Consider the following 57,671-nt stretch of genomic DNA (forward strand, 5'->3'; position numbering starts at 1 on the left):
TCACCAACTAATGCACAAGATGTGTATAGTGATATGCAAGGTGAGATTGAAATGATTTTGGATGGAGGAAGTTGTAACATTGGAATTGAATCCACTGTTGTCGATTTGACGGAGAAACCGTACACCATACTTAGACCTGGTTTTTACACAAAAGAAGATCTGGAAGAATATTTGGATGAGGTTGTGTACGATAAATCATTAGTTGATTCTAACACTATTCCAAAATCACCAGGACAAAAATACAAGCACTATGCACCTAAAACAAAACTCATAGTAATCAAAGGAAACATGGATAACATACAAAGTTATGTTAATAGCTTGGGAATAAATACCGACGAAATTGGATTTATACTGTGTGAAGAAACTGCAACGAATGTAAATTTCGAAAATGTAAAAATAATTTCAAAAAGAAATGATTATTTGAATTTTGCACACAATATCTTTTCTTACCTCAGGGAGTTAGATAAATTAAATTATAAATTATTAATTTGTGAAGGGGTAATTGAACAAAAAATGGGTATAAGTATAATGAACAGGCTTAAAAAATCTTGTGCCAATAACATAGAATTAATTTAGTATGTTATAATAAAGAGTATAAAGTTTATTTTATAGGAGGAATTATGAGTAAAGTAACTGTATTTGATCATCCGTTGATTAAACACAAATTAACAATTTTACGTGACAAAAGCACGGGAAGTAATCAATTTAGACAGTTAGTTTCTGAAATAGCAACTTTAATGTGCTATGAAGTAACAAGAGATTTTAAATTAGAAGATTGCGAAGTAGAAACTCCGATAGGAAAAACAACAGGACAAACTTTAAGTGGTAAAAAGTTGGGAGTAGTTCCGATTTTAAGAGCTGGTTTGGGAATGGTTGAAGGATTTTTGAGTGTGCTACCAGCAGCAAAAGTTGGACACATTGGTTTATATAGAGATCCAGAAACTTTGAAACCTGTTGAATATTATTGTAAATTACCAAAAGATGTAGAAGAAAGAGATATCATCGTTGTAGACCCAATGCTTGCAACAGGTGGTTCTGCAGAAGCCGCTATCACTTTCTTGAAAGAACATGGTTGCAAGAACATCAAATTGGTAAATATAATTGCTGCTCCAGAAGGAATCAAAATGGTTCAAGAAAAGCATCCAGATGTTGATATATACGTTGCAGGTCTTGATGAAAAATTAAACGAGCACGGATATATCGTACCAGGATTAGGAGATGCAGGAGACAGATTATTTGGTACTAAATAGCTTTAAGCTTTTAGTTATATACTTATGGTTTTAGAATATATTCTTATTCTAAAACCATCTCTAATTAGGAGGTGAAACAATGTCAGATACTGCTATATCAAAAATAAAAGAAGCTGAAGAAAAGGCTAAGCTTATTGTCGATGAAGCTAATGAAAATAAAAAACGCATTTTAGAAGATGCAAAATCAGAAGCTTCGCAAAAATACGATGAAATTATCAACGAAGCACAAAAAGTTCGAAATGAAAAATTAGAATCTTCTAAGAACAAAGCGATAGAAGAATCAAAGGAACTTGAACAAAAGGCTAAGTTGAATAACGAAAGTATTAAAAGCATCGACACTGATACAGTTGAAGGACTTGTAAACAAAATCGTTGAAAGGATAGTGAGTTAATGGCTATTGTAAAAATGAGCAAATTTGATTTGTTTTCATTTGATTATGATAGAGAAAAATTACTCGAAAATCTTCAAAAGTTTAATTATGTTCATATCGATGAGAAGAAGTTAGAAGAAGATAATCAATATGTAAAGAATTTAGATAATTCTGAACAAATTGTTAGCACTAGTGAAAAGCTTACCAAAGTAAAATGGGCTATAGATTTGCTTGAAAAGTATTCGGAAAAGCACAATAAAATTGACGAACTAAAGCAAGGTAAGAAAACATTTAGACTAGAAGAACTTACAAAAAAAGCTCTTGATTTTGACTTCGGTAAGCATTACAAAGAGCTTTCATCATTGGACAAACAACTAACTGAACTCGATCAAAATAATCAAACTTTGAATCAAAAAAAATCTGAATTAATTCCATGGGAAAAATTGGACTTGGATATTTCAAAGATTGATGATTTCAAAAGAGTTAAGGTGGTTACGGGAACTGTAAGTGATAAATTCATCGATCAGTTAAAATTAAACACAAAAGACATTGAAGATATTTATATCGAGGAGATTTCTCGTAATTCAGGTTTTGTGTACTTGCTTGTTATCGCTAAGGACTATAAGAAAGCTTCAGATATTCTTAGGGATAATGGATTTGTAAACATTAATATTAAATCACATGGATTTGTAAAAGATGAAATTAAAAATATTGATGAACAAATAAAAACAAACAACGAGCAATACAAGAAAATCGAAAATCAAATTAAATCAAAAACAGATTTGACTGAACAATTTAAGATTTATCATGATTATCTGGAAAACAATAGCTTGAAAGAAGAAGCTACTAGCAAGATTAAGAAGACAGATAAGATTGATATAATCGAAGGATATATTCCTTCTGATAAAGAAAAAGATTTTGAAAATCTGCTACAAAATTCATTAAATAATAAGTATTATTTAGAGATGAAACCAGCGGATAAGGATGATCCAAATGTGCCTATTATCCTTAAAAACAGAGGATTTGCAAAAGCTTTTGAAAGTATTACTGGAATGTATTCATTGCCAAAATACAATGAGGTTGATCCAACACCATTATTGGCACCATTCTATTGTTTCTTCTCTGGAATGATGATTGGTGATTTAGGATATGGATTGATAGTATTTTTAGCAATATTAGTGGCACTCAAGGTTTTTAATCTTGATGAAAAGAAAAAGCAATTCTTGAAGTTCTTTATGTTCATTTCAATTGCTTCAATGTTCTGGGGATATATTTACGGATCATTCTTTGGTGGAATAGTACCAATGACACCAATCATTGACACAAGTAAAAATGCTATGACTTTAATAGTTTTATGCTTAATCTTTGGTTTTATACATTTATTCTTTGCATTGGGAATCAAGGCTTATATGTTGATTAGAGACCACAAGCCTTTAGATGCATTTTATGATGTAGGACTATGGTATTTAATTATTATTAGTATATTAGTTTTACTAATTGGAAAGTCGTTAGCATTACCAGCTATGGCGTTGACTATTGCAAAATGGATTGCTATAGCATCGGCTGTTGGAATAATTCTTACAGCGGGAAGAGATGCTAAAAGTATTGGTGGTAAACTTGGATCAGGATTATATTCGTTGTACGGGATTTCTGGATGGATTGGAGATTTCGTATCTTATATGAGACTTATGGCTTTAGGTTTATCAGGAGCATACATTGCAGTAGCAATTAACATGATCGTAAAAATGATGGCAGAATCAAGTGTTATAGGATTTATTTTTGGACTTATCGTATTCGTGGTATTCCAAGCATTTAACGCATTCTTGTCTTACTTGTCAGCATATGTTCACTCTGCAAGATTGATTTTCGTAGAAATGTTTAACAAGTTCTACGAAGGTGGAGGAGTGCCATTCAAGAAACTTATAACAGAATCAGAATATTTTAACATAACAAACAAATAGGAGGATATTATGGAAAAATTCTTTTTAGAAAACGGTGGATTAGTTTTAGGAGTATTATCAGTAGTAATAGCAGTTTTGTTCTCAGGTATGGGATCTGCTAAAGGTGTAGGTATGGCAGGGGAAGCTGCAGCAGGAGTAGTTATTGAAGAACCAGAAAAATTCGGTAAATCATTAGTACTTCAATTATTACCAGGTACTCAAGGTTTATACGGATTCGTAATTGGTATCTTAATTTTATTCAAATTAGCTGGTGGAAATATTTCATTGGCTCAAGGATATGTTTACATCGCAGCTGCATTGCCAGTAGGTGTTGTAGGATATTTCTCAGCAATCGCTCAAAGTAAGGTAGCAGTTAGTGGTATCAATATCTTAGCAAAGAATGAACCTCAACAAGCAAAAGGTATTATTTATGCCGTAATGGTTGAGTTATATGCCATCTTAGCATTTGCTATTTCATTCTTATTAATGAACCAAATCCAAGCTTAGTGGTGATTTAGATGTCTAATTTAGATAATATAATTAATGAAATTCTTGAGGATGCAAAAAAAGAATCTGAAGAGATTCTTAAAAATGCAAACCAAGAAAAAGAAAAAATCATTGAAACTAAAATAGACCAGGCTAATCAAGAAAAAGATACAATATTAAAAAAAGCAGAATCTGAGGCAAAAGGTGTTTATGACAGACATTTATCTCAAGTTGTTTTGAAATCAAGAGATGATGCACTTTTTGCAAAACAAGAAGTAATCGATAGTATTTTACAAAAAATTAAAGATAAATTAAAGAATATGTCACTTGAAGATTATAAAAAATACCTAACAAATAGTTTATCCAAAATGGATTTGAATAGTGATGATTTGTTAGTATTACAATCTGATAAGTATGATAGTTTGAAGAACGAAAGCTTTAATGTAAAAATATCAGATGAAACTGTTGATAGTGGATTTTGTATTAAAAGAGGTAATGTATTAATCAACAATAATTTTTCTTCACTGGTCGATTCAATGAAAGATGAATTGGAAGTAGAAATTGCAAAAACTCTTTTTAAGAAGTAGGTGATAATATGAAAAAAGAAGATTTCATACATCAATCTGCTATAACTCGTGTCAAAGAAAAGGAATTATTGACTAAGAATGATTATGAAAGACTGATAGATGCTAGTAACTTAGAGGAAACGGTAAGATTATTATCAGATTCAGTATATCAATCAGAATTCGCAAAGCTGGATAATTACAAGAATTATGATATAGCTTTGAAAAACGAGTTAAAAAAGACGTATAAGTATATGTATGATATGAGTAGTTTCCAATACCCTGTCGATTTAATGGCATTAAAATACGATTATCATAATTTAAAAGTGCTAATAAAAGAATATCTAAAAGATGAAGATTTTTCTTCTATGTTAAGCGATATAACTAGAATTGAATTCAAAAGTATGAGAAATTCTATTAAGGAAAACGTGGATACTGAAATGAAACATTTTGATAAAGTTATTAAAGAATCCATCGCTGATTATGAAGAAAACAAAGATCCTCAAATGGTAGATATATATGCTGACAGAGAGTATTTTGTGGAGACATCAGAAATAGCAAAAGAAATTGATTCAGATTTGATAAATGAATATGTTGAAGATTTAATAGATTTTACAAACATCAAAACTTTACTTAGAATTCAAAATCAAAAGAAAAGTTTAGAATTTTTGAAAAAAGTTATTATTCCTAACGGAAGTATTGAATCTGAAAAATTCGAAAGTGAATTGCATTCTGAAATCACTGAAGATAGTCCATTATTCAAGCAAGCTAGAATTTACTATTATGTGAAGGAAGCTATCAGTGAATACAAGAAGTCAAATAGTTTGTCTGGTTTTGAAAAAGCTATGGACGATTATTTGATGGAAAAAATCAAGGAAATTAAGAAGGTTACTTATGGACCTGAGGTTTTATTTGGATATTTATTTGCCAAAGAAACTGAAATTAAAAACTTGAGGATTATCTTTGTAGGAAAGATTAACTCATTGAAACCTGATTATATCAGGAGTAAGTTGAGGTTAAGTTATGCGTAAAAAAGTAGCTGTAGTAGGTGATAGAGATTCTGTGTTGGTTTTTAAGGCTTTGGGAGTAGATGTTTTTGAATCTATTGAAAGCAGTGATGCTAGAAAAACAGTTGATAGACTAGCAAAAGAAGACTACGGTGTGATTTTTATTACTGAACAAATAGCAGAAAAAATCAAAGAAACAATAGACAGATATAATGATAAAGTTTCACCAGCTATTATCTTGATACCTTCTAATCAAGGTAGCTTGAACATTGGAATGAACAGAATCAATACCAATGTCGAAAAGGCTGTTGGAGCGAACATTTTGTAAAGGAGAGCTTATATTGAAAGAAGGTAAAGTATTAAAAGTATCCGGACCTTTAGTAGTTGCTGAAGGAATGGAAAACGCAAGCGTATATGACGTGGTTGAGGTTTCAGACGATAAGCTCATTGGAGAGATTATTGAAATGAGAGGCGATAAAGCCTCAATTCAAGTATATGAAGAAACAACAGGAATTGGACCTGGAGATAAGGTTGTGTCTACAGGACACCCACTTTCAATAGAATTGGGACCTGGTATATTGGAGCAAATGTTTGATGGTATTCAAAGACCATTAAAATCATTGCAAGAAAAAGCTGGAGACTTCTTATTAAGAGGAGTTAGTGCTCCATCTTTGAACAGAGAAAAGAAATGGGAATTCAAGCCTGTTAAGTCTGTTGGAGATGAAGTAGAGCCAGGAGACATTATTGGTGAAGTTCAAGAAACTGAAGTAATTGTTCACAAGATAATGGTTCCAGCTAATGTATCTGGTAAAATCAAATCAATTGAATCTGGAGAATTCACTGTTGATCAAACAGTTTGCGTTGTAGAACAAGATTCTAAAGAGACAGAAATTAATATGATTCAAAGATGGCCTGTAAGAAATGGTAGACCTTACAAAGAAAAGGAAGATCCAATCAGACCATTGATCACAGGTCAAAGAGTTATCGATACATTCTTCCCAGTTGCAAAAGGTGGTACTGCAGCAATTCCAGGACCTTTCGGTAGTGGTAAAACAGTAGTTCAACACCAATTAGCTAAATGGGCAGACGCTGAAATAGTTGTGTATGTAGGTTGTGGAGAACGTGGTAACGAAATGACAGACGTTCTTAATGAATTCCCTGAATTGATTGACCCTAAGACTGGACAATCATTGATGAAGAGAACAGTTTTGATAGCGAACACTTCAAACATGCCAGTAGCAGCCAGAGAAGCAAGTATCTATACTGGAATTACAATCGCTGAATACTACAGAGATATGGGCTATTCGGTAGCGATGATGGCTGACTCAACATCAAGATGGGCAGAAGCTCTTCGTGAAATGAGTGGTAGACTTGAAGAAATGCCTGGTGATGAAGGTTATCCTGCATACTTGGCATCAAGAATTGCTGATTTCTACGAACGTGCTGGTAAAGTAAAATGTTTGGGTAGTGATGGAAGAGACGGTTCATTGACAGTTATAGGTGCGGTATCTCCTCCAGGTGGAGATATTTCAGAACCAGTTACACAATCTACACTTAGAATTGTAAAAGTATTCTGGGGATTGGATTACGCATTAAGTTACATGAGACATTTCCCAGCAATAAACTGGATTAACTCTTACTCATTGTATCAAGATAAGATTGATGAGTATTTGGATGCAAATGTAGATGGTAATTTCTCAGATTACAGAAAGCAAGCGATGAAGTTATTACAAGAAGAATCATCATTACTAGAAATAGTAAGATTGGTTGGTCGTGATTCATTAAGTGATGAAGATCAAATCAAACTTGAAACTTCAAAATCTTTAAGAGAAGATTTTCTTCAACAAAACGCATTCCACGAAACAGACACATTCTGTTCATTGGACAAGCAAGCAAAAATGTTGGATATTATCCTAACATTCCACAAGGAATCCTTGAAAGCTTTGGAAGAAGGAGCTTATGTTTCTGAAATTTCAAAACTTTCTGTAAAAGAAAAAATTACACGTGCTAAAAATATTCCAGAAGATGAATTACAAAGATTTGATGAAATTAAGCAAGAAATTAAATCACAAATTACCGATTTAGTTAATGGAGGTGAACGTTAATGATTAAAGATTATAATTCAGTAACAGAAGTAGTCGGACCATTAATGGCGGTAGAAGGTGTAGAAGGCGTAAAATACGACGAACTTGTTGAAATAGAATTACAAAGTGGAGAAAAAAGACGTGGTCGTGTTGTAGAAATAGACCATGATGTAGCGATGGTTCAAGTATTCGAAGGTACAAAAGGAATTAACTTACAAGAAACAACAGTAAGATTTTTGGGTAGACCTTTGGAACTTGGAGTATCTGAGGATATGATTGGTAGAGTATTTGACGGGTTAGGAAGACCAATAGACAATGGACCTAAAATCATTCCAGAAGATAAAGTGGACATAAATGGTTCATCTATCAACCCAGTATCCAGAGACTATCCATCAGAATTTATCGAAACAGGTGTATCCACAATTGATGGTTTGAATACTCTTGTTAGAGGACAAAAACTTCCTATATTCTCAGGTTCAGGTCTTCCTCACAACAAATTAGCTGCTCAAATAGCTAGACAAGCAAAAGTTTTGGGTAAAGACGATAAATTCGCCGTAGTATTTGCAGCGATGGGAATCACTTTCGAAGAAGCTCAATATTTTATCGGAGATTTCAACAAAACAGGAGCCATCGACAGAGCAGTATTGTTCATGAACTTAGCAGATGACCCCGCAATCGAAAGACTTTCCACTCCAAAAATGGCACTTACTTGTGCGGAATTCTTGGCATTTGAAAAAGGCATGCACGTTTTGGTAATCATGACAGACATGACAAACTACGCAGAAGCACTTCGTGAAGTTTCTGCAGCCAGAAAAGAAGTTCCAGGTCGTAGAGGATATCCAGGATACTTGTACACTGACCTTGCGACTTTATATGAAAGAGCTGGTAGAATAGTTGGAAGAGAAGGATCTATTACTCAAATTCCTATCTTGACAATGCCAGAAGATGATATTACTCACCCAATACCAGACTTGACAGGATACATTACTGAAGGACAAATCATTCTTTCACGTGAATTATACAAAAAAGGATATGAACCTCCAATCAATGCTATTCCATCATTATCAAGACTTAAAGATAAAGGTATTGGTAAAGGCAAAACAAGAGAAGACCATGCAGATACAATGAACCAAATCTATGCTGGATATGCATCTGGACTTGATGCAAAACAATTATCTGCAATCCTTGGAGAATCAGCTTTGAGTGAATCAGATAAAGCATTTGCGAAATTTGCAGAAAGATTCGAAAGAGAATATGTAGATCAAGGTTATTATACTGATAGATCTATCGAAGAAACTCTTAATATTGGTTGGGACTTATTAAAAGAAATCCCACGTACTGAATTGAAGAGAATTAAAGATGAATTAATAGATAAATATCTTGGAAATGGTGAAGGGACTGATGAGTAATGGCAAGACTCAACGTCAATCCAACAAGAATGGCTCTTTCGGAGCTGAAAGCTAGACTCAAAACATCTACAAGAGGTCATAAGTTATTAAAAGACAAACAAGATGAACTTATGAGACAATTCATCGATATGATTAAGGAAAACAAAGCATTGAGAGAAAAAGTTGAAGAAAAACTCCAAAACTCTTTCAGTGATTTCCTAATGGCAAGTGCAATAATGAGCCCAGAGTTTTTGGATGAAGCGGTATCTGTTCCTAAAACAAAGGTAAATGTCGATATCGAAACTAAAAACGTAATGAGTGTAATTATTCCACAAATGAAATTCTCTCGTGAAGGTGAAGCAGATTCTAGCGAAATTTATCCTTATGGATACGCTCAAACATCACAGGATTTGGATTTGGCAATTGATTCATTAAATTCAGTAATGGATGACATGCTTGAATTGGCTCAAATCGAAAAAGCTACGCAATTAATGGCGGATGAAATTGAGCAAACCAGAAGAAGAGTAAATGCTTTGGAATATAGAACAATTCCTGATTTGGAAGAAACAATTAAATATATCAGAGCAAAACTTGATGAAAACGAACGTGCTAATATCACAAGACTTATGAAAGTCAAAGATATTATAGCAAAACAAGAAAACGAAGCATAAAAATAAGACTGGGTAAAATAATTGTAGAATTAGATTACTCAGTCTATTTTTGTGGTAATATGTTCATAACACTATACATTTAAAAAGGACAAGTATGAAAATTATAATTTCACCAGCAAAAACTTTTAAAATCAGAAAAATGAGAAACATGCACACCAATTGTTTGTTTGAAGATAAGAAAAACCAACTGGTTTTAATGATAAAAACTAAATCTGTAGAAGAACTAAAAATGATATGGGAATGCTCCGATAAAATAGCCAATGACAGTTATAATTTATATCAAAAATTCGATTCTTCCGTTAAAGGTTCTGCAATTGAAAGCTTTTACGGAATTCAATACCAATACATGGATATAGATTCATTAAAAGATGTAGAAATTGAATATCTTGAAAAACACCTTAGAATATTATCGGGACTATACGGAATTCTTCGTCCTCTTGATCAAGTTGCAAGATACAGATTGGATTTTGAAGATAAGATTATCAATATGTATGATTTCTGGGAAGATGAAATAAGAAATTATTTTAAAGGTGAGAAAATAATTGATTTGGCATCAAAAGAATACGGACAAAATATTTACAAATATTTGGATATTAAGCCTTTGAGAATTGAATTTAAAGAAGAAACATTGAAAGATGGATGTATTAAGCTGAAAACAAAAGCGACTTCGTCAAAAATTCTCAGAGGTAGAATGGTAAATTATATGGCAAAGAACGATATCGTAGAAATTAATGAATTGAAGAATTTTTCAAGTGATGGATATAGTTTTTCTGATGAATTCAGTGATGAAAACAAGTTCGTGTTTGTAAAATCATTAATCTCTGAGTAGTTTGAAATAAAAATAGACTTTGTTTTTAAATTTAAGGTAATAAATAAAACAAAGTCTATTTTTTTATTTTTTTGATTTTTGTTTTGTATTTGTTGCGATAATCATTAGGAGTTACTTTAACAATTCTACGAAATGCTTGGTCAAAATAAGACTGTGAGTTGAATCCACAAAGCTTAGCTATATCATTGATAGGTTTGTTTGATGTTTTCAACAATAACATCGCGGATTCCATTCTTCTGTTTAGCAAAAACTGCATAGGAGTTTTACCGTAATCATTTTTAAATTCATGAATCAAATGTGACTTCGATACCCTGAATTTTTTTGAAATAGAGTCCAATGTAATTTCTTGATTGAAATTTTCATAAATGTAATCTTCAACATGTTTTGTAAATGAATCTTGTGAAGGATCATCCATTGTGAACTTTAAGTCGCCGCGTCTTTGAATTTCTGTGATTAGAATACTGATTAAGCATGAACAAACCCTTTGATATCTGAATCTTTTGTACTTAGCTTCTTCAAGAATTTTATTAATATAATATAAAATAACCATATCACGGTCGTTGATGTGATTGTGTTTGATACTAAGCACTGCCTTATCTTTTTGTTCTGTATCAAATGATACTTCTGAGATTGCCAAAGTATAAAATTCAAAAGTTTCTGAGTGCGAAATTTCTGTGATTTTGGAACCTTGGTTTACTATTAATACATCAAATGGGAGAATTTCTATTTTTTTATCGTTGACAATAAAAGTTCCATTGCCTTTTAAACAATAATACATTTGATAAAATGGAAGAATTCCTCGTTTGATTTGTTCGTTCATTTGTAAATTTGTTTTGGAAATGAAAAGTAATTTTATATACAAATCATCTCTAGGTTCAATCTTATAAAATTCACTATTCATTTTCTTTATCCAAGCAATCTTTGCATATTCCATTTATTAGAATATTTGTAGTAGTAACTTTAAATCCATTTAAATCAGAACTTTCGATAGCTTTGTCAGCGGTAAAGTTGTAAATTTTCCCACACTTATCACACTTGAAATGACCATGTGTTTCTGTAGTTATATCATATCTTAACTCTGAATTATCGATGTTAAGTTCTGATACGATTCCAGCTTTTACGAAAATTTTAACTGTATTATAGATAGTTGTTCTGGATAATGTCGTTAGTTTTGGAGCTAGGTAATTATAAATATCATCAACTGTTGGATGAATATGATAAGTTTCCAAATAATCCAAGATTACTATCCTTTGATATGTAGGTTTGATACCATTTTCTAATAATTTGGTTTTCAAATAATTTCCGTTGTTTTCCATAATAATTTCCTTTCAAATAACGCTTTTTATTATATCAGTTAGAATATATACAAGTCAAACTACTTGAAATATAAGTGAGTTCAATGTAGAATATATAGGATAAAAAAAAGGAGGATTTATGAAAAGAATTATTGGAGTAGACGAAAAAGTATCTCCTAAGATGCTGATACCTCTAAGTATACAACATACTTTTGCTATGTTCGGGGCAAGTGTATTAGTACCTATAGTTTTGGGGATCAATCCTAGTATTGTTCTACTAATGAACGGTATAGGAACTTTGTTATTTTTTTTTGATTACAAAAAGAAAAGCACCAGCGTATTTGGGAAGTAGTTTTGCTTTTTTGGGGCCTGCAACCATTATTATTGGTCAATCGGGTTTTCGTTATGCACAAGGAGCTTTCGTGGCAATCGGACTTATAGGGTGTATTCTAGCATACATAATTTATAAATTCGGAACAGACTGGATTGATGTTGTTTTACCACCAGCTGCGATGGGAAGTGTTGTTAGCTTGATAGGATTTGAACTTGCACAAGCGACTGTTTCTGGTGGGAAAATTGGCGCAAATATCATGACAGAAACTAGAACTACAAATGATGTTATAGTTTTCTTGGTTACTTTGTCAGTGGCTATTTTAGGTTCAGTTTTGTTCAAAAAATTCTTAGCTACAATACCGATATTAATCGCAATTATAACAGGTTATATTGTCAGTGTAGCATTAAAAATGGTTGATTTCACACCAGTAATGCAAGCATCATTATTTACATTGCCTAAATTTCAGCTTCCGATATTTGATTTGAAATCAATAATCACAATGTTACCAGTAATATTGGTAATTACAAGTGAACATATTTCTCACCAAGTAGTTACAAGTAATATTATCGGAAGAGATTTATTAAAAGAACCTGGTCTTCATAGATCCATTTTTGCAGATAACTTCTCAACAGCATTATCTGGTTTGATCGGTGGAGTGCCTACTACAACTTACGGTGAAAACATTGGAGTAATGGCAATTACAAAAGTTTACTCAGTTTATGTAATAGCTGGAGCTGCTTGTATATCAATTTTAATGGCATTTATAGGACCATTATCAGCACTTATTTCATCTATTCCTGGAAATGTAATAGGTGGAGTAACATTCTTGCTTTACGGAATGATTGGTACAAGTGGTATAAGATTATTAGTTGACCAAAAAGTAGATTACTCACAATCCAAAAACTTAATATTAACATCTGTAATATTCGTAACTGGACTTTCAGGATTGAAAATAAACTTCTTGGGAGTATCATTATCAGGAATGGTTTTAGCATCAGTTGTTGCAGTAGTGTTAAGCTTATTATTCTATGTATTTGATAGATTGGGAATAATGAACGATTAGTAAAAAAAAGTTAGTGAACTGTTTTCGGCTCACTAACTTTTTTATTGGGAAATGAATAATATCATTTTTTTGCGAGTTTATGTATAATTTTAGTATGAAGGTTTTAATTATAGAAGATGATAAGATAATTTTACAATCACTTAAAAAGTATCTAGAAAATTGGGAGTACGAAGTATTCACAAATTCTGGAATAGATATAATGGAGGATGTCAAAAAAATTAATCCAGATATAATTTTGATGGATATTATACTTCCTAGTTTTAATGGATATTTTTGGTGTGAGAAGATAAGAAGTGAAACAGATATTCCGATAATTTTCATATCTTCTAAATCAGAAGATTTGGATATAATAATGGGAATGCAAATGGGAGCAGATGATTATATTACAAAACCGTTTAATTTTGATGTACTAATGGTGAAAATAAATGCCATAATGAAGAGATATTACGGAAATAATACAATCAAAAGTGTCTTAGATTTTAATGATACTATACTTTATATTAACGAATTTAGATTAGAATATAAAGGCAAGGACACTAATCTTACCAAAACAGAAATGCTTATTATGAAGTCATTATTTGAAGCTAAAGGAGAAATTGTAACTAGGGAAAAACTTATGGACAAGTGTTGGCAGAATGATTTTTTTATAGATGATAATACACTAGCAGTAAACATCAATAGGATTAGAAAAAAACTACACAAACTTGGGTTGGAGAACTTTTTGTTGACGAAGAAATATTCTGGTTATTATTTAAATCAAGAAAGTGAAAGAAATGGATAAATTAAAAAGTTTTATTAAGAAAAACCTCAATTCTATTATATTTTTTATTTTGATGCATGCAGTGTTTTTCATTGTTTTATTTTTGAATAATGTGAACATAAAAATATTTTTACAAGCATTTCAAATATGTTTTTTAGTATTTGTGATTTATCTGATAATAAAATATTTTGATTTTCAAAAAAATTTAACAAAAGACGAACGAATTCGTGATTTGGAAACACAGATAGAAACGTTTAGAAATCAGTATATTACTTGGCAAAAAGACATCCAAGAATATTTTTCTATGTGGGTACACCAGATTAAAACTCCGATAACCTGCTTGGAAATTTTGACAGAAGATAATACAGAAATGAAAATGCAACTTAAATCAATCGACAATTACACGAATATGGCTATAAATTATTTGAAGCTAAATTTGCACGAAAAAGACATGGATATAAGCGTTGTCGATGTGGATAATTTGCTGAATATTTTAGTCAAAAAATACTCACTTTTGTTCATCAACTCACATATTAGTTTGGATTTTAGAAAAAATGGCTTAAAATGCATCACTGATAGCAAATGGCTTAGTGTTTTATTGGAGCAAATCCTCTCTAATGCAATTAAATATTCTGAAAATTCACAGATTATCTTAGATTCATTCAAAAAAGATAATGCTGTTGTGATTTTAATAGAAGATCACGGAATAGGAATTCCAGAAGAAGATATCAATAGAATTTTTGATAAAGGATATTCTGGATTTAATGGAAGATTAAAACAAAAATCAAGTGGTTTGGGATTGTATTTGGCAAAGTCTATTGCAGATAAACTGGAAATAACATTGAAAGTCGACTCTGTGGTAGGTCAAGGTAGTAAATTTTATATAATTGTGAATAACTAATCTTACAAATTTGTAAGATTGGATGATTTTTGTTAGTTTAGATAAATGCTACTTTTTCTAAATTCATTTAACATATAGTTATGGAGGGTGTTATGAATATTTTAGAATTAAACAACGTAAGAAAAGTATACAAAACGAAAAATGTAGAAACAGTAGCATTAAAAGATGTGAATTTTTCTGTAGAAAAGAATGAATTTATAGCAATAATGGGGGAATCAGGTTCAGGTAAAACAACTTTACTTAATGTAATATCAACATTAGACAAGCAAACTAATGGCAAGGTTGTGTTAAATGGCAAAGATATATCCACTTTAAAAGAATCGGAAGTTGCAAAGTTCAGAAGGGAAAAGCTTGGATTTGTATTTCAAGATTTTAATTTATTGGATATTTTCTCAAACAAAGACAATATATTTTTGCCAATGGCACTTTCAGATTATAAGCCAAAAGAAATGGAGCAAAGATTGTCTGAAATTCAAGGTTTGTTAGGAATTGAATCTTTTGTGGGCAAATATCCTTATGAGATTAGTGGTGGACAAAGACAAAGAATTGCGATTGCAAGAGCTTTGATTACAAAGCCAGATTTGATATTGGCAGATGAACCTACAGGGGCATTGGATTCAAAATCATCAGAAATGATACTTGATTTATTCACAAAAATCAATAAATTAGGACAAACTATATTGATGGTAACTCATTCTGTGAAGGCAGCTTCGTTTTCTAACAGAGTAATATTCATAAAAGACGGCGTTGTGTTCCATGAAATTTACAAGGGAAATAGCGACAACAAAGAATTTATGGAGAGAATTAATGAGTCATTGACTGTTATAAACAATCGAGGTGTAGATAATGAATTCTAAGTTATCTACAAAATTTGCTCTCAAAAACTTAAAAGCAAACAAAATTGTAAATATTCCATATATTTTGTCAACAAGTATTATGATGGCGATTTTGTTCATAATGATATCTTTATTAGATAACAAATATGTTATGCAACAAGACGAATTTGGAACGATAATAGTATTCGGATCGATTATAATATCGATATTTACATTTGCGATTATTATGTATGCGAATAGGTTTTTGATAAAAAGAAGATTTCAAGAATTTGGATTGTATCGTGTTTTTGGATTGGAGAACAAACACATCAATAGAATTTTGCTAAAAGAAAAGTCGATATTTTTTGTGATTATTTCAATCCTAACAATTGTTTTTGGGATTACATTAGGAAAAGTATTGTTCTTGGCAGTTGGAAAATTGATGCAAGAAAATTTCAGTATAATGCAGTTTGGAATCTCAACCAAAGCAATTATATTATCACTTACATTTAATCTTGTAATTAGCGTTTTAACATTCATCTTCGATATATTGAATATAAAATCTGCTACAACTAGGGATTTATTTGCAAAAGGACAAAAATCGGAATCTGAACCAAAAGTCAAAGTAGTATTTTTCATTCTAGCAATAATTTTAACTGCAATTGGTTATTACATTGCGTTGACAATCGAAGGAAGCTTAGAAAGTTTATTGATGTTTTTCGTGGCAAGTCTACTTGTATTGTTTGGAACGTATTTTGGTTTTGTTGCAGTAACTATTTTTGTACTAAAAATGATAAAGAAAAACAAGAATTTCTTCTACAAATCGAAAAATTTTATTACAGTTTCTGGAATGCTTTACAGAATGAAATCAAATGCAGTCGGATTAGCTAGTATTGCAATTTTGTGCACAGGAGTTGTAGTATCGTTGTCGACTACAATGGCGATCTACAACAGTGCAGAAAAAGTTGTCGATTCAACGGTAAATAGAGATTACAAATTGACTGGGACGATTACACCAGATAAGAATTTTTCTAAAAATATCGAAAAAGAAAAAACTAGATTGAAAAATATGATCACAGAAAAAACAAATCCTAAAAATGATTATTATCAAGTGAGTACAATGATGTTTGCAAACCTTGAAGGCAATAAATTTTCAAAAATGGGAAAGAATAATACTAAGCCTGTCTATATAATGATACAAACTTTGGATTCATTTAACAATGAATTTTCCAAGAATTATTCTTTGAACGACGGAGAAATTTTATTGAATTCAAATTATATGAAATATATAACATCAGATAAGATAACTTTAGGAAGTGCTGATTATAAATTCAAAAAAATCGATGAGCTTGAAGGAAGAAATATTGCTGTGGATATGTTTTACGTCGTAGTGAAAACTGATGAGGATTTGGTAAGATTTTGCAATGATTTCAAAATGCCAATGAAAAATGATGCAGGATATAAACCATTAGAAGTAGCGGTATCTTACTTTTTAGATTCGGACAAAAAACTAGATGGAAAAGAATTTATCTCAAAAGACAATTCTCTTCAATTTGTATCTAGACAAGAAACAAAGTCCGCTGTGTACACTATGTTTGGAGCATTCTTGTACATTGGGTTCATCATAAGTTTTGTATTATTAATTGGAACTTCTATAATTGCGTATTACAAGCATTTGTCAGAAGGAATTGAAGATAGAAAAAACATTCAAACTATGAAAAAAGTTGGACTGTCAAACAAAATGATAAAAAAGACATCATCACAACAAATTTATTGGATGTTCTTCCTACCGCTTTTTGTGGCAGTTATTCACTCTGCTGTTGCATCAAAAATGTTGTATCAATTATCGGGATTGTTCGGGGTAAGAAGTATATCTGAATTTGCGATTCCATTTGCAATATCAGTAGCTATAATAATTGTGGTGTATTTCATAATATTTAAAATAACAAGTAACGTCTACTATGATTTGGTAAGCGAAGAAGAATAAACTGGAGGAAACTCCGGTTTTTTCGTTGTGTGTTTTAAAAAATAATGATTTCGTGATAAAATAGGAATATCAATTAAGAGGGGTTTTTAAATGAAAGTAGTTAGAACTGAGGATGCGGTAGGTCATATTTTACCGCACGATATGACTAGAATTGTAAAGGACGTGGTTAAGGAAAGAGCTTTTAAAAAAGGTCACGTTATTACAGAAGAAGATATTCCTGTTCTATTAAGTATGGGCAAGGAACATATTTATGTTATGGAATTGGAAGATGATGATTTACACGAGAATGATTGTGCAATTATTTTGAAAGATATTTGTATTAATGAACATATGCATTCATCTGATATAAAAGAAGGCAAGATAGAAATAATTTCTGATGTGGATGGATTTTTGAAAGTCGACAGAGATAGGTTATTCAAGTTAAATTCAATTGATGACATATCCATTGCAACTGTTCTTGGCAATCAACCAGTAAGAAAAGGACAAAAAATTGCTGGAATGAGAATTATCCCGCTTTTCACAAAAGAAAAAATAATGGACGAAGCGAAGAAAATAATGAATGGTGTTCCTATTTTGGAAATCATTCCATTTGATAAGACAAAAAAATGTTCAATCATTACAACTGGATCTGAAGTGTACAAAGGTCTTATCAAAGATCAATTTGGACCTGTGTTAAAACAAAAAATGAAGGATTACAATTGTGAAGTAATAAATCACGTCATAGTCGACGATAATAGTGAAAATATTACACGAGAAATCAACAAAGCATTAGAAAACAAATCTGATATAATTTTGGTTTCAGGTGGAATGAGCGTCGATCCAGATGATATGACACCAAAAGCTATAAAAGATTCCAAGGCAGAAGTGATAACTTACGGTTCTCCTGTACTACCAGGAGCGATGTTCATGCTAGCTTATAAAAACAATACTGCAATTATGGGACTTCCAGGTTGTGTGATGTTTAACAAATCTACAGTTTTCGACATTATTTTGCCTTATATTTTTGCAAATATTAAAGTTACAAAAGATATGATTAATAGTTTGGGTTATGGTGGATTTTGTATGCAATGTTCAGAGTGTCACTTCCCAAATTGTGAGTATGGTAAAGGGTTATGATTGGAAAAGTAATAAACGAGAAAAAAATATATTTATCGGCAGCAATTCTTGTAGGTTCGTTGATTTTTGGGGTTTTCATTAGAAAACAATCGGGTCTTTCATTCGAACCGAAAATAATGAATTTTGCACAAAATCTTACAGATAATTTTACTTTTTATATTTTCAAATCATTCACAATACTTGGAAATTTCAGCACGTATTTTTTGATATTAGCTATTAGCTTATATTATTCAAAACGTATTGGCAAGAATTCATTTTTTTCAATAACATTAATGTCTTGTTTAATTGGCCTTGTAGTTATGAATGTGTACAAATATAGTTTTGTGAGAGTAAGGCCGTTAGATTTTTTCAAAATAGAACAAGGTGGTTACAGTTATGTTAGCGGTCATAGTTTGGTAAGTACAAGCTTTTATTTTACTTTGAGTTATTTGTTATGCAGTTTGAAAAATTACAAATTCATTTATTTGAGAATAATTCCATTTGTAATTGCTTTTAGTAGGTTGGTTGTGGGAGTGCATTGGCCAACAGATGTGTTTTTTGGAATGTTAGTAGGATATGTGTGTTATCTAGCTACGATTTTTGTAGCAGAAAAATATATAATAAAATCAAATAAAAATCTTGATGAACTATAAATTTATTTTTATGGTTCATTTTTTATTGGAAGTTTCCTACTATACATTTGAACTTGGTTGGTATAAAATTTAATATGAAGTATTAAAGGAAGGATTAAAAATGAATAAATACGATTGGTTTGTAATAATAAGTAGCATTGTTCTGTTATCGATTACTTTTTTTCTTGGATTTGTTGTATTAAAAGACAACGAAACAAATTTGGATAGAAGATTAAAGGAACATTTTACTAAAATGGGACATAATTCCCTTATTGCGATGATGGCAAAAATTACGAAGTTTGGAAATGTTGAAACACTTATGATTATAAGCATTCCAATAGTTTTTTTCACTGTAAGTCAGCATAACTATGTATCAGCATCAGCTATAATTATGAGCGTTATGCTAAGTGTTATAGCGGTTCACACTTTAAAATTTATATTTAGAAGAAAAAGACCAAAAGTTACAACCGGTATCAATTATATGGGATATTCTTTTCCAAGTGGACATTCATGTGTTAGTATGAGCTTTTATTTGACGATTGCTTATGTGCTAAGTTATGGATATAAATTTTTCTTCGTGACGATGTTGATTGCCATTGTGTTTGCGTTTATGATTGCCATTTCCAGAATTATTTTGGGAGTACATTGGTTTACGGATGTCGTAATAGGTAGTTTTATTGGGCTAATATGTGCATATTGGTCTATATATATGTTCAAAATGAATTATTATTTTACATTTATTTTTGGTTAGGAGTGAAATTATGAGTACAATTGAAAAATTAAGAAAAGACAAAATGTTAGCTATGAAGAACAAGGATAAAGTTAAATCCGGAGTTATTTCTTTGATTATGAGCAACATTTTATTGGAACAAAAAGAAAAGAAAAGAGATTTGACAGACGAAGAACAATTAGCTTTTGTTAAAAAAGAATTGAAACAAACAATGGATACATTGGAACAAACTCCACAAGATAGAGTTGAAGCGATTGAAGAAACAAAACAAAAAATAGAAATTATTAAATCATATCTTCCAGAACAGTTATCTGAAGATAAATTAAAAGAAATTATAGAAAAATTCATGGAAGAAAACTCCCTTGAAAAATCAAATAAGTCGAGAGGACAAATAATGAAATACGTCATGGGAGAATACGGAAAATTCACTGACGGTAAGACAGTTAATAAAGTAGTTGAAGAGATTATAGGTGCGTAGTGGATAAGAATACTGTATTAAATTATTTTAGAGATTTCTCTAAAATAAATAGATGCTCAAAGCATGAAGAAAAAATCTCAGATTATTTGGAAAACTTTGCTCATAATAACAATTTAGAGTGCAAAAGGGATAAATTCAACAATATCTACATTAAAAGAGAATCAGACAAAAGTTTGGAAGACAAACCAGGAATAATTCTACAAGCACACATGGATATGGTTTGTGTTTCTGATGAAGATTATGATTTTAACGATGGAATCAAAATCATGGAAAAAGATGGCTTCATGTTTGCTGACAAGACAAGCCTTGGGGCAGACAATGGAATTGGACTTGCCATAGCTATGGCTACTTTGACATCCAATTACAAACTTCCCCAAATAGAGGCTGTGGTGACTACAAGTGAAGAAGTCGATATGAGTGGTGCGATGAATTTCGATTTTGATTTGTCTGGAAAATATTTCATTAACATAGATTCAGAAGATGAAAATGAATTGATTGTAGGTAGCAGTGGTGGGGAAAATGTCAATGTTGAAATAAACAAAAACTACGGTTCAGAAAGCTTGTCCAATTTTTACAAAATTTCTGTAAAAGGGCTTAAAGGTGGACACTCTGGAATGGAAATTGATAAGAACCACAAAAATGCAATCAAGGTTGTGTTTAAATTCTTGGAATCATTAGATGATTATTATATCTGTGATTTCAAAGCTGGATCAAAGGACAACGCTATTCCTACAAATGCAGAAATAATCATATCTACAGATGAATCCACTGACTCTCTTAACAAAAAATCAGAAGAATTTATATCTAAGGTTGATTTGGAAGACTTTGATAAGGATTTGAGGCTTTTAATTGAGGATGTTAGTCCCCAAAAATGCTTAGATAAAAATACAACAGAAAATTTATCTGGTTTAATTGGAGAATTAAACTCTGGTGTGATTTCTTACATTGAAGGACTTGATGAAACAGTCGAAACATCTTGTAACTTGGCGATTGTAAATTCTTTGGACGATAAATTCGAAATCATATTATCTACACGATCTTCAAATCATGACAAATTAGTAGCGCTACGAGAAGATATAGTTTCAAAAGCGGAAAAACACAATGCAACTGCCTTCGATTACAATTATTATCCTACTTGGGAATTCAATGAAAAATCAGAGTTGATGGAAGTTGCAAAGAAAGCTTTCTCAAAAGTAAACGACAAAGAAGTAGATGTTAAAGTAATCCACGCTGGACTTGAATGTGGAGTGTTTGCAGAAAAATATAAAAAAATTGACTGCATTTCAATTGGACCTACAATGCACGATGTACACACAACAAAAGAAAGATTAGATATTGAATCTTTAGAGAGATTTATTAAATTCTACAATGAAATTTTGAATATGTTGACTAATTAGTTACGCTGTATTATAATAGTATTACAGAAATACAATTAGGAGGTCGTATGAAAAATAATAAAAAGTTTGCAATTATTTTAGCCATAATTGTTTTAGCCTGTGTTGGAGGATTGGTCTTTAAATTAGTTAAAGCTAGTCAGAAAAACGAAACCAAGTATAGCTTGTATACGGTATCTGCAGGAAGTGATTTGGTGTTCAATGCAATATCAAAAACTGGCGATGCACAACAAGTTTATAACAATCAAGCTTATGGTGAGATTGAAAAAGTTCATGTAAAAACTGGTCAATCTGTTAAAAAAGGAGCTTCACTGATTACTTTTGTGAACAAGGAAGTTGAAAAACAAATTGATCAGATGCAATTGCAATTAGAACAAGCAAAAAGTCAAGCAAATTATGCACTTGAGGATCGAAATAGTGCATACAAATCTTACAATAAATTAGTAGAAAAATATAACGAAACTTTTTCTCCAGAATTGGAAATGCAAATTGATCAAATGGAACCGACACTTAACCAATCAAATAGAGCTTACAAACAAGCACTTGACCAAGTAGAGTTGCAAAAGAAACAACTTAATGATTTAAAAGAAAGTTCCAGAAAAACAATTAATGCAACTATATCTGGAGTTTGTAAAGTTAATGAAAAAAACATCGATAATCCGATGAGTCAAGGAGCATTGGTTGAAGTTACTAGCGATGAAAATATTATTGAAGGAAATATTTCTGAATACGACTACAATAAATTAAAAGAAAATGATGAGGTTGAAGTAATTCCTATTAACGGGGACGAAAAAACAAAAGGAACTGTAGTAGAGATTTCTAATACTCCAGAAAGTCAAGCTGGATCATTTGAAGCTAATCAAATGCAAAACATGACAGAACAATCTGGAAGTAATTCTTCAAATTTTGTATTTAAAATAAAAACACAAAAACCTATACACATTGGATTCAACGTTCAAGTAAGAAAAAAATCAGATAAGATTGAACTTGCAAAAGACATGGTAAAAGAAGAAGATTCTAAATACTATGTGTTTGAATACAAGGATTCAAAAGCTGTGAAAAAAGAAGTTCAACTAGAAAAAAATACTAATTCTTATACTGTGATTTCTGGATTGAAATCTGGTGACAAAATTATTTCTAAAGTAAAAGATTTGAAAGATAATCAAGAAATAAAGGTTGAAGATTAGTTATGATAGATTTAATTAAAATCAATAAGTTTTACAATTCAGGAGAAAACAAGCTTCACGTTCTAAAAGATGTTAGCCTTAACATTAATAGTGGTGATTTTGTCGCAATAATGGGTGAGTCTGGTTCTGGAAAGTCTACGTTGATAAATATCCTTGGATTTTTGGATAAAAAATTTACAGGACTATATAAGTTTGAAAATGTTGAGGTAGGTAAATTTACAGATAATAAATTGTCCGATCTTCGCAACAAATCCGTGGGATTTATCTTCCAACAATTTCAACTTATCCAAAATTACACCATAGCTGAAAATGTAGAACTACCTTTATTGTATCAAGGTAAATCCTATAAATACGCAAGAGAAAAAGCATTGGAAGCTTTGGATTTGGTAGGAATTAAAACTCAAGCAGACAAAAGACCGAAACAGCTTTCAGGTGGACAACAACAAAGAGCAGCTATAGCACGTGCCATTGTTCACAATCCGAAATTTATTATAGCAGATGAGCCAACAGGTGCGCTTGATTCAGAAACAAGCAAGGAAATAATGGCGCTTTTTAATGAATTGAATCAAAAACTCAAAATCACGATAATAATGGTTACTCACGATAAAAATATTACACATAATTGCAACCGAAAATATTTTATGTTAGATGGTGTTTTAAAAGAGAGGGATAGTTATGAAGTTTAATATTTTATTAAATACTGCCTTCAAAGATATCATCAAAAATAAAAAGCGATCTTTACTTACTATGCTTGGAATTATTATAGGGATTGCAGCAGTAATAACTATTATCGCAATTGGTAGAGGTTTCCAAGATTACGTTGTTGATAGTTTAATGGGTGGAGAAGGAAAGGAACTTAGCGTTGCGTTTTATTTCCAGCCTGAAAATCCAACAAATTCAGTGGGAAGCAATACATCCGTCTTCACAGAGAAAAATATTCGAGATATTTCGCAAATGACAGATGTCGTAAAAGTTGAATCCGATCCAGAACAATTTCAAAATAATCTTTTAAATGTTTCGATACGAAAAAATGATGGAAAATTAGAAAGTGGATTTGCAAAACCCGTTGAAAAGACTGATACCAAAATTATAAAAGGCAGGGCAATATCAAAATTAGATGGAGATACTAATCAAAAAGTTGCTGTGATTACTAAAAAATTGGCAGATGAAGTTTTTGAAAATGAAGACCCAATTAATAAAACAATTTTAGTAAAGAATGATTATTATGTCATAGTTGGAGTTAAAGAAAATAATGCAGCAGCAAATTTATTCGCATTTAATAATGATGTGGAATTGCCAAAAGGCACATTAGAATCTCGACAACCTAAAAACAATAATTCAATTTCTATGATAAATGTTATTCTAAAAAATGGTACTAAGGTTCAAGATAAAGCAAAAGAAATTAAGGAATATCTTGATAAAAATGGTCCGATGAAAGCAGCGGGTTCTTATAGTTTTGTAGATATAGCACAACAAATAGAAGGAATAAGCAACGTGTTGGGTTCAATTACGATTTTCATATCTCTTATCGCAGCGATTTCTCTTCTAATTGCAGGAATAGGCATGATGAATATGATGTATATTTCAGTTGCAGAAAGAATTAAAGAAATAGGAATAAGAAGAGCTATTGGGGCAAAGAAAAAAGAAATTTTATATCAATTCATGTTTGAAGGAATTATTGTAACTGTGATAGGTGGGATTATTGGATATGTTATAGGAATGATTGCAGCATTTATTGCATCGAAATTCTTGCCGTTCCCGATCAAACTAGAACTAATGCCAGTTCTAATATCTCTTGGAATATCTTTGGGAATAGGAATTGTTTTTACTTATTCACCTGCAAATGCAGCGGCAAATAAAAACGTAATAGATATTATTTAACAGATAGAGAGCTTATTTTCAGTAATAGGCTCTTTTTATTTGATTTTTAACGTGAAATCCTTTATATTTTTATTGGGTGATAAAATGATATTAATGATAGATAATTACGATTCGTTCACATATAACATTGTTTCTTATTTGAGAATTTTAAAAGAAGAAGTTTTAGTGAAGAAGAATGACGAAATAAATTTGAATGAAGTCAAACGTTTAGATCCTGAAATCATTGTGATTTCTCCAGGACCTAAAACACCAAAGGAGTCTAAGATTTCTCTTGAAATATTCGAACAATTAAAAGGAGAATATCCAATACTTGGAATTTGTTTGGGACATCAAGCTTTGGCATATTCAATTGGACTAGATATTATCAAAGGACCACGACCAATGCATGGTAAAATGACAGAGATAACTCATGATTCAAAAGGAATATTTGCTGATATTCCAAATCCTGTTAAAGTGATGAGATATCATTCGCTTATTGTCGATGATAGTAAATTTGAAAATGAAAAATATCAGGATTTAGTTATAACATCAAAAACAGATGATGGACTAATTATGGGATTTAGAGATTCTAGGAATAAAATTGAAACTGTGCAATTTCATCCAGAAAGCGTGGGGACTGATTTTGGATTGAAAATGATTGAGAATTTCTTGAAGGAGGTAAGAAATGATTCATTCTAAAAAAATAAAATCAGATTTAACTATTTTAGATATTTTATACAATATCAAAGACAAGAATTTACCTTTTTTATTAGATAGCGCAAAGGGAAGTTACAATCAAGGAAACAAATCATATATTGGATTTAATCCGGAGATTGTTTTAAAATCGAAGGATAACAATGTTGAAATCGGTGGACTTGTGAATAAAAAAGTTTGTGATAATCCACTTAATCAACTTAAATTGCTGATGGATGATTATTTTGTAGAAGACGATAATCAATTTATTGGTGGAGCAGTTGGACTTTTATCTTATGATTTTACAAGTGTTAATTGTAACGTGGTTTTAAATTCTGAGAAAAATACTGATGTTTATGATGCGTATTTTGGTATTTATTTTAAAATAATAGAATTTGACAATAATACTAAAGAATACACGATTTATTACTTGAACGATACTGATATCACAGAGCTAGAAGAAGTTTTTGTAAAACAAGAATTTATAGAGAAAGAATACACTACCTCAGATATTATCAGAACAGTTAAGAAAGAAGAGTATGCAAAAAGTTTTGACGAAATTAAAACGATGATTGAAAATGGCGATGTGTACGAAGTTAACTTGACGCAACAATTCATCGTGGATACTACGAAGGATAAGTTTGATATTTACAAGAAACTTCGCGAGGTTAATAAGGCTGATTTTATGGTTTATATGGATTTTGGAGAGTATTGCGTTTTATCTTCATCTCCTGAAAGATTTTTTGACTGTCAAAATGGACTTGTTCAAGCTAGACCTATTAAAGGGACTATTCGAAGATCTGACGATAAAGATGAAGATGAGAAATTGAAAAACAAATTACTTAATAGCGACAAAGATATTTCAGAATTGTTGATGATAGTTGATTTGATGAGAAATGATTTGGGAATGAGTTGTGAAGCTGAGACGATAAAAGCAATTAGCAATTATTCATTGGAAACTTACGAAAATGTTCATCATTTGGTAGCTACAATTGTTGGAAAATTAAGAAAAGATGAAAATGTGTTTAACTTAATAAAAAATATTTTTCCAGGTGGTTCAATCACTGGAGCTCCTAAGCTTGCATCAATAGAAGCTATTGACAAGGTTGAAAAATACAACAGAAATATTTACACAGGATCTATCGGATATATTTCTTTTAATCAAAATTGCGATTTCAATATTTTAATAAGAAGTATTTTGAAGGTTGAAGATAGATGTTATTTTTCTGGTGGTGGGGCGATTACTTGGGATTCAGAAATGAATAGCGAATACGATGAAACAATCCAAAAATCTAAAAAAGTTTACGAGGCTTTAAGATGAATGATGGAATAAAATACGGTAAGGGACTTTTTGAGACTATTAAAGTTGTCGGCTCAAATCCAATTTATTTAGAAGATCATATTAAAAGATTAGAAAATTCAATGGAATTTCTGGGAATAAACACTAATAATTTAAGGGAAAATATTTACGAAAACATAAAAAATATAGACTTAAATGTTGATTGTTTAAGAATTATGGTATTGGATAATGAAGGTGATTATGATTTAGTTATTACTACAAGAAACACTGATTATTCTGATTCTAAGTACACTGAAGGACTTAGATTAAAAATTCTAAAACAGTTGAGGGACAAACATAATCCTTTAATTTATCATAAAACGAACAATTACTTGCTCAATGATTACTTACACAAAAAAGTCCTTGAAGAAGGCTTTGATGAGGGGATTTTTTTAAATCAAGATGGAAATATTACTGAAGGGACTTATACGAATATTTTTTTCATCAAACAAAACACTATAATAACGCCTCGTGTAAATGATGGAATGTTACCAGGAATATTTCGTCAAAAACTTATGGAATTTTTGAAAATAAATAGTTATAATATAATTGAAAAGTCGTTTAATTTAAATGATTTAAAAACTATGGATTGTGCGTTTGTTACGAATTCTTTGATGGAAATGAGATTTGTTAAGCAAATTAGTGATGTTACTTTTTCAAAAACCAAACTTTTCAGTGAAATATCAGAAAAAATAATGAATGGGAGATAACAAACAATTCTAGAAAATTATCGGAGGAGTTTATGAATCAAGAGCAAATAAATAATATGAAATTAGAGAATCAACTTTGTTTTCCACTATACGCTGTATCAAGACTGGTAACCAATACATATACTCAATTTTTAAAACCGTTTGGTTTAACTTATACACAATACATAGTTTTTTTAGTTCTATGGGAAAAAGACGGCATTACTGTTGGACAACTATGTGAAAAATTATATTTGGATAATGGAACTATTACTCCAATCATAAAAAAGATGCAAACACAAGGATATCTGGAAAGAAAACGAAGTTCGCATGATGATAGAATTGTAATTATCAATCTTACTGATAAAGGAAAAGAATTGCAAGAAAAAGTAAAAAATGTTCCAAAACTAATGAGTGAATGTGTTGAATTATCTGATGATAAAAAAATGCAATTGTATAAATTATTGAAAGAGTTTTTAAAAAACAAATGTGATAAAAAATAGGAGATTAATATGAAAAAATTATATGAATTTATTGTTAAAGATATGGATGGAAATGAAGTAAGTTTAGAAAAATATAAAGGCAAGGTTTTGTTGATAGTTAATACTGCTACTGGATGTGGCTTTACACCTCATTACGATCCTTTAGAACAAATGTATGAGGAATATAAGGACCAGGGGTTTGAAATATTGGACTTTCCTTGCAATCAATTTGCAAACCAAGCTCCCGAAAGCAATGGAGAAATTCATGATTTTTGTACAATGAAGTTTGGAACAGAATTTCCTCAATTTGACAAAATTGATGTTAATGGTGAAAACGCAGAACCATTATTTGTATTTTTAGCTACTGAAAAACCATTCGAAGGTTTTGGAAAAGGTATAAAAAATATGGCACTTAATAAATTTACTCAGTTAAATAACAAAAAATTTGGTGAAAAAGCTTATATAAAATGGAATTTTACAAAGTTTTTGATTGATAGAGAAGGAAATGTACTAGAAAGATTTGAGCCGACAGTTGATATGGACATTGTAAAACAAAAAGTTCAAAAAGTTTTATATGTTTTTTAATATGAAAGAAAAACAATATATAATGGATAGCCAGTCCGAGCGTGAAAAAATAATCATTAAAACTAGCTTTTTGGGAATTATTACTAATGTTTTTTTGGCTATTTTTAAAGTGATATTAGGGTTAATTACAAACTCCATAGCGGTAATTTTAGATGCAATTAATAATTTTTCGGATGCTCTATCATCAGTTGTTACAATAGTTGGCGCAAAACTTGCCTCAAAAGCTCCAGATAAAAAACATCCGATGGGTTATGGAAGAATTGAATATTTGAGTTCGATGGTTGTGTCGGCTATTGTTTTATATGCAGGTATAACTTCATTTGTTGAGTCAGTTAAGAAAATTTTTAATCCTCAAATAGCACAATACAGTACAGTTTCAATCTTTATAATAGGAGTGGCTGTAGTAGTCAAATTTATTTTAGGTAAATATGTAAAAAAACAAGGTAAAAAGGTAAACTCAGGAGCTCTTATAGCTTCTGGAGCTGATTCTATTTTCGATTCTATTTTATCAACATCTGTTTTCATATCGGCGATAATTTATACTATTTGGAATATATCTCTCGAAGCTTATGTTGGTGTTTTGCTTTCTGCTTTTATTATAAAAGCCGGAATTGAAATGATGACTGAAACAATTGGCAATATTATCGGACAAAGACAAGATGCAGAAATTTCTAAAAGAATAAAAGAGATTATAAATGAAGAAAAACAAGTAATTGGAGCATATGATTTAGTACTTTTTAATTATGGACCGAACAAATACTATGCAACAGTGCATTTGGAACTTCCAGATAATATGACTGTTGATGAAGTGGATCAGCTCACTAGAAAGTTACAGCTTAAAGTATATAATCAAATGGAAATCATACTCATTGGCGTTGGAGTTTATTCATTTAATACAAAAGATGATGAGGCTGCAAGGATAAGAAATGATGTACAAAAATTAATTTTATCACACGATTGGGCATTGCAAATACATGGATTTTATGTTGACATTGAAGAAAAAAACATGAGATTTGACGTGATAGTTAGTTTTGATAAAGATTTTAGCGAAGCTATAGAAATAATAACAGATGAAGTACAACAAAGATATCCGGAATATAAAATAATGATGGTTCCTGACATTGACTTTACAGATATTTAAACAAAAAACGATAATACATTTAATTGTCTAAAAGACAAAATGTATTATCGTTTTTTTAATTTACTCTTTGTAGAAGTAGTTTTACCATCTCACTGTTATCATCTAATTTTATTGAAGGGATAGTTCCGACTTCCTCATTGGTAGATCCGTCTTCGTTTAAGCCTTGTCCAAGTGGATATTCCACTATTAAACCTATGTTTGGCAAGGATTTGTAAGTGTGGACAATATTCAAACCATATCCAGAAGTTGCTTCTCCTACTGTAGTTGCAAACTTAGTTCTATTTGCTATTTGACACACAAAATCAGCGCTGTTTTTAGTATTTTTATTTTGTAAAATGAAAATATCGCATTTTTGTTCTTCTGATTTTTTCAACGATAGGTTAAAATTGGTAATGTATTTTATGTTTTTTTGATTATCATTAATTGTTACATTTGACAAATCCTCGGTTGTTTTAAAAGAAATGCCATTATTATTTAAAACTTTCTTATCAATCAAAGGTTGAGTTTTATTAGCTACTTTGAAATCGACATTAATGTCAGATTTTAATAACGGTTTAATAATAACATTAATTGCATATTCTAAATTTTCAGAATCATTATCTCTCAAATCTATGATAATTTTGTTTTTCTTTTTATTAGTTTGCAAGATATTCTTGAAGATTATGGCATCTTTTTGAATATCCACAGAATCAAAATCAGAAACCTTAACATATAACGCATCTTTATAATTATCAATAGAATATGCTCTGAAAGTTTTTGCTGGTAATTCTTCAACCAAATTAGAATACCTTTTAATAGATAAATTGTTTAGTATTTGATTGCTGTTTTCTTGGTGTAAAATTTTGTTAAAAGTGTATTTGTCAGCTACTTTAACATTTGAATCGTATAGTTTTTTTAAAATATCATTGTATAAATTATACACTTCTTCTGTTGTCAATTCATCTCTTTTTCTGCCACACTCTAACTTGATTTTTGATTTGAAATTAGGTTTCATAGATAGAAAATCTGTATCTTTGTATTTTTTTGTTTGCGGCAAATTCATATACGAACTTTCGATTTGATTACAAAGTTCATCAAAATCTTTTAGTATGTATTTTTTTGGTATAATTTGTTTGTACTCAGCTGGTCTGGAACTTATGTATCTATAAGAAAATAAGGCAAAAATAAAAAGTAAAGCTACTATTATTATTTTATTTAAAATTTTACTTTTTTGTTTAATCTTTTTAGCACTTTTTCGTGATGTTTTCATATCTCACCTCTTTTCAATCAGTATAATATAAAAAAAAGACTAGGTCAATTGAATAAAATTTATAAAACGGGGTATATAAGTATAAGAAGAGAAAAAGAGGTTAGTCATGAATAATGTTTTACTGATAAATAGAATAATTCCTACAATTGATGACGATAGAATTTGCAACATTACTTTTGTAATTGCAGACATGCATTTACAAGAAGTTCACGATAAAATAATTAAGGTTATTGACTCATCAGAATATATGGATTTAAATAACACCGAAATAAATTACAATGGGTTTACTACCAAACAAAAGGCAAAATTGATTCCTGAAATCATGAAGGTATTGGTGGAAAATAATTTAAAAGTTTATGGTGTTTATGATTTGTATTCTTAAATTTATGGTAAAATGATTAACTAACAGTCACATAAATTAAATTATAAGGAGTATGATAAAATGAACAGAGAAGAATTATTAAAAAAAATTGACGAACAATTAGTTTTTGAATTACAATCAGGCTATGAATACAAACAGATGGCTTCTGAATTCAATGATATGGATTGGGATGGATTTGAACACTTTATGGAAATGCAAGCCCATGAAGAATTTGAACACGCTGAATACTTCAGAAAATGGTTACAACAAGTTGGACATAAGATTGAATACAAAACAATCGAAGCTCCAAAAGCTGACTACGACAAAGATGTATTAAGCATTTTCAAAGCTGCTTTAGAACACGAAAAAGAAGTTACAAGAAGAATCAGAGAATTATTTGATGCAGCTCATGAAATCAAATTCTATGAAGTATACACTCTTCTACAAAAATTCATTGACGAACAAATCGAAGAAGAAGCTACTTTTGATAATATCATAGCAAAACTTGAAAGAACTGAAAACAGTAATGCTGGTCTTGCAATATTAGATCACGAAATGGCACAAAGACAATAATTCTAGCAAATTAGTATAAAAGTCCCCGTAGGTTAATATTTTTTAACTTATGGGGACTTTGTTTTTTATTGAATCAAATATTTCTATTGTATTATTGCTCAATGTTCTATGGAGTCCATTGCTAATGCAACTTCGTTTAACATAGCTAAAAGAAGAGATTTATCTCTTAAAGAAATATTTTTTTTACTATATGACATGTCGATTCCGACTACACCATATACGTAATTTCCTTTTCTAATAGCAAAGTAGAGCCCTTTAGCACTAGAGAGCGTATTTGTAGTAGCTCCTGCACTTTCGTTGTTCAAATAAACCCACTGAGCTACAGTTTTTTCTGCTTCTGAAACATATGTGTTATTTGCGCTTTCATTATTTTCGGGATTATAAATTTTGGGAGCTTTAAGTTCATTATCCTTTATAGGATAAAAAACTATAACTCTATTCAATAATTTATAAAGATGATAACAAGTTTGATACATTATTTTATCGTAATTATTTGCTGACTGTAAACTTTGACTAATTTTAAATAAAATCTCAAAGTTATGAGACTGTTCAATAGCTAATAAATTTTCTTTTTTTAATTTGTTTTGCATTAAGCATATTATAAATGACACAATGCTCATAATTAAAAATATCATAAAATATTCTTTAGAGTTAATTATAAAGGAAAGATAAGGATCTAAAAAGAAATAATCAATTATCAGGATATTAATTATTGACGAAATTACATTATAAATTGGATGTTTCGTTGTAAATCCAACAATACATGTTGATAAAATGTAAACCAATACAATATTTGTTGTACTAAAATCAAGTTCAAAGAAGAAAAAAGACAACAGTGTTGATACTAGAATAATAGAAAAAGTAGTCAAAAAGTCTTCTATATCAAATTGAAACGGATTTTCAAGGTTTAGCTTTACTTTCTTAGGTTCTTGATTTGCATCTGGGATTATAAATATATCAAGTGTTGGATTTGTTTTTGTAATTGAATCAATGATTGTTGATTTTCTCAATAAAGATACTTTTTGAAGGGATCTTCCTAAAACTAATTTTGAAATACCGCTGACTTTTGCGTATTGACTTATCTGAAAAGCTACGTCATCTCCATATGTTGAAACTAGATTTGCTTTTAAATGTTTTGCAAGATTTATGTTAGCTTGTAAATCGTATTTTTCTTTTTGAGATAAAAACTTCGAATTTGACGTTTCAACAAATAATGCACTAAATTCTGCATGAAAAGACTTAGCCATTCTATAAGCAGTTCTTATTACTTTTTGATTTGTGGGTGAAGGGCTAATGCAGACTAAAATGTGTTCTTTTAAAAAAGGTCTATTTTTTTCATCAGTGTATAAATTTATACGATCAGCACATCTTCTCAGAGTTATTTCTCTCAACGAAACCAGATTACCTTTTGTAAAAAAGTTAGCAAGTGCTTTTTGTGATTGCATCGCATTGTATATTTTTCCGCTTTTTAATCGCTGGAGCAACTGTTCAACTTCAATATCGATAATTTTTATATTATCAGCGTTATCAAAAATATAATCAGGAATACGTTCATTTATCTTTATTCTCGTTATTGATTCGATGATATCATGAAGACTTTCTAAATGCTGAACATTTAATGTAGTATATACGTCGATGCCTGCTTTCAGCAACTCCTCTATATCTTGGTATCTTTTTTTATGCCTAGAAGTTGGAGCATTAGTGTGTGCTAATTCATCAACCAATACAATTTGAGGCTTTCTTTTAATAGTAGAATCTATATCTAATTCATAAAAAACATGATTTTTGTATGTGATTTTTTTGTTTTCTACTCTCTGCAAACCATTTATTAAATCAAGCGTATCTTTTCTGTCGTGAGGTTCGATATATCCAATTACAACATCTGCTCCATCCAAGTCTTTTTCATGTGCATATTTTAGCATACTGTAAGTTTTTCCTACGCCAGCACAATAGCCAAAGAATATGGTTAATTTTCCTTTTTTATCCATAAAATCATCTCCTAGAAAACTCTATCAGATATAGTTTACTATAAATACAATCGAATTTTTGCTTTAGCTTAAATTTTAATGCGATTTTAATATTGCAGTGGCTTTTTTTAAAACCATTTTAAGGTCTATGATGATATACTCATTTTACAGTTTAATAAATAGGAGGCGCTATATATGAAAGATATCATTATGATAGTAATTTTACTTTTATCATTTTTGATGTTGAAATATTTTGTATATATGATAGATCGTATTATAAATAAGAAATAAAATAGGGAGGATTTTATGATATTTATATCAATATTAATATTAGGAATTATTTGTTATCTTTTTTATGCTTTAATTAATCCTGAAAAATTTTAGGGTTTTAAATTGGAGGTAAATTATGGAAGGAATAAAAAATGAAAAAGATTGTATGTATGAATTTAGTTTAATAATAAAACACAAAGTTGATTTAGGAAAATATGATGAATGCTTAGAGTTAATTTATAAAAAAATGGCTGAGTTTCCTCATGATCCAGTACCACATAATTTATTGGGAATATTGATGGAGATTAAAGGCAATCATCTTTTAGCAATGAAACACTTAAGAGCTGCTTGGGCTCTAGATCCTAGTTACACACCTGCTAGTATTAATTTAGACAATATGGGTTCAAATGGATCGAGAAAATTATATGTGTTTTCATAAGATTTTTAATTTAAGAAGGAGAAATTATGTTTCAAATATTGATAACATTACTGATATTTTTAATTATTATATTTCCGATTGGAAATTATTTGTATAAGATAACTGTTAATAAACAAACTTGTTTGGATTCTATCTTTGACAGATTTGATTCATTAATTTTTAAAGTATTAAAAATAGATAAAAATGATATGGATTGGAAACAATATGCAAAAACTTTATTGTTAGTTAATGCATGTTTGGTATTTGTTGGATACCTAGTACTAAGGGTTCAATCATTTAATTTATTTAATCCAAATAAAATACAGGCAATGGAAGAATCATTAAGTTTTAATACTATTATATCTTTTATGACTAATACTAATTTACAACATTATTCTGGGGAATCTGGTTTATCCTATTTTTCTCAAATGTTTGTAATTACAATGATGATGTTTACTTCAGCAGCTACAGGATATGCTGCATGTGTTGCAATGATAAGAGGTATTTTAGGTAAAAAAATGGGTAATTTTTATGTTGACTTTATTAAAATAATAACTAGATTTTTATTACCAGCCTCGATTATAGTAGGAATAATATTAGTATCACAAGGAGTTCCTCAAAATTTAAATAGTAATATGATAGTAAGTACAATTGAAGGGAAAAACCAACAAATTGCATCTGGACCAGTGGCGGCATTGGAATCAATTAAACATTTGGGGACAAACGGAGGAGGTTTTTTTGGAGCGAACTCTTCAACACCTTTTGAAAATCCAAATATCATTTCAAATATAATCGAATTACTATCAATGATGATATTGCCAGCATCGTGTATCTTTATTTTTGGTAAAATGGCTTATGATAATTCAAAAGAAAAAGCCACAAACAATGATGATCACAAAAGTATAAAATCATTTAATAGAAAGCATATATTAATTGGTACAGAAGGAAGAACTGTATTTGTAGCGATGTCGATATTGTTTTTAATAGGATTGGGAATTTGTTATTTCACTGAAAGTCACGGAATTAATGGAGCCACACTTTCAGGAATTTCACAAAATCTTGGAAATATGGAAGGAAAAGAAATGCGTTTTGGTATCTCTCAATCTACTTTATTTACCACCGTAACAACTTCTTTTACAACAGGTACAGTAAATAATATGCATGATACACTTACACCTCTAGGGGGAATGGTTCCTCTTATTAATATGATGATGAATGTAGTATTCGGAGGTGCTGGAGTCGGACTAATGAATATGTTAATATATGCCATTTTGGCGGTTTTCATTTGTGGACTAATGATAGGAAAAACTCCGGAATACTTGGGTAAAAAAATAGAAGGAAACGAGATGAAATTAGCTGCCTTATCAATAATAATACATCCTTTATTAATTTTAGGGTTTTCAGCTTTAGCTGTTAGTGTTAATGGAGGAGTACAAGGAATAACTAATCCTGGATTTCATGGGTTGAGCCAAGTGCTTTATGAATTTTCTTCCTCAGCGGCAAATAATGGTTCAGGGTTTGAAGGCTTAACAGATAATAATCTTTTTTGGAACATAACTTGCGGATTAGTAATGTTTTTGGGGAGATATTTATCCATAATAATTCAGCTAGCTATAGCTGGTAGTTTATCTAAAAAAGTTAATGTTAACGAAACTATAGGAACATTAAAAACTGATAATCTTACTTTCTCAATAATTATAGTCATTGTTGTTTATATATTTTCTGCATTAACTTTCTTGCCGGTTCTTGCATTAGGACCAATAGCAGAGTGGTTGACCTTATAGGAGGAGTTATGAGTAAAAATAAAAAAACAAAATTTGTGACAAACGATATATTAAAATCATCCATAAAAGGAGCTTTTTTAAAACTAAATCCAAAATATATGGTAAAAAATCCGGTAATGTTCGTCGTTGAAATAGGATTTTTCATATGTTTATTACTTGCTTTCTTTCCGGGACTATTTGATGATGGAAGTAGAAATTCTAACATTTATAATGGCTTAGTGTCTGTTATTTTATTTATAACATTAGTTTTTGCTAATTTTGCAGAATCTGTTGCAGAAGGTAGAGGTAAAGCTCAAGCAGAAAGCCTTAAGAAAACAAAAAAAGATACGAAAGCAAGATGTATATTGGAAAATGGCGAAGAAATAGAAAAATCAAGTAATGAGTTAAAAAAAGGAGATATTGTTTTAGTAAAGTCAGGCGAAATAATTCCTAATGACGGCGAAATAATAGAAGGAATTGCAAGCATAGATGAATCCGCTATTACTGGTGAATCTGCTCCTGTTACAAAGGAAAGTGGGGGAGATTTCTGTTCAGTTACAGGTGGAACTTTGGTAGTTTCTGACTGGATAAAAGTAAAAATTACTTCTGAACCAGGAGAGTCTTTCTTGGATAAGATGATATCTCTTGTAGAAGGAGCATCAAGACAAAAAACTCCTAATGAAATAGCACTTAACACTCTGCTAGTTTCTCTAACTATAATTTTTATTATTGTTATAATAACTCTATATCCAATAGCTGTTTATGCTAATGTTAAAGTATCAGTATCAACTTTAATTGCTTTATTAGTCTGCTTGATACCTACAACTATAGGGGCACTATTGAGCGCTATAGGAATTGCTGGAATGGATCGTGTAACTAGATTCAATGTAATAGCAATGTCAGGAAAAGCTGTTGAATCATGCGGAGATGTTGACACAATGATTTTGGATAAAACAGGAACTATAACTTTTGGAAATAGGCTAGCTAGTGATTTTATAAATTTAGATGGCATCCATAAGTCAGATCTTATTGATTACTCTTGTATTGCATCTCTAAAAGATGATACACCTGAAGGTAAATCAACAGTAGAATTGGCAAGAAAATTAGGATCAAAAGTTATTTTTGATGACTACAATGATGCATCATTTGTGGAATTTACAGCGTCAAGTAAGATGAGTGGTGTAGATCTAAAAAATGGAACTTCAATTCGAAAAGGTTCAGGAGATGCCATAATTAAATTAATAAGAGATAAAGGGGGAGAAATTCCAGGGGATTTAGAAACAAAAATTAGTGGCATATCTAAATTGGGTGGAACCCCATTGGTTGTTTGTGTTGATAATGTAATCTACGGCATTATCTATTTAAAAGACACTGTAAAACCAGGTTTAAGGGAAAGATTTGAACGATTAAGAAAAATAGGTATTAAAACTATAATGTGTACTGGAGACAATCCATTAACAGCTGCGACAATAGCGGCAGAAGCTGGCGTCGACGGGTATATTGCAGAATGTAAACCTGAAGATAAGATAGAAGCTATAAAAAAAGAACAATCGCTAGGTAAGATTGTAGCAATGACGGGAGATGGCACAAATGATGCTCCAGCATTGGCTCAAGCAGATGTTGGGATAGCAATGAATAGTGGAACAACTTCTGCAAAAGAAGCTGCTAATATGGTAGATTTGGATTCAAATCCAACAAAAATTTTGGAAGTTATAGAAATAGGAAAGCAATTACTGATAACTAGAGGATCATTAACGACATTTTCTATTTCAAATGATATAGCCAAATATTTTGCAATAATACCAGCGATTTTTACAGTAGCAATTCCAAAAATGAAAGTATTAAATATTATGTCATTGAGTACACCATCAAGTGCAATTATATCAGCATTGATATTTAATGCCATAATTATTCCTTGTTTAATACCTTTAGCCATGAGAGGGGTAAAATATGAACCTATGTCAGCATCAAAAATGTTAGGTAAGAATATGCTTATATATGGTTTAGGAGGAATAATTTGTCCGTTCATTGGAATAAAAATAATAGATATTTTGGTTAGCCCATTGTTAACTTTACTTGGGGTTTAAAAGGAGAAATTAATGAAGTTTTTGAAAAAAATTAAAAAAGCTTTTATTGTATCGTTATTTATGTTTGTTTTGTGTGGAGTTATTTATCCTTTCTTTCTTACAGGAATAAGTCAACTCATTTTTTTCAAACAAGCTAATGGAAGTTTAGTAAGTTACAATAATAAAGTTGTAGGCTCAAAGTTAATAGGTCAAGAATTTACAGATCCTAGGTTATTTCATTGCAGACCATCTGCAGTTAATTATAATGTATTTACAGGAAATAAACATGAAGCAATATCTTCTGGTAGTGAAAATTTAGCTGTAAGTAACCCAGAATTAAAGCAAAGAATTAGCCAAGATACTAATAAATTATTACTTGAAAATCCATCAATAAAAAAATCTGATATTCCAGAAGATATAATAACACAATCAGCATCTGGTCTAGATCCACATATATCTATAAAAGCTGCAAATATTCAAGTTGACAGAATAGAAAAAAACACTGGATTATCTAAAAAAGTTATTGAAGAATTAATTAAAAAGAATACTAACTATAAACTATTTGGTATTTTTGGAGAAAACACTGTGAATGTACTTGAATTAAATATTGACTTGATTAAAGAGTTGAAAAAATAATTATAGGTATATGATATAAAACTAGGTCCCACATATAGAAAATTTTGTCAGAGACCTAGTTTTTTTAATTCTATTTTAAATAGATATTGTATAATATAGAGGGGTGAAAAATGAATGACAACACAAGAATATTAATAATAGAAGATGACAGAGCAGTTAGAAATCTAATTTCTAATACTTTAAAAATAAATAGATTTAATTATGATTTAGCTGTAAATGGTAGTGAAGCACTATTGTTATTTACTACGAACAAATACGATATAGTTTTTGTAGATTTAGGGTTACCTGATATTGACGGAATTGATCTTATTAAAAAATTCAGAGAGTTTTCAACTACTCCGATTATTGTAATAAGTGCGAGGAGTAACGACGAAGATAAAATAGAAGCATTAGATGCAGGAGCTGATGATTTTTTAACTAAACCATTTAATGTTGAGGAATTATTGGCTAGAGTTCGCTCTACGATAAGACGTTTAAATTATTCTGAAAATAATAGAATAGATAATAATGTAACATTTGAGAATGGCGATATAAAAATTGATTATCCTTCAAGAAGTGTGTTTGTTAAAGGAGAAGAAATCCATTTAATGCCAATTGAATACAGTTTATTATGTTTACTATCCAAAAATATAGGTAAAGTTCTTACTCATCAATATATTTTAAAAACTATTTGGGTGAATTATTTAGATTCTGATTTATCTTCATTAAGAGTTTATATGACTTCTCTTAGGAAAAAAATAGAAAAAGTATCTTGTGAGAAGTATATTCAAACTCATATAGGCGTAGGATATAAAATGATAAGGGTTAATAAGTCAGATTCGGAGAAATAATATGATTGAAAAAGCTAAAGATTCAATATTAGTTTGTATATCTGATGCAAAGTCAAATAGCTTGGTAATAAAGAAAGCCAACGAAATAGCTAGTAAAGAAAACGCAAGGCTTATTGCATTATATGTTTGCGATAGAAATGATTACCAAAAAAAACAAGAAAAAGGATTTTTACAACAAAACTTAGATTTAGCTGAAAGTATCGGAGCCATGATTGAAATAATTTATGATGATGATATTGCGGCTCAAATAGTTAATTTTGCAAAGTTATACAGAGTAAAAAAAATTGTTCTGGGGAGAAACAACAACCAGAGGAATTTTTTTATATTAAATAAAAGCATCTGTGATGAAGTGATTGAAAAGATTGAGGATATAGACATTCATATCGTTCCTTTTTACGAGGATTTTTCAATTAAACGATTTGAAACTAATAAAAACATCATTCGAGATGTATTTATTAGTTTATTTATATTGATTTTATGCACATTAGCTGGTTATGTATTTTATTTTTATAAATTTGGTGAATCAAATATTATAATGATATATATATTAGGAGTGTTTTTTATAGCGCTTATAACGTATAATGAAATTTTAAGTATGACGGCATCGATAATTTGTGTTTTAGCTTTTAATTTTTGTTTTACTGAGCCAACTTTGAGTTTTTCTTTTTATAATAAAAATTATATAATAACATTTTTAGTTTTATTGATAGTCTCATTTTTGACGAGTAAATTAGCTAGTCGTATAAAAAAAAGTGCAGAAAATTCATCTAATATGATATACATTACTAAGTTATTATTAGAGACAAATCAGATGTTACAATCTAAAATAACGAAATCTGAAATAATTGAAACAGGATGTAATCAGTTATCGAATCTATTAAAAAGAAATATTAAATATTATGATATATTAGATAATGAAATTCAAAAGCCATTAAAATTTTGTTATAATTCTGTAAAGGATAATGAAATTTCGGATCCGGAAGAAGAAAAGGAAATAGTAGAATGGGCTTATTTACACAATAGTAATGCTGGGGCTACTACCAGATATTTACCAGAGGCTAAATATCTGTATTATACTATAAGAAATAATACAAATGTTTATGGAATAATTGGTATATATTTATATAAGGACAGGTTGGATTCGGTTGAAAACAAAATCTTATTAGCTATTCTAGGAGATATGTCACTAGCACTTGAGAAGGAAAAAGTGATTGAGGATAAGAATAGAGCAAACTTGAAAATAAAAGATGAGCAATTTAAGACCAATCTATTACGATCTATATCACATGATTTGAGAACACCTTTAACCACTATTTGTGGGGATTCGGATATATTGCTAAATAACTATAAAAACTTGACTGAATCAATGAAATTAGAACTATTTCAAGATATTTATGATGATTCTCAATGGCTGTTAAATCTGATAGAAAACATACTATCTATTACTAGAGTAGAAGAAGGAAGGATGAAGCTAAAAATTGAACCACAAATTGTTGAAGAAGTAATTGATGAAGCTTTAAAGCATATAAATAGAGATAAAAGAAAACACAATATAAATGTTGATATTGAAGATGAATATTTGATGGCAAACATGGACGTAAGGCTAATTATTCAAGTAATCATAAACTTGGTAGATAATGCTATAAAATATACAGATGAAGGATCAAATATTCTGATTAAAGCTTTTAAAAAGGACGGAAATACAATAATACAAATTTGTGATGATGGAAATGGTATAAGAGATAATGATAAGGAAAAAATTTTTCGAAAATTTTATACATCCAATGATAAAATATCTGACAATAAAAGAAGTATAGGTTTAGGGTTATATCTATGTAAGATCATAGTAGAAGCACATGGCGGGTCAATAAAAGTTGAAGACAATAAGCCCAAAGGAGCAATATTTACTTTTAATCTCAAAGCATTATAAAATAATAAATTAATACCGTTATATAAGGATTTATGAAAATTTTTAAAGTTTTGATATAATCAATTATACACTATATGGAGGTGAACATGAGAATAATTAATTCTGATTTAGAGAAAATCGCGTTTTTAAAAGAACAATATCCAGATGAATCTTTGCCAGAAATTGCTTTTTGTGGAAGAAGTAACGTAGGTAAGTCATCTTTTATCAATTCAATTCTAGACAGAAAAAACTTAGCTAGGACTTCTTCTAAACCAGGGAAAACCCGCACAGTAAACTTTTACAATGCAAATAATGAGTTTAGATTAGTGGATTTGCCCGGATATGGGTATGCCCAAACATCAAAATCCGAAAAGAAAAAGTGGGCTCAAGTTATTGAAACTTATTTGAATAATAGAAGAAATTTGTATGAAGTGTTTTTGATTGTAGATATTAGACATAAGCCAACCGTACAAGATAAGGAAATGTACAATTGGATAATTCAAAGTGGATTTTGTGGATTTGTTATTGCAACAAAACTAGATAAAATCGGTAAAACTATGATTAAAAAGAACTTAAACATAATAAAAAAAGAACTATGCATAGATGATGATAATCTAATCTACGAATATAGTTCAACTTCTAAGAAAAATAAAGAAGCTGTAATTGAACAGCTTGAAATGATTTTAAAACATGGAAGTGGAATTGAAGAATAAAAGTAATTAAACCCCAATTTCTTGGGGTTTTATTTTTAAAACATTTTTTGATTGACAATAATATTATGTCTTTTATGATATTATTGCCAATCGACTAATTGTATTGAATTATTCTACTACTGAAAAATCTTCTTTTCCAGCGCCACAAATTGGGCAAACCCAATCTTCAGCTAAATCTTCAAAAGCTGTTTGTGGTTGAACACCTGCATCTGGATCTCCTTCAGCTGGATCGTAGATATATCCGCATACGTCACATACATATTTTTTCATGTTTAATTTCCCCCTTTAAGATAATTACCTGTCATCAGGTATAAATTATATATACCCACTGTAAAAATTTCTAATCATTTTTTGGTTTTTATTTATATTTTAAACATTTAATGATAAAATGTTAAATTTCCTGAATATTTGGGTATAATCATACTGGGTGATAATATGTATATGTTTAAGAGGCAGTTTGTCAGTGATAGATCAATTGCTACTAAAAATATTCATACTATGCTCAGACTATTAAGAAAAGTTGTACCGGATGAAGAACTTCTTTATGATATACGATTAATAATTAATGAATTAATATTTAATGGACTAGAACATGGTAACCAATTTGATATAAATAAAAAAATAACTTTTAAAATAAAATTAAATGATGACTCCGTAAAAATTTGTGTAAAAGATGAAGGTACGGGAATTGATTATTGTTCTAACAGTTATTTTAATAATGATATTTATGTCAGAGGAAGAGGATTATTTATAGTAAGTGAATTAGCTGACGAATTAAAAATTAAAGAGAATTATGTTGAAGCAAAGCTATTAGTGAAGCCTAATTAACGAGGAATCTAATAGCTTGTTTTATTGTGAAAAATTATCTAATACGATTTTTACATAAATTTTTCTTTTATTTTTTGTTTTTTGTGATATAATGAAGTGTCACAAATTAGAGGGAAGTGGAATTTTGAAAAGAGAAGATGTAAGAAATGTAGCAATAATTGCCCATGTTGACCATGGTAAGACAACTTTGGTAGATGGGTTATTGAAAACAAGTGGTATTTTTAGAGAAAATCAGGAAGTTCAAGAACGTGTTATGGATAGTAACGATATTGAACGCGAAAGAGGAATTACTATTCTTTCAAAAAATACTGCAATTAACTACAAAAATCATAAAATTAATATTATAGATACTCCAGGTCATGCTGACTTTGGGGGAGAAGTTGAACGTGTATTAAAGATGACAAGCGGCGTTGTTTTGGTAGTAGACGCTTTTGAAGGTCCTATGCCACAAACAAAGTTCGTATTGAAAAAGGCTTTTGAACTAAATTTACCTACGATTATATGTATTAATAAGATCGATAGAAAAGAAGCCAGGGTAGATGAAGTAGTAGACGAAATTTTGGATTTGTTCATCCAATTAAATGCAGATGAATCTTATTTAGATTCACCATTTGTATTTGCTTCTGCTAGAGAAGGATTTGCAACTGATGATCTTGAAGAAAGACCAGAAGATATGACTGCTTTATTGGATAAAATCATAGATTATATTCCTGCTCCAGAAGGAGAAGAAGATGCTCCATTCAAACTTTTGATTTCAACAACTGATTTTAGCGATTATGTTGGAAGAATTGGTATAGGTAAAATTGAGCAAGGGAAAGTAAAAGTCAATGATAGCTGTGTGATTGTTAATTACAATGATCCTGAAAAGAAAAAGAAAATCAAAGTAACAAAGATTTATGAATTTGACGGATTAAACAGAGTAGAAGTTAGTGAATCAAAATTTGGATCTATTGTTGCCTTGACAGGTGTTGAAGGAATTGAAATAGGAGATACTTTGACTAATGAAGAGGACCTAGAACCTATAGAATTTGTAAGTATTTCAAATCCAACATTGGCGATGAATTTCTCTGTTAATAACTCTCCATTTGCAGGAAGAGATGGAAAGTTTGTAACAAGTAGACAAGTTCGTGCTAGATTGTACAAAGAATTAGAAACTGATGTAAGCTTAAAAGTTGAAGATACAGATTCTACAGATACTTTTAGAGTAAGTGGTAGGGGAGAACTTCATTTGTCTGTTTTAATTGAAAACATGAGACGTGAAGGATTTGAATTCCAAGTATCAAAACCTGAAGTTTTATTCAAGAAAGATGACGACGGAAAAATTCTCGAACCAATAGAGATAGTTACAATTGATATTGAAGAAGGATTCGTTGGAACAGTTATTGAAAAATTAGGCACAAGAAAAGGTGAATTGCAAGATATTTCAAATACATCAAGTGGATACACTAGACTTACATTTGAAATACCTTCCAGAGGTCTTATAGGATACCGTCAAGAGTTTTTAAGTGATACTAAGGGTAATGGTGTTATAAATACAGAATTAAAAGGATATGAGCCATATAAAGGCGAAATTCCAAAACGTCAATTGGGTTCATTGATTTCGTATGATACAGGAACTGCGACAGCTTACGGATTAAATGCAGCACAAGATAGGGGGATTTTATTCGTACAACCACAAGATGAAGTTTATGAAGGAATGGTTGTAGGTTCTAATGCAAAAGGTTTAGACATAGAAGTTAATATTTGTAAGAAAAAAGCACAAACAAATATTAGATCTTCAGCAGCAGATGAAGCGTTAAAGCTTTCTCCTCCAAAAATTATGAGTTTGGAAGAAATGATGGAATTTGTTGAAGAAGACGAACTAATTGAAATTACTCCACATCATTTGAGATTGAGAAAGAAGATTTTGGATACTCAATTAAGATATAAATCAAAAAAATACAATAAATAATTTTAATGGGAATTTATCATTTGGTAGATTCCCTTTTTTTATTAAAAAAATTTAATTTTAAATTAACAATAAAATTAATTTTAATAGAATAAATGCTAACATTTTTGGGTATATAATGTGTATAAAAATATAAAGTATCATAATTTTTCTATTGAATTAGTTTAACATTTTGTAATAAAAATTTAATCTAAAAAAACATTTGCTTTAGTAAGAAAAAGCGTGTATACTTAAATTATCAAATGCATTATATTATATTTATAAGTGGATAAAGGTTACCCAAAAAAAGAATAGAAGGAGTAATATTATGGCTGAAATTAATATCGAAGACAAAACACTAAATGAATTTTTCGATGCGATTATGATGTTAAATGGTAAAGATGAATTACAACGCTTCTTTGAAGACGTTTGCACATTGAGAGAGCTTCATTCAATTTCTCAAAGATTAGAAGTAGCAAAGTTACTTAAAATAAGAAAGACATATTCAGAAATTGAAAAAGATACTGGCGCATCAACAGCAACCATAAGTAGAGTTAATAGATCTTTACAAAATGGTGCTCAGGGATATGAATTAGTATTGGATACTTTAATAGCAAAAAACTTGGAAGAAAAAAGAAAAAGAAAGCAAAAATAAATTATTATCCGCAAAATATAGTTTGCGGATATTTTACTATAACAAATGATTTTTGGGTATATAAATAATAGGGGTGATTTGATGAAAATTACATTTTTAGGAGCGGCACAAGAGGTTACAGGTTCGTGCTATTTAGTTGAAACTGAGAAACATAAATTCATGGTTGATTGTGGTTTGTTTCAAGGTAGTAAGGAATTGGAACAAAAAAATCATGACGATATAGATTTTAGTGAAGCTGAGTTTATGATTTTGACTCATGCACATATCGATCATACAGGAAGAATTCCTCTTTTATATAAGAAAGGATTTAGAAGTCCTATATATTGCACAAAAGCTACGAAAGATTTGTCAGAAATAATGCTAATGGATAGTGCCAAAATTCAAGAAAGTGACGTTGAATGGGAAAACAGAAAAAGACAAAGATCTGGCAAAACACTGCTAAGCCCACTTTATACTACGATAGATGCGATGAGTTGCATCTCGTTATTTAGAGCACGTTATTATGACGAAGTTGTAAAGATAAATGAGGATATTAAAGTTATTTTCAGAGATGCTGGGCATATGCTAGGATCTTCCAGTTTAGAAATATTTATAACTGAGAATAATAAAACTACTAAAATTATTTTCTCTGGAGATATAGGAACTTCCAATAACCCTATTTTAAATAATCCTCAAACTTTGTCAGGTTGTGATTATTTGGTTATGGAATCTACTTATGGTAACAGAATTCATGAGCCTTACAAAGAAAGTGTTGAATCATTGATTGACATAATCGAAAAAGTTTCAGCCAGAGGAGGCACTGTAATTATTCCTAGTTTTGCAGTTGGTAGAACTCAGGAAATTATTTATGAATTAAATAGTTATTATGATTATCAAATTAAAGATCATTATGAAAAGAAAGTCCCGGTATATGTAGATAGCCCGATGGCTCTTGAAGCTACGAAAGCTTTTATGAAAAATAGTGATTTATTTAATCAAAAGGCTAAGGATTATATTTCCAGTGGGGATAATGTTTTTGAATTCGAAAACTTACACTACGTAAAAAACATTGATGAATCAAAGATGCTGAATAACGTAAAGTTTCCAAGAGTAATCATATCTTCAAGCGGAATGGCTACAGCAGGAAGAGTTCGTCACCACTTAAAGCATAATTTATGGGATGAAAAAAATGCCGTTGTTTTTGTTGGTTACCAAGCAGAAGGATCACTTGGAAGAATTTTGTTAGATGGAATAGATGAAGTAAAACTATTCGGAGAAACAATAAAAGTCAATGCCGAAATATATAATTTAGGAGGTTTTTCTGGTCATGCTGACCAAAATAACTTACTAGATTTTGTTGGAAACATGAAAACAAAACCTAAAAAAATATTCATAACTCATGGTGAATCTGAAGGGGCAGATGCTTTATCTGATTTGTTGAGAGAAAAATATAATATTGATTCTGTGATACCTGAAATTTATTCAACAGAAGAATTTGAAGCTGGAGAATACGATATTGAACAAGAAATATCTACTAATCGTTTAAACAATGATCTGTATGAAGAATTAGAGAAAATAAAACAAAAAGTAGATAGATTATATGAAAACAAAGAATTATTTGATCATAACAACCTGGACTCAGAAGAGTACAATCAACTAAATAATCAACTATTAGATTTAAAGAATAAAATCATGACTATAAACATGATAACCGGCGAATAAGTTCTGATATTTGATGCTTAAGAGCTAGGAGAAAATATGAAAGAGTATTTTTATCAAGAAAATTATGAGACAGATGTGTATTTGTTTCACGAAGGAAATAATAATAAATTGTATAATTTTCTAGGTTCACATATTTATTCCAATGAAGAAGGTAGTTTCACTAGGTTTTTAGTATGGGCACCCAATGCGAAATATGTAAATTTGGTTGGAGATTTCAATGATTGGGATGATTATTCACTCCCATTAAAAAAACTAAATGATGGTGAGATTTGGGAGATATGCCTTAAAGATGTACAAATTTTCGACTCGTATAAATACAGAATCGTAACACAGGATTCAGAAATTTTATACAAAGCTGATCCGTTCGCACTTCACAGTGAATTAAGACCAAAAACGGCAAGCAAGGTTTACGAAATAAATGGTTATAAATGGAATGATAGTAAATGGCTAAAAAGAAGAAAAAAAACTGATAAAATACACAGTCCAATGAGTATATACGAGATTAATCTATCTTCATGGAGAAAACATGGGGAAAATTATCTATCGTATATTCAACTTGCAGATGAACTTGTAAAATATCTCAAGGAAATGAATTATACTCATGTTGAGTTTATGCCATTGATGGAGCATCCATTTGACGGATCATGGGGATATCAACTTACGGGATTTTTTGCAGCTACTTCAAGGTTTGGTTGTCCAAAAGATTTGATGTATTTGATAGATAAATTACATCAAAATGATATCGGCGTAATCATGGACTGGGTTCCAGCACATTTTTGCAAGGATGATTTTGGTTTAAGAAAATTTGATGGGAATAATTTATTTGAAAAATCAAATAAGTATCTTGCTGACAATGATCAATGGGGTACTTTGAACTTTGATTTTTCAAAAAAAGAAGTCGTTAATTTTCTGATATCCTCGGCACTATTTTGGTTTAAGTATTATCATATTGATGGATTAAGAGTAGATGCAGTTGCATATATGATTTATTTGAATTTTTCAGGAAAAGATATCAGAAATGAAGATGGAAGTGTAGAAAATAGAGAAGCTATTGAATTTATTAAAAAATTAAATCAAACAATAAAATCTGAAGTCCCTGGTGTATTTGTGATTGCTGAAGAATCTACTTCTTGGCCAAATGTTACAAAGCCTGTAGAAAAAAATGGGCTTGGGTTTGATTTTAAATGGAACATGGGTTGGATGAATGACATTATAAAATACATGAAACTTGACCCAATTTATCGAAAAAACCATCATAATTTATTAACTTTTTCTATTATGTATGCTTTTAATGAAAATTATATTCTTCCATTTAGTCACGACGAAGTCGTGCATATGAAAAACTCTATGATTGGTAAAATGCCAGGAACTTACGATGAAAAGTTTGATCAAACTAGACTTTTATATTCATTTATGTTTGCTCATCCTGGTAAAAAACTATTGTTCATGGGAAATGATATAGGACAATTTGATGAGTGGAATGAATATAAAGAAGTTACATGGGAAGTTTTAGAATACGAAAAGCATCAAAAACTAAAACGATTCATGAGTGATTTGAATAAATTCTATCAAACAAATGACGAATTTTATGATTTGGACAGCAGTTACTCAGGATTTCAATGGGAAGATGTTAATAATTCAAATGAATCTTTGATAATTTTCGAGAGAATTAACTCGAAGAATGAGAAAATTATTTGCATATTTAATTTTACACCTGTTTTAAGAAAAAATTATCCTGTTGGTGTTGACGATTACGCTCTTTATTCAGTTGTACTTAATTCTTCGATGAAAAAATACGGTGGTAATTTGAATAGAAACAAACCATATTATTCAAAAAATATAAAGCATAATGACAGAGAATTTTCTATTTCAGTTGATATAGAACCATTTTCTGCAATGTTTATTAAGTTAAATAAATTAAGAAATATCAATAAAAAATAGGAGGGCTTATGAAAGCACGAAATAGAGTAGTTGCAATGCTTTTAGCTGGTGGTCAAGGTTCAAGACTCAAAGCTTTGACTAAAAATGTTGCAAAACCAGCAGTTTCTTTTGGCGGAAAATATAGAATAATTGATTTCGCTTTAAGTAACGCTGCAAATTCCGATATTAGAGATGTTGGGATTCTAACTCAGTACAAACCATTCAAATTGAATTCGCATTTAGGAAATGGTTCAAGCTGGGATTTGTCGAGAAATTCAGGTGGGTTAAGGATTTTATCTCCATTTGCTACTGAAAGTGGTGGTAACTGGTATGAAGGTACTGCAAACTCAATTTATGAAAATATGAATTTTTTGGATGAATTAGATGCTGAATATGTGGTTATTTTATCCGGGGATCATATTTACAAGATGGATTACAATAAAATCTTGAAGTATCACAAAGAAAAAAATAGTGAACTTACTATTGCAGTTATGGAAGTTGATTGGAGTGAAGCTAGTAGGTTTGGGATTATGAATACTGATGATAATGGTAAAATTGTAGAGTTTGAAGAAAAACCTGCAAATCCTAAGAGTAATTTGGCTTCAATGGGAATTTATATTTTTAACTGGCACACTTTGAAAAAATATTTGATAGAAGATAATGAAGACAAAAATTCCAAACACGATTTTGGTATGAACATAATCCCTAAAATAATTGATGATGGCTTGAATGTGTTTGCATGGAAATTTGGTGGATATTGGAAAGATGTAGGAACTGTAAGAAGTTATTGGCAAGCAAATCTTGATTTATTAAATCCGGATAATAAACTTGATTTGTACGATACAAGTTGGAGAATTTACACAAAGAATAGAAATCTTCCTCCTCATTATGTCGACGAGGTTGCAACAGTAAAAAAATCTCTAATCAATGAAAATTGCTTGATTTATGGTAATGTCAATAATTCTGTTTTGTTTTCATCTATTACTGTAGAAAAAGATACCGATATTCAAGATTCTGTTATTTTGAGCGATACAGTAATTAAGAAGGGAGCAAAACTATACAATTGTGTGGTTGCAGAATCAATGACTATAGAAGAAAATCAAGTGATTGGTGAAAAAAATTCTGACAAAATTTATTTGGTTAGCGAAGATGGAATTGAAGAGTGCTAGGAGGATATTATGCAAAATTGTATTGGAATTATATACGGTGGAAAAAGTAGGCAAGATTTTGGATATTTAACTAATTCTAGACCTGAATATATGCTTCCTTATGGAGCAAGATACAGAATTATAGATATCGCTTTGAGTAACTTCGCTAATAATGAATTTTCAAACGTTGTTTTATATGGTGGAAAAATCATGCGTTCAACTTTAGATCACTTAGGAAATGGTGAAAGTTACGAATTAAACAGAAGAAGAAATGGACTTGTTATTTTTCCTCCAACTTTTGAAAATGCAGGTAAGGAAATAGTAGCATATAATGAAACTAGAGATTTTTATTTGAGATCTAGTGAAGAAGAGCTGTACTTCTACGATCCTATGGTTATATTTAGGGAAGATTTTTCGGTTTCACATGACAGATTTATCGAAGAAGATTTGGATATATTATTATTCTGTAAAAAAGTTGATAATGCCACTGGATTATACATCGGAGAAACAAGATTAAACTTGGATGATGGAAATCTGATTAGTATAGGAACAAATCAGGGAATTGACGATGAATTTAACTTGATGACAAATATAGGATACATGAAAAAGAAAGTTTTCTTAGATTTAATTCACGATGCAGCTAAAAATTCTAATTCCAATGAATTAATTGATGTTATTATTTCTAATTTAGATAAATTAAAAATAGGCGTGTACATGATTGATGGTTATGTCGAAGTAATTAGAAATTTGACACAATTTTATGATGCGAATTTAAAATTGTTAAATGCTGATATTTACAATAATGTATTTTTCAAAAATGGTCTGTTGCTTACAAAATCAAAAGACGAACCTTCCGCTTTATATGGGGACTCTGCTTCTGTGAAAAATTCTCTAATAGCAAACGGAGTTAAAATTGATGGAAAAGTAGAAAACTCGATTATTTTTAGAGGTGTGGAGATTCAAGAAGGTGCTGTTATTAAAAACTCTGTGATTTTTGAAAGGTCAATTATTGAAAAAAATGCTGTAGTTGTCAATACGATTACAGACAAAGGAGTTCTAATCAAAGAAAATGTAACTGCCGTTGGTAATCCAAATTATCCATATGAACTAAAAAAGAACGCAATTTTGGAAGATAAATAGGGGAATGTAAATGAAGATATTATATTGTGCAGCAGAGGCTGATCCATTTATAAAAACTGGTGGACTTGCAGATGTAGCAGGAACTTTACCAATAGAGATGAAAAAACAAGGCAATGATGTAAAAGTGGTCATCCCTTTGTACAAATTGATAAGTGAAGAATATAGAAATAAATTTAAATTTGAAGGAAGTTTTTATGTAGATTTGGATTTTAAGCATCATTATGTTGGTGTATTTAAATACGTTCATAGAGGTGTAGAATTTTATTTCTTAGATAATGAAGATTATTTCTATAGAGATAATGTTTATGGAGAAAATGATGATTGCGAAAGATTTGTGTTTTTTTCAAAAGCTTGCGTTCAATTGTTACGATACATCGACTTTAATTGTGATATTATCCATTCTAATGATTGGCACACTGCAATGGTCAATGTCTATGCACGAGATTTTGCCAAAGGAGATCCTTTCTATGAGTCAATAAAAACAGTTTTTACGATTCATAATTTAAAATATCAGGGAGTTTTCAGTTCAAATTCTTTGAGGCAAACTGATCTATCTCCGATGTATTTTTCTGAAGATGCATTGAAATTCTACGATGCAATTAATTTTATGAAAGGCGCGATAGTTTTCAGCGATAAAGTCACAACAGTTTCTAAAACTTACGCGGATGAAATAAAATATTCTTTCTTCGGAGAAGGATTAGACGGAGTAATCAGACAATATCACTACAAAATATCTGGAATTACAAATGGAATTGACACGACTATTTGGGATCCTCAAACAGACCCATATTTATTTAAGAATTATTCCTTGAAAAATATCAAAGACAAATCTGTAAATAAAAAAGCACTACAAAGGATGTATGGCTTAGAAGAAAAGGACGTTCCAGTGTTTGCAATGGTAACTAGATTAGTTGAAAACAAAGGCTTAGAGCTTGTTAGATACATCATGGATGAGTTTTTGACAACAGAAGATGTTCAAGTGATAATTTTGGGAACAGGAGAATATTCTTATGAAGAAATGTTCAAATACTATGAATGGAAATTTCCAGATAAATTAAAGGCTAATATTTATTATAATAACGAAGAGTCACACAAAATATACGCTGGAGCAGATTTTTTGATGATGCCATCAGTATTTGAACCTTGTGGAATATCTCAATTAATTGCAATGAGATATGGAACTATTCCTGTAGTACGTGAAACTGGAGGATTGAGAGATACAGTTCAATCATTTAATGAATTCACCAAAGAAGGCAATGGATTTTCGTTTACTAATATAAATGCACACGACTTTTTGTATACATTACGAAGAGCAATATCTTTTTATTACAATGATGATTTTAAAGTAATTCAAGAACACGCAATGAATTCTAAAAATGATTGGGAACAATCAGCAAAGGAATTCATTAAACTTTACGAGGAGCTAATTAAATGATAGCTATTTTAGAAGAACAACTAAGAAAATTATTGACAGTTAAATTATCATATAATTCATTGGTTGATCTTCAAAGTGCAAGTGTACTTGAAATCAGAATTGCTTTAAATGATGTCATAAAAGACATTATTTCTGAAAATTATAATGATATTTATAGAGACAAAACACAGAGATTCTACATTGTTTCATTTGAATTAATGCTAGAAAATTTGTTTCAACATTATATAGAAAAACTTAATTTGAAAAAATCTATCCAACACATTCTAGGTGAAAAATATGAGGATGTAGTAAATTTCGAAAATGATTTACACTTGGGGCAAAGTTATATAGGAAGATTTTCAGTTGATTTGTTTGAGAGAATTAGTAACCAAGGTAAGTTTTGCAAGGCATATTCTATTTTCTACAAAAATTCTCAATTCAAACAGAAAATAGTAGAAGATAATCAAATCGAAACGACGTTTCACGGGCCGAAAACCAGCGTTGTTTTCAAAAGGTTAAATGAATATGATTTGGAAATAGAAAATAATAGAGTAAAATCACAAATTCACGACATTCCTTATTTAGGAAACAACGTTAGTTTTGTAAGATTATTTGTACCAAAAGCAAATCCTAATCTTAATTATGAGAATTTTATATGTGGGAAATTAGAAGACATTTACAGTCAAGAAAATAAACTCAACTCAATTCGACAATTTGTTTATACTCCAGAAATTAATGAATTTGGGAAATATGTTAAATTTCTGCAACAAAAATTTTTATCGGAATCTATAATAGAGGATATTTTTAATGATGAGCTAAAGATTTTTAATAAAACGAACGAAATAGAAGAACATATTCAAATAAACATAATTGAAACTAACATGGCTTTGGTGATAATTCAGTTTATGCAAAAGTTCATGGACTTAGGATTTGATTTTGAACAAAGTTTTAAAAAGTGCACAAAAATTTTTCGATACTATAACATCAATTTACACAGAGAATCATTTGAAAAAATGGATTTGAATTATTTGTATCAAAATGAAAGCATGAAGAATATTATTCAACAATTAAATGAAAAAGCTTTAATGAACGGTTTTCCAGAAATTATTCAAGGAAATTATTTGGATTGTTTTAATATACTAGCTTTTATGTCCAAAAAAATTAGCGTTGGATCTGAATATCAGAAAAGATTTTTGTCAAAAAGCGAATTTGTTAATATTAATGAAAATATTGCGAGAAAAATATCAGTAGAAACTTATGGATTTAACGAAAACTTATTTGGGAATGATATTCAAAAGGAAAACTTGTTTGAAGAAAAATTAATTTACAAGAAAAATTTAATTACAAAATACAACTTAAAAAATGTGAATGCGAAAAGTATTTTTAATATGCAACTAACGGATTTTCACGAAGGAAAAAGACAAGTGATGAATGTTTTGTATATCTTGTATTTGTATCTAAAACTAAAAGATAACGTTAACGTAACAATTACTTCGACAACATTTTTTATAGGAGGCATGAGTTCATTTGATTATCTGTTTTGTAAGAAAACTATTAGCTTATGCGCTGGATTGTCAAAAATAATAAATTCAGATAAATATATACAAGAAAAAATTAAACTTGTTTTTGTAGAGAATATTATGTTAGACCAAGTTCCAGATTTTGCTAAAGCTTGCGATGTTTTTAATTATATACCTTACAAAAACTTTGATGTTTCTAACACTTATCCTTACGCTTTCATGAATAACGCAGCAATAATAGTCGCTAGTGACAATAGCGTTTATCAAAATGTGTATCAAATAGATAATAATTCAGGAGTTTTCAAATTTGATGAAGGTAGATTGGAAGTTAACGAATCTACTGCAATGAATTTCATTTTACAAAATATTGATAAATTGAAAAATCAAAAAGTTATTGATGAATTTTTTGTGATTTTGAACTTAATAAAGAAGTACGACGACAGTTTTAATGTTATAAAATCATTGGATAATTTTGTAGAATTGAATGATACAATTCAAAAAATGTACTTGGATGAATGTAAATGGAATGAAAAAGTGATTAGAAATATTAAAATATCGAAAAAGTTTGGTATTGATTATATAAATAGTTTGGGAGTTATGAATGTATGAGTTAGGATTTAATTACAATAAAGATTATACAGTTTTTAATCTTTTTGCTCCTGAAATAAATAATGTCAAATTATTATTGTACGAAAATTACGATGATGTAAGATACACTTCAATTGATATGAAAAAAGTTGGAGAATACTTCGAAGTCAAAGTTGAAGGGAATTTAGATGGGGTTTACTATAAGTATCAAATTGATGATAAGTATGAAATTGTAGATCCGTTTTGTAAAGCTTGTTCAATCAACAGCCTAAAATCTTGTGTAGTTGATTTGCAATCTACAAATCCTAAAGGGTTTCAAGATGAAAAATATGAAGTATCAAATAGAAATGATGCTATAATTTATGAATTATCTGTTAAAGACTTTTCTTCTGATTCATCAAGCGAAGTCCAAGAAAACTTACGAGGAAAATTTTTGGGATTAGTTTCGGACAATGATGTTTCGGGAATAAATCACCTGAAAGATTTACGAATTACACATGTTCATTTGATGCCTGTGTTTGATTTTGTAGGTGTTGATGAGAGAAATTCAGAAAATTATGCACAAGATAATTACAATTGGGGATACAATCCAGAAAATTATAATTGTATTGAGGGAAGTTTTTCCACTGAACCAGAAAATCCCAAGAATAGAATTATTGAATTCAAAAAAATGATTCAAGCATTACATGCAAATAATATCGGGGTGATCTTGGATGTCGTATATAATCACACTTTTAGGAATAAATCTCATCCTTTTAATCTGATTTATCCTCGTTTTTATAGACGTGATGAAAATAGTGATTTTACAAATGGTTCAGGAGTCGGAAATGAATTAAATACTGAGGATGAGTTCGTTAGGAATTTCATAATTGATAGCTTACTTTACTATCAAAAAGAGTTTCACATCGATGGATTTAGATTTGATTTGATGGCACTAATTGATTTAAAAACAACTTACGAAATTGTAAAAAAATTAAGACGAAAAGATGAAAATGTTATAATTTACGGAGAGCCTTGGATTGCAGATGATTCTCCATTATCAAAAGATAAAAGGACGACTTTTGGTTTGCAAAAAGGCAAGGATTTTGCGTTTTTCAATCCATTTTTTAGAAATGCAATAAAGGGCGATAATGATGATAGTTCCATCGGTTTTGTACAAGGAAATATGGACAAAGGTAGTTTGGAAGCGGGAATTTGCGGATCTGTTTATTATAACCAAAAAATTCAAGGCTTTTGCAAAAACACAAATGAAACCATAAACTACTTTAATTCTCATGATAATTTGATTCTTCAAGATAAATTACTTAAAACAAATGCAGATATTAAGACTTCCACTAAACTTTGTTTTGATTTAATAATGTTCAGTCAGGGCATTCCTTTTTTTCACTGTGGGAATGAATTTTTGATAAGTAAATCGCTATTCAAAAACACCTACAATTTGCCTTTAGAGGTTAATGCAGTAGATTGGAAATTAAAAAAAGATAATGAAGAAGTTTACCAATATGTAAAATCGCTAATCGAATTTAGGAAAATGCATTCGGAATTTAGTATAATAAAAGATGAAGAAATAAGAAAAAGAATTAAATTTTACGATGTAAATGATTATTGCATAAGTTTTAGTATTCAAAATGATGTTGGCTTTCTTTTGATTTTTATTAACTCTGGAGATAAATTTGAATTTGACTTGAACGATTATTTTAGTGGTTTTAAAAAGTGTACTAAAGTTTTTCAAGACAAGATAGTTAAACAAGAAATAACTGATGATTTAATTTTGATTGATGCGAGAAAAAGCGGGGTGTATTCTTTAAGTATGGAGTAATAATGAAAAATATCAGATATGAACTTAAAGACGTAGATAAAATTTTAAATATCGAAGGGTTTTATGGTGGTGATCAACAATGGTTTGAAGATATTTTGCATTCGAAATATCTAACGAAAAAAGCTTGTTCAGTAATAGCCATCACAAATTTTTTTATTTATATTGCAAAGACCAAGAAAGAATACTCTAAGTTGGTTCCAGAAAATTTTAT

At 30.0% G+C, this 57,671-nt stretch carries 56 protein-coding genes and 1 pseudogene (1 of these 57 running past the window's edge); 52 read left to right on the top strand and 5 right to left on the bottom strand.

The window, feature by feature from the left end; translation table 11 throughout:
- The 12 genes from ACLUJM_RS06745 to ACLUJM_RS06800 all read left to right on the top strand — a co-directional run.
- On the top strand, window positions 1–576 hold a 576-nt coding region (locus ACLUJM_RS06745; protein ID WP_412412496.1), incomplete at its 5' end, for an L-threonylcarbamoyladenylate synthase.
- A 44-nt stretch (window positions 577–620) separates the two neighbouring features.
- Window positions 621–1,250, top strand: a complete 630-nt coding sequence (gene upp, locus ACLUJM_RS06750) for a uracil phosphoribosyltransferase (protein WP_294684069.1) — start codon at window positions 621–623, stop codon at window positions 1,248–1,250.
- Window positions 1,251–1,329: 79 nt separating this feature from the next.
- Window positions 1,330–1,641 (top strand): hypothetical protein, encoded by a 312-nt coding sequence (locus tag ACLUJM_RS06755; RefSeq protein ID WP_294684070.1) that lies wholly within the window; start codon window positions 1,330–1,332, stop codon window positions 1,639–1,641.
- Window positions 1,641–3,581, top strand: a complete 1,941-nt coding sequence (locus ACLUJM_RS06760) for a V-type ATP synthase subunit I (RefSeq protein WP_294684072.1) — start codon at window positions 1,641–1,643, stop codon at window positions 3,579–3,581. The genes ACLUJM_RS06755 and ACLUJM_RS06760 overlap by 1 nt, the downstream gene beginning before the upstream one ends.
- A gap of 9 nt (window positions 3,582–3,590) precedes the next feature.
- A complete protein-coding gene (locus ACLUJM_RS06765; protein ID WP_294684074.1) occupies window positions 3,591–4,067 on the top strand; it encodes a V-type ATP synthase subunit K in 477 nt (158 codons plus the stop codon).
- Window positions 4,068–4,078: 11 nt separating this feature from the next.
- On the top strand, window positions 4,079–4,633 hold the full coding sequence (locus tag ACLUJM_RS06770; protein WP_304066209.1) for a V-type ATP synthase subunit E: 555 nt from the start codon (window positions 4,079–4,081) through the stop codon (window positions 4,631–4,633).
- A gap of 8 nt (window positions 4,634–4,641) precedes the next feature.
- Window positions 4,642–5,640 carry a V-type ATP synthase subunit C gene (locus ACLUJM_RS06775; RefSeq protein WP_294685135.1) on the top strand — a complete coding sequence of 333 codons (999 nt, stop codon included), beginning with the start codon at window positions 4,642–4,644 and terminating at the stop codon, window positions 5,638–5,640.
- A complete protein-coding gene (locus ACLUJM_RS06780) occupies window positions 5,633–5,944 on the top strand; it encodes a V-type ATP synthase subunit F (protein WP_294685134.1) in 312 nt (103 codons plus the stop codon). The genes ACLUJM_RS06775 and ACLUJM_RS06780 overlap by 8 nt, the downstream gene beginning before the upstream one ends.
- A 13-nt stretch (window positions 5,945–5,957) precedes the next feature.
- A complete protein-coding gene (locus ACLUJM_RS06785; protein WP_294685133.1) occupies window positions 5,958–7,721 on the top strand; it encodes a V-type ATP synthase subunit A in 1,764 nt (587 codons plus the stop codon).
- Window positions 7,721–9,109: a V-type ATP synthase subunit B gene (locus tag ACLUJM_RS06790; RefSeq protein ID WP_294685132.1), complete on the top strand. Its 1,389-nt coding sequence runs from the start codon at window positions 7,721–7,723 to the stop codon at window positions 9,107–9,109. The genes ACLUJM_RS06785 and ACLUJM_RS06790 overlap by 1 nt, the downstream gene beginning before the upstream one ends.
- A complete protein-coding gene (locus ACLUJM_RS06795) occupies window positions 9,109–9,759 on the top strand; it encodes a V-type ATP synthase subunit D (protein WP_294685131.1) in 651 nt (216 codons plus the stop codon). Before ACLUJM_RS06790 ends, ACLUJM_RS06795 begins: the two co-directional genes overlap by 1 nt.
- 94 nt (window positions 9,760–9,853) lie before the next feature.
- Window positions 9,854–10,588: a YaaA family protein gene (locus ACLUJM_RS06800; protein ID WP_412412497.1), complete on the top strand. Its 735-nt coding sequence runs from the start codon at window positions 9,854–9,856 to the stop codon at window positions 10,586–10,588.
- A 55-nt stretch (window positions 10,589–10,643) separates the two neighbouring features.
- On the opposite strand, the gene ACLUJM_RS06805 is transcribed toward ACLUJM_RS06800, so the two are convergent.
- Window positions 10,644–11,489, bottom strand: a complete 846-nt coding sequence (locus ACLUJM_RS06805; protein WP_294685129.1) for a helix-turn-helix transcriptional regulator — start codon at window positions 11,487–11,489, stop codon at window positions 10,644–10,646.
- Window positions 11,482–11,904: a Fur family transcriptional regulator gene (locus ACLUJM_RS06810; RefSeq protein WP_294685128.1), complete on the bottom strand. Its 423-nt coding sequence runs from the start codon at window positions 11,902–11,904 to the stop codon at window positions 11,482–11,484. The genes ACLUJM_RS06805 and ACLUJM_RS06810 overlap by 8 nt, the downstream gene beginning before the upstream one ends.
- A gap of 118 nt (window positions 11,905–12,022) precedes the next feature.
- On the opposite strand from ACLUJM_RS06810, the pseudogene uraA reads away from it, so the two are divergent.
- The 19 genes and pseudogenes from uraA to ACLUJM_RS06905 all read left to right on the top strand — a co-directional run bounded on the left by uraA (window position 12,023) and on the right by ACLUJM_RS06905 (window position 30,045).
- A pseudogene (gene uraA, locus ACLUJM_RS06815) lies at window positions 12,023–13,280 on the top strand (uracil permease).
- A gap of 79 nt (window positions 13,281–13,359) precedes the next feature.
- Window positions 13,360–14,061, top strand: coding sequence for a response regulator transcription factor (locus ACLUJM_RS06820; protein WP_294685126.1), 702 nt, complete (start codon window positions 13,360–13,362; stop codon window positions 14,059–14,061).
- Window positions 14,054–14,941: a sensor histidine kinase gene (locus ACLUJM_RS06825; RefSeq protein WP_294685125.1), complete on the top strand. Its 888-nt coding sequence runs from the start codon at window positions 14,054–14,056 to the stop codon at window positions 14,939–14,941. The genes ACLUJM_RS06820 and ACLUJM_RS06825 overlap by 8 nt, the downstream gene beginning before the upstream one ends.
- Before the next feature lie 92 nt (window positions 14,942–15,033).
- A complete protein-coding gene (locus ACLUJM_RS06830; RefSeq protein WP_412412498.1) occupies window positions 15,034–15,798 on the top strand; it encodes an ABC transporter ATP-binding protein in 765 nt (254 codons plus the stop codon).
- Window positions 15,788–17,743 carry an ABC transporter permease gene (locus tag ACLUJM_RS06835; protein ID WP_412412499.1) on the top strand — a complete coding sequence of 652 codons (1,956 nt, stop codon included), beginning with the start codon at window positions 15,788–15,790 and terminating at the stop codon, window positions 17,741–17,743. Before ACLUJM_RS06830 ends, ACLUJM_RS06835 begins: the two co-directional genes overlap by 11 nt.
- Before the next feature lie 90 nt (window positions 17,744–17,833).
- Window positions 17,834–18,859 (top strand): molybdopterin-binding protein, encoded by a 1,026-nt coding sequence (locus tag ACLUJM_RS06840; protein ID WP_294685122.1) that lies wholly within the window; start codon window positions 17,834–17,836, stop codon window positions 18,857–18,859.
- Complete coding sequence (locus tag ACLUJM_RS06845) at window positions 18,856–19,491, top strand: phosphatase PAP2 family protein (protein ID WP_094223606.1); 636 nt, start codon at window positions 18,856–18,858, stop codon at window positions 19,489–19,491. Before ACLUJM_RS06840 ends, ACLUJM_RS06845 begins: the two co-directional genes overlap by 4 nt.
- 100 nt (window positions 19,492–19,591) lie before the next feature.
- The gene (locus ACLUJM_RS06850; protein WP_094208821.1) at window positions 19,592–20,221 is read left to right on the top strand and encodes a phosphatase PAP2 family protein; all 630 of its coding nucleotides are present in this window, start codon (window positions 19,592–19,594) and stop codon (window positions 20,219–20,221) included.
- A 10-nt stretch (window positions 20,222–20,231) separates the two neighbouring features.
- Entirely contained in the window at window positions 20,232–20,678 is a 447-nt protein-coding gene (locus tag ACLUJM_RS06855) for a GatB/YqeY domain-containing protein (protein WP_094205937.1), read from the top strand.
- Window positions 20,678–22,075, top strand: a complete 1,398-nt coding sequence (pepD, locus tag ACLUJM_RS06860; protein ID WP_294685120.1) for a beta-Ala-His dipeptidase — start codon at window positions 20,678–20,680, stop codon at window positions 22,073–22,075. The genes ACLUJM_RS06855 and pepD overlap by 1 nt, the downstream gene beginning before the upstream one ends.
- 47 nt (window positions 22,076–22,122) lie before the next feature.
- On the top strand, window positions 22,123–23,259 hold the full coding sequence (locus ACLUJM_RS06865; protein WP_412412500.1) for an efflux RND transporter periplasmic adaptor subunit: 1,137 nt from the start codon (window positions 22,123–22,125) through the stop codon (window positions 23,257–23,259).
- A 2-nt stretch (window positions 23,260–23,261) separates the two neighbouring features.
- Window positions 23,262–23,945: an ABC transporter ATP-binding protein gene (locus tag ACLUJM_RS06870; RefSeq protein WP_094205934.1), complete on the top strand. Its 684-nt coding sequence runs from the start codon at window positions 23,262–23,264 to the stop codon at window positions 23,943–23,945.
- Window positions 23,935–25,140, top strand: a complete 1,206-nt coding sequence (locus ACLUJM_RS06875; protein ID WP_294685118.1) for an ABC transporter permease — start codon at window positions 23,935–23,937, stop codon at window positions 25,138–25,140. The genes ACLUJM_RS06870 and ACLUJM_RS06875 overlap by 11 nt, the downstream gene beginning before the upstream one ends.
- 84 nt (window positions 25,141–25,224) lie before the next feature.
- Complete coding sequence (locus ACLUJM_RS06880) at window positions 25,225–25,818, top strand: anthranilate synthase component II (protein ID WP_294685117.1); 594 nt, start codon at window positions 25,225–25,227, stop codon at window positions 25,816–25,818.
- Complete coding sequence (locus ACLUJM_RS06885) at window positions 25,805–27,133, top strand: anthranilate synthase component I family protein (protein ID WP_294685115.1); 1,329 nt, start codon at window positions 25,805–25,807, stop codon at window positions 27,131–27,133. Before ACLUJM_RS06880 ends, ACLUJM_RS06885 begins: the two co-directional genes overlap by 14 nt.
- A complete protein-coding gene (locus ACLUJM_RS06890; RefSeq protein ID WP_294685114.1) occupies window positions 27,130–27,861 on the top strand; it encodes an aminotransferase class IV in 732 nt (243 codons plus the stop codon). The genes ACLUJM_RS06885 and ACLUJM_RS06890 overlap by 4 nt, the downstream gene beginning before the upstream one ends.
- Window positions 27,862–27,893: 32 nt before the next feature.
- The gene (locus tag ACLUJM_RS06895) at window positions 27,894–28,340 is read left to right on the top strand and encodes a MarR family winged helix-turn-helix transcriptional regulator (RefSeq protein ID WP_294685113.1); all 447 of its coding nucleotides are present in this window, start codon (window positions 27,894–27,896) and stop codon (window positions 28,338–28,340) included.
- A 9-nt stretch (window positions 28,341–28,349) separates the two neighbouring features.
- Entirely contained in the window at window positions 28,350–28,904 is a 555-nt protein-coding gene (locus ACLUJM_RS06900) for a glutathione peroxidase (protein WP_294685112.1), read from the top strand.
- A gap of 1 nt (window position 28,905) precedes the next feature.
- Window positions 28,906–30,045 (top strand): cation diffusion facilitator family transporter, encoded by a 1,140-nt coding sequence (locus ACLUJM_RS06905; protein ID WP_316095070.1) that lies wholly within the window; start codon window positions 28,906–28,908, stop codon window positions 30,043–30,045.
- Between the two features lie 55 nt (window positions 30,046–30,100).
- Here the strand turns inward: ACLUJM_RS06905 and ACLUJM_RS06910 are convergent, their stop codons facing one another.
- The gene (locus ACLUJM_RS06910; RefSeq protein ID WP_294685110.1) at window positions 30,101–31,294 is read right to left on the bottom strand and encodes a S41 family peptidase; all 1,194 of its coding nucleotides are present in this window, start codon (window positions 31,292–31,294) and stop codon (window positions 30,101–30,103) included.
- 106 nt (window positions 31,295–31,400) lie between these two features.
- Between ACLUJM_RS06910 and ACLUJM_RS06915 the strand changes: the two genes are divergently transcribed.
- Window positions 31,401–31,676 carry a hypothetical protein gene (locus tag ACLUJM_RS06915; RefSeq protein ID WP_002836777.1) on the top strand — a complete coding sequence of 92 codons (276 nt, stop codon included), beginning with the start codon at window positions 31,401–31,403 and terminating at the stop codon, window positions 31,674–31,676.
- A 60-nt stretch (window positions 31,677–31,736) separates the two neighbouring features.
- The gene (locus ACLUJM_RS06920; RefSeq protein ID WP_294685108.1) at window positions 31,737–32,228 is read left to right on the top strand and encodes a ferritin; all 492 of its coding nucleotides are present in this window, start codon (window positions 31,737–31,739) and stop codon (window positions 32,226–32,228) included.
- 98 nt (window positions 32,229–32,326) lie between these two features.
- Here the strand turns inward: ACLUJM_RS06920 and ACLUJM_RS06925 are convergent, their stop codons facing one another.
- Window positions 32,327–34,216 carry a DUF4118 domain-containing protein gene (locus ACLUJM_RS06925; protein WP_294685107.1) on the bottom strand — a complete coding sequence of 630 codons (1,890 nt, stop codon included), beginning with the start codon at window positions 34,214–34,216 and terminating at the stop codon, window positions 32,327–32,329.
- Window positions 34,217–34,501: 285 nt separating this feature from the next.
- Between ACLUJM_RS06925 and kdpF the strand changes: the two genes are divergently transcribed.
- From kdpF to yihA, 8 genes are all read left to right on the top strand, one after another.
- Window positions 34,502–34,579 carry a K(+)-transporting ATPase subunit F gene (kdpF, locus tag ACLUJM_RS06930; protein WP_080545264.1) on the top strand — a complete coding sequence of 26 codons (78 nt, stop codon included), beginning with the start codon at window positions 34,502–34,504 and terminating at the stop codon, window positions 34,577–34,579.
- A 22-nt stretch (window positions 34,580–34,601) separates the two neighbouring features.
- The gene (locus ACLUJM_RS06935; protein ID WP_002836773.1) at window positions 34,602–34,904 is read left to right on the top strand and encodes a tetratricopeptide repeat protein; all 303 of its coding nucleotides are present in this window, start codon (window positions 34,602–34,604) and stop codon (window positions 34,902–34,904) included.
- Between the two features lie 26 nt (window positions 34,905–34,930).
- Window positions 34,931–36,667, top strand: a complete 1,737-nt coding sequence (locus ACLUJM_RS06940) for a potassium-transporting ATPase subunit KdpA (RefSeq protein WP_294685105.1) — start codon at window positions 34,931–34,933, stop codon at window positions 36,665–36,667.
- A gap of 8 nt (window positions 36,668–36,675) precedes the next feature.
- A complete protein-coding gene (gene kdpB, locus ACLUJM_RS06945) occupies window positions 36,676–38,733 on the top strand; it encodes a potassium-transporting ATPase subunit KdpB (RefSeq protein ID WP_304064973.1) in 2,058 nt (685 codons plus the stop codon).
- A 12-nt stretch (window positions 38,734–38,745) separates the two neighbouring features.
- The gene (kdpC, locus tag ACLUJM_RS06950) at window positions 38,746–39,348 is read left to right on the top strand and encodes a potassium-transporting ATPase subunit KdpC (RefSeq protein WP_094208808.1); all 603 of its coding nucleotides are present in this window, start codon (window positions 38,746–38,748) and stop codon (window positions 39,346–39,348) included.
- 110 nt (window positions 39,349–39,458) lie between these two features.
- Window positions 39,459–40,178, top strand: coding sequence for a response regulator transcription factor (locus tag ACLUJM_RS06955; RefSeq protein WP_002836769.1), 720 nt, complete (start codon window positions 39,459–39,461; stop codon window positions 40,176–40,178).
- Between the two features lies 1 nt (window position 40,179).
- Complete coding sequence (locus tag ACLUJM_RS06960; RefSeq protein ID WP_304064981.1) at window positions 40,180–42,108, top strand: DUF4118 domain-containing protein; 1,929 nt, start codon at window positions 40,180–40,182, stop codon at window positions 42,106–42,108.
- A gap of 86 nt (window positions 42,109–42,194) precedes the next feature.
- Entirely contained in the window at window positions 42,195–42,800 is a 606-nt protein-coding gene (yihA, locus tag ACLUJM_RS06965) for a ribosome biogenesis GTP-binding protein YihA/YsxC (protein WP_294684998.1), read from the top strand.
- Between the two features lie 108 nt (window positions 42,801–42,908).
- Here yihA and rd read toward each other — a convergent pair whose 3' ends face one another.
- Entirely contained in the window at window positions 42,909–43,070 is a 162-nt protein-coding gene (rd, locus tag ACLUJM_RS06970) for a rubredoxin (protein WP_294684997.1), read from the bottom strand.
- Between the two features lie 171 nt (window positions 43,071–43,241).
- Here rd and ACLUJM_RS06975 point away from each other — a divergent pair, with 171 nt between their 5' ends.
- The 11 genes from ACLUJM_RS06975 to ACLUJM_RS07025 form a co-directional block, all read left to right on the top strand.
- Window positions 43,242–43,628 (top strand): ATP-binding protein, encoded by a 387-nt coding sequence (locus tag ACLUJM_RS06975; RefSeq protein WP_294684996.1) that lies wholly within the window; start codon window positions 43,242–43,244, stop codon window positions 43,626–43,628.
- A 91-nt stretch (window positions 43,629–43,719) separates the two neighbouring features.
- Window positions 43,720–45,579 carry a translational GTPase TypA gene (typA, locus tag ACLUJM_RS06980; RefSeq protein ID WP_294684995.1) on the top strand — a complete coding sequence of 620 codons (1,860 nt, stop codon included), beginning with the start codon at window positions 43,720–43,722 and terminating at the stop codon, window positions 45,577–45,579.
- 304 nt (window positions 45,580–45,883) lie between these two features.
- Window positions 45,884–46,210 (top strand): YerC/YecD family TrpR-related protein, encoded by a 327-nt coding sequence (locus ACLUJM_RS06985; RefSeq protein ID WP_294685811.1) that lies wholly within the window; start codon window positions 45,884–45,886, stop codon window positions 46,208–46,210.
- An 81-nt stretch (window positions 46,211–46,291) separates the two neighbouring features.
- The gene (locus ACLUJM_RS06990; protein ID WP_294685809.1) at window positions 46,292–47,911 is read left to right on the top strand and encodes an MBL fold metallo-hydrolase RNA specificity domain-containing protein; all 1,620 of its coding nucleotides are present in this window, start codon (window positions 46,292–46,294) and stop codon (window positions 47,909–47,911) included.
- A 36-nt stretch (window positions 47,912–47,947) separates the two neighbouring features.
- Window positions 47,948–49,852 carry a 1,4-alpha-glucan branching protein GlgB gene (gene glgB, locus ACLUJM_RS06995; RefSeq protein WP_294685808.1) on the top strand — a complete coding sequence of 635 codons (1,905 nt, stop codon included), beginning with the start codon at window positions 47,948–47,950 and terminating at the stop codon, window positions 49,850–49,852.
- An 8-nt stretch (window positions 49,853–49,860) separates the two neighbouring features.
- The gene (locus tag ACLUJM_RS07000; RefSeq protein WP_412412501.1) at window positions 49,861–51,000 is read left to right on the top strand and encodes a glucose-1-phosphate adenylyltransferase; all 1,140 of its coding nucleotides are present in this window, start codon (window positions 49,861–49,863) and stop codon (window positions 50,998–51,000) included.
- A gap of 9 nt (window positions 51,001–51,009) precedes the next feature.
- A complete protein-coding gene (gene glgD, locus ACLUJM_RS07005; RefSeq protein WP_412412502.1) occupies window positions 51,010–52,119 on the top strand; it encodes a glucose-1-phosphate adenylyltransferase subunit GlgD in 1,110 nt (369 codons plus the stop codon).
- A 10-nt stretch (window positions 52,120–52,129) separates the two neighbouring features.
- Complete coding sequence (gene glgA, locus ACLUJM_RS07010) at window positions 52,130–53,554, top strand: glycogen synthase GlgA (protein ID WP_412412503.1); 1,425 nt, start codon at window positions 52,130–52,132, stop codon at window positions 53,552–53,554.
- The gene (locus tag ACLUJM_RS07015; RefSeq protein ID WP_412412504.1) at window positions 53,551–55,662 is read left to right on the top strand and encodes a glycogen/starch/alpha-glucan phosphorylase; all 2,112 of its coding nucleotides are present in this window, start codon (window positions 53,551–53,553) and stop codon (window positions 55,660–55,662) included. The genes glgA and ACLUJM_RS07015 overlap by 4 nt, the downstream gene beginning before the upstream one ends.
- Window positions 55,655–57,460: a type I pullulanase gene (gene pulA, locus ACLUJM_RS07020; RefSeq protein WP_412412505.1), complete on the top strand. Its 1,806-nt coding sequence runs from the start codon at window positions 55,655–55,657 to the stop codon at window positions 57,458–57,460. The genes ACLUJM_RS07015 and pulA overlap by 8 nt, the downstream gene beginning before the upstream one ends.
- 2 nt (window positions 57,461–57,462) lie before the next feature.
- A protein-coding gene (locus tag ACLUJM_RS07025; protein WP_294685798.1) for a hypothetical protein crosses the window boundary here: on the top strand, window positions 57,463–57,671 show its start. 412 nt of this gene lie beyond the right edge of the window; the window shows 209 of its 621 coding nt (coding positions 1–209); the start codon lies at window positions 57,463–57,465; its stop codon lies off the right edge, out of view.

It is taken from the genome of Finegoldia sp. (assembly GCF_046991905.1).
Taxonomy (GTDB): Bacteria; Bacillota; Clostridia; order Tissierellales; family Peptoniphilaceae; genus Finegoldia.

Excerpts from the sequence above, each read along its gene's own strand:
- ACLUJM_RS06975 (WP_294684996.1), top strand. The coding sequence starts at position 43,242 with ATGTTTAAGAGGCAGTTTGTCAGTGATAGATCAATTGCTACTAAAAAT.
- ACLUJM_RS06825 (WP_294685125.1), top strand. The coding sequence starts at position 14,054 with ATGGATAAATTAAAAAGTTTTATTAAGAAAAACCTCAATTCTATTATA.
- ACLUJM_RS06760 (WP_294684072.1), top strand. The coding sequence starts at position 1,641 with ATGGCTATTGTAAAAATGAGCAAATTTGATTTGTTTTCATTTGATTAT.
- ACLUJM_RS06885 (WP_294685115.1), top strand. The coding sequence starts at position 25,805 with ATGATTCATTCTAAAAAAATAAAATCAGATTTAACTATTTTAGATATT.
- kdpC (WP_094208808.1), top strand. The coding sequence starts at position 38,746 with ATGAAGTTTTTGAAAAAAATTAAAAAAGCTTTTATTGTATCGTTATTT.
- ACLUJM_RS06875 (WP_294685118.1), top strand. The coding sequence starts at position 23,935 with ATGAAGTTTAATATTTTATTAAATACTGCCTTCAAAGATATCATCAAA.
- glgB (WP_294685808.1), top strand. The coding sequence starts at position 47,948 with ATGAAAGAGTATTTTTATCAAGAAAATTATGAGACAGATGTGTATTTG.
- ACLUJM_RS06800 (WP_412412497.1), top strand. The coding sequence starts at position 9,854 with ATGAAAATTATAATTTCACCAGCAAAAACTTTTAAAATCAGAAAAATG.
- ACLUJM_RS07000 (WP_412412501.1), top strand. The coding sequence starts at position 49,861 with ATGAAAGCACGAAATAGAGTAGTTGCAATGCTTTTAGCTGGTGGTCAA.
- typA (WP_294684995.1), top strand. The coding sequence starts at position 43,720 with ATGAAGTGTCACAAATTAGAGGGAAGTGGAATTTTGAAAAGAGAAGAT.
- rd (WP_294684997.1), bottom strand. The coding sequence starts at position 43,070 with ATGAAAAAATATGTATGTGACGTATGCGGATATATCTACGATCCAGCT.
- ACLUJM_RS06780 (WP_294685134.1), top strand. The coding sequence starts at position 5,633 with ATGCGTAAAAAAGTAGCTGTAGTAGGTGATAGAGATTCTGTGTTGGTT.
- ACLUJM_RS06940 (WP_294685105.1), top strand. The coding sequence starts at position 34,931 with ATGTTTCAAATATTGATAACATTACTGATATTTTTAATTATTATATTT.
- ACLUJM_RS06810 (WP_294685128.1), bottom strand. The coding sequence starts at position 11,904 with ATGGAAAACAACGGAAATTATTTGAAAACCAAATTATTAGAAAATGGT.
- glgA (WP_412412503.1), top strand. The coding sequence starts at position 52,130 with ATGAAGATATTATATTGTGCAGCAGAGGCTGATCCATTTATAAAAACT.
- ACLUJM_RS07015 (WP_412412504.1), top strand. The coding sequence starts at position 53,551 with ATGATAGCTATTTTAGAAGAACAACTAAGAAAATTATTGACAGTTAAA.
- ACLUJM_RS06955 (WP_002836769.1), top strand. The coding sequence starts at position 39,459 with ATGAATGACAACACAAGAATATTAATAATAGAAGATGACAGAGCAGTT.
- upp (WP_294684069.1), top strand. The coding sequence starts at position 621 with ATGAGTAAAGTAACTGTATTTGATCATCCGTTGATTAAACACAAATTA.
- pulA (WP_412412505.1), top strand. The coding sequence starts at position 55,655 with ATGTATGAGTTAGGATTTAATTACAATAAAGATTATACAGTTTTTAAT.
- ACLUJM_RS06755 (WP_294684070.1), top strand. The coding sequence starts at position 1,330 with ATGTCAGATACTGCTATATCAAAAATAAAAGAAGCTGAAGAAAAGGCT.
- ACLUJM_RS06890 (WP_294685114.1), top strand. The coding sequence starts at position 27,130 with ATGAATGATGGAATAAAATACGGTAAGGGACTTTTTGAGACTATTAAA.
- ACLUJM_RS06850 (WP_094208821.1), top strand. The coding sequence starts at position 19,592 with ATGAATAAATACGATTGGTTTGTAATAATAAGTAGCATTGTTCTGTTA.
- yihA (WP_294684998.1), top strand. The coding sequence starts at position 42,195 with ATGAGAATAATTAATTCTGATTTAGAGAAAATCGCGTTTTTAAAAGAA.
- ACLUJM_RS06895 (WP_294685113.1), top strand. The coding sequence starts at position 27,894 with ATGAATCAAGAGCAAATAAATAATATGAAATTAGAGAATCAACTTTGT.
- ACLUJM_RS06855 (WP_094205937.1), top strand. The coding sequence starts at position 20,232 with ATGAGTACAATTGAAAAATTAAGAAAAGACAAAATGTTAGCTATGAAG.
- ACLUJM_RS06985 (WP_294685811.1), top strand. The coding sequence starts at position 45,884 with ATGGCTGAAATTAATATCGAAGACAAAACACTAAATGAATTTTTCGAT.
- ACLUJM_RS06925 (WP_294685107.1), bottom strand. The coding sequence starts at position 34,216 with ATGGATAAAAAAGGAAAATTAACCATATTCTTTGGCTATTGTGCTGGC.
- ACLUJM_RS06835 (WP_412412499.1), top strand. The coding sequence starts at position 15,788 with ATGAATTCTAAGTTATCTACAAAATTTGCTCTCAAAAACTTAAAAGCA.
- ACLUJM_RS06935 (WP_002836773.1), top strand. The coding sequence starts at position 34,602 with ATGGAAGGAATAAAAAATGAAAAAGATTGTATGTATGAATTTAGTTTA.
- ACLUJM_RS06990 (WP_294685809.1), top strand. The coding sequence starts at position 46,292 with ATGAAAATTACATTTTTAGGAGCGGCACAAGAGGTTACAGGTTCGTGC.
- ACLUJM_RS06845 (WP_094223606.1), top strand. The coding sequence starts at position 18,856 with ATGATTGGAAAAGTAATAAACGAGAAAAAAATATATTTATCGGCAGCA.
- ACLUJM_RS06960 (WP_304064981.1), top strand. The coding sequence starts at position 40,180 with ATGATTGAAAAAGCTAAAGATTCAATATTAGTTTGTATATCTGATGCA.
- ACLUJM_RS06795 (WP_294685131.1), top strand. The coding sequence starts at position 9,109 with ATGGCAAGACTCAACGTCAATCCAACAAGAATGGCTCTTTCGGAGCTG.
- ACLUJM_RS06770 (WP_304066209.1), top strand. The coding sequence starts at position 4,079 with ATGTCTAATTTAGATAATATAATTAATGAAATTCTTGAGGATGCAAAA.
- ACLUJM_RS06915 (WP_002836777.1), top strand. The coding sequence starts at position 31,401 with ATGAATAATGTTTTACTGATAAATAGAATAATTCCTACAATTGATGAC.
- ACLUJM_RS06830 (WP_412412498.1), top strand. The coding sequence starts at position 15,034 with ATGAATATTTTAGAATTAAACAACGTAAGAAAAGTATACAAAACGAAA.
- ACLUJM_RS06880 (WP_294685117.1), top strand. The coding sequence starts at position 25,225 with ATGATATTAATGATAGATAATTACGATTCGTTCACATATAACATTGTT.
- ACLUJM_RS06775 (WP_294685135.1), top strand. The coding sequence starts at position 4,642 with ATGAAAAAAGAAGATTTCATACATCAATCTGCTATAACTCGTGTCAAA.
- ACLUJM_RS06910 (WP_294685110.1), bottom strand. The coding sequence starts at position 31,294 with ATGAAAACATCACGAAAAAGTGCTAAAAAGATTAAACAAAAAAGTAAA.
- ACLUJM_RS06865 (WP_412412500.1), top strand. The coding sequence starts at position 22,123 with ATGAAAAATAATAAAAAGTTTGCAATTATTTTAGCCATAATTGTTTTA.
- ACLUJM_RS06900 (WP_294685112.1), top strand. The coding sequence starts at position 28,350 with ATGAAAAAATTATATGAATTTATTGTTAAAGATATGGATGGAAATGAA.
- ACLUJM_RS06790 (WP_294685132.1), top strand. The coding sequence starts at position 7,721 with ATGATTAAAGATTATAATTCAGTAACAGAAGTAGTCGGACCATTAATG.
- ACLUJM_RS06920 (WP_294685108.1), top strand. The coding sequence starts at position 31,737 with ATGAACAGAGAAGAATTATTAAAAAAAATTGACGAACAATTAGTTTTT.
- ACLUJM_RS06840 (WP_294685122.1), top strand. The coding sequence starts at position 17,834 with ATGAAAGTAGTTAGAACTGAGGATGCGGTAGGTCATATTTTACCGCAC.
- kdpF (WP_080545264.1), top strand. The coding sequence starts at position 34,502 with ATGATATTTATATCAATATTAATATTAGGAATTATTTGTTATCTTTTT.
- kdpB (WP_304064973.1), top strand. The coding sequence starts at position 36,676 with ATGAGTAAAAATAAAAAAACAAAATTTGTGACAAACGATATATTAAAA.
- ACLUJM_RS06870 (WP_094205934.1), top strand. The coding sequence starts at position 23,262 with ATGATAGATTTAATTAAAATCAATAAGTTTTACAATTCAGGAGAAAAC.
- ACLUJM_RS06905 (WP_316095070.1), top strand. The coding sequence starts at position 28,906 with ATGAAAGAAAAACAATATATAATGGATAGCCAGTCCGAGCGTGAAAAA.
- ACLUJM_RS06805 (WP_294685129.1), bottom strand. The coding sequence starts at position 11,489 with ATGAATAGTGAATTTTATAAGATTGAACCTAGAGATGATTTGTATATA.
- ACLUJM_RS06820 (WP_294685126.1), top strand. The coding sequence starts at position 13,360 with ATGTATAATTTTAGTATGAAGGTTTTAATTATAGAAGATGATAAGATA.
- glgD (WP_412412502.1), top strand. The coding sequence starts at position 51,010 with ATGCAAAATTGTATTGGAATTATATACGGTGGAAAAAGTAGGCAAGAT.
- ACLUJM_RS06765 (WP_294684074.1), top strand. The coding sequence starts at position 3,591 with ATGGAAAAATTCTTTTTAGAAAACGGTGGATTAGTTTTAGGAGTATTA.